Below are 51216 nucleotides of genomic sequence, written 5' to 3'. Positions count from 1 at the left end.
CGGCATAGACATACCTCTCCCGCTGACGGCTCGTGACAGGAGCCACCACACATACGAATTTTGAAGTTGAAAAACGCCTCCGTTTGCAGCTGTTTCTGACGGCATGACAGCTTTTGACGACCTTTGGTGCTTTCTTTTAGGACCTGTGCAAAACAGCATCCAAACCGTCATAGATCAAAAACTATCTGCTTGCCGTTCTGTGTCAGCACTATGTAAGCAAATGAAAGCGCTCGACAACGGCAAGCGGCCCTTCGGAGGTCCATCAACGACCAAACTCAATAAGATCTAAGCAAATTAACAGGAGCCTGACCTAATGCAACCTTTCTCTACAGTTTGCACCATTTCACTCAACCTCACCTCCAAACCAATACGCTTGGTTAAAGTTCGGCCCTCAGATCGATACATCTACGATTACAAATGTGATCGTACAGATCGGCCTGTGAGCACTTAGAGCAAGTACCCGTATAATTTGCACTGAGTTCAGAGAGATGTCCTCATCCATAGGGCGAGCGCATTACTCTACTTGGAAAGAAACACTAAGCGTAAGATCAACAGTGATTTATTAATACATAGCCTCGTAGAGCATTACATCTACAGGCTTGTCGTCCTTAATCTTTATACTACCTTCAGCGAGGAGCCAGCCGTCGGGGCGTTGGAGTTGGGCTATAATCCGGAGTGTGGGTGAGGTCTGGATGCTGGCGGGGCGTGTGACGGAAAAGACAATGGCTGCTGATTTGCCCGTGCTGTTGAGATGGGTTTTGGAAGTGAGTTCGCGCTTACTGTCCTTGATGGCAGTATCTTCGATGTAGATCTTGATTTGGCCTTTGGGGATCTCTGCATCACCTGCGAATGTGAGCGTACCGCGGATATCTGACGCTTGAGCTTCTGTGGTCTTAGAGACGGCGCCGGTTCCGGCGACCAGTAGACCGGCTGTCAACAAAGCCGCACTACGATTGATCAGAGGCTTCATTCTTTTCCCCTTTGGATTACGCCATCAAAACGGTTTAGAGGCATAAGTAGCTATGAAGATAGCAGGAGGGGAGCATGAAAGCCCCCCTCCTGTAAGTTATCAGACGATAACGAAGTCATCTGCAGAAAGTGACAAACCAGTCTGCATCTGTGCAAACTGAATTGCACCAATGTCTCCTGAGCCATCTGCATCATACAACAAAGCGCCGCTGTCGCTGTCGTAGATGATGCGGTCAGCAGCATCCTGACTAACACCTGCAGCACTCATGTGGAATGCAGTCAGATCAAGGGCGCCAGTGCCTCCCAGTTCAGCAAAGATGCCATTGTCGAGAAGGATCAGATCCTCGCCAACACTGAAGTCTTTGATCTTGTCGACATTGTCGTTGCCAAGCTCTGTTGAGAAACGGAAGGAATCTTCACCTGCGCCACCAACCAGAATGTCTGCACCTAGGCCGCCGTCAAGGAAGTCACTTCCTTTTCCGCCGTAGAGCTTATCGTTGCCAGCTTCACCCGGCTGAATTGGCTCAGGCGGGAACTCAACTGATACGTTGAGTTTGTAGGTAGAGCCCTCAGGCACTGCTTCTGACCAACCATTACCTGGAGCATCTGGTGACCATGCCCCCTCCAGAATGTAATAGGTACCGGTTTCTTCAACAATGAAGACTATGCTTGAATCACGGTTGCTTGTAGAGCCGGGATCTCCGCCACCATCATCGTTCTGTTCGACAATATTACCATCAGCATCGAGCAGTCTGACCCAGCTGTCATGGACGTTTGGATCTGCAATGCCATCGATATCGACTGTAATGGTCGTACCTGCAGCAAGCTCGATACCATAGTATCCACCCTGGCCATTTCCGGTCGCATTAACTGTTGTATGAAGAACAGTTGTGGAGTCGAAGATGTCAGGATCTTCAGTCAGAGAGAAGTTATTGGAGATATCGAATGCAGTTGCGATTGAGTTATTCGTCGCATCCGGACCAAGCGTCGCGTACCCTGTACCCATGCCTGGGCGTGGGATAGGCTCACCTTGATCAGCGAAGTCACCGAAGAGGACATCGTCGCCTTTGCCACCACGGAGAACATCGTTGCCACCCTGACCAGTCAAGGTATTTGTAGCGTTATCACCCTTCATGCGGTCATTGTGTCCAGAACCAGAGAGGTTCTCGATCGAGATGTAAGTGTCACCTTCTGACTTACCGCGTCCCAGATTGAGATTGACACCGCTGGTTGCGTCAGAATAGTCCGCAGTATCACTGCCGCGACCACCGTTCAGGACGTCAGCGCCCTCGCCACCGGTCAGAATGTCGTTGCCTGAACCGCCAGAGAGTTCGTTTGTCTGGTCATTGCCAATGAGGTGATCATCGAAGAAAGACCCGACAACGTTTTCAACGTCGACGATAATATCATGCCTGATGACCGTGCCTCGTCCTACAATCTGGACTGGACCATCTGCGTCACCACCGCGTGCTGTGCCGTTGGCAAGGTCAACCGTTACTCCTTCAGAACTTCCAGAGTAAACAACCGTGTCAATGCCTTCGCCACCGTCAAGATAATCCTGACCGGAACCGCCGATGAGCGTATCATTGCCTTCATCACCGTACAGCAGGTCACCATCATTACCGCCGTCGAGGATGTCATCGCCGCCGCCGCCGTTGAAGACGTCGCCGCCGCCGCGACCCCAGAAATGGTTGTTGTCGTCTGTACCGATGAAGCGGTCAATACGGTCATCAGAGCCGATCAGGTTCTCGATGCTATAGAACGTGTCACCTGATGCAGTACCACCGCTGGCAACATTGGTTTCAAGATTGACAAGCAGCTGGAACGGGCTTTCATGGCTGTAATCGACTGTGTCAATGCCATCTCCACCGCGGAAGATGTCAACACCATCCTGACCCATCAGTGTGTCGTCGCCGTCGCCGCCATCGAGGATGTCGTCACCAGCACCACCAAAGATGGTATCGTTGCCGCGACCACCATAAAGCACATCATTTCCGTCATCGCTTTCGGTCTGATCTTCAAGATCTTCGACTGCGATGGTGTTGTTGATATCACGGCTCGCCAAAGAGTCACGACCACCAATGATGAGATCATCACCATCCAGACCAAAGATAGTGTCGCCACCAGCTCCACCCTCAAGGGTGTTATTGTCTTCATCACCAAAGATGAGGCTGGTCAGAGAATCTCCGGAATCGCTTGAAGTGTCGTCGTCACCGGTATCTACAGGTTGGGTCGGTGTGCCACCCACGTAGATGATGTTCTCGACGTTCTCAACCTCACCAAGATCCAGATCGCTGTTCAGCACAATGATCGTATCGTTTCCGCCATCGGCTTCTTCACGTACGATATCATCAGCGGAGTCGACGAAGTAGACATCGTCCCCTTTGCCACCAGCCATTTTGTCAGCGCCGCCGCGACCGTCCAGAACGTTGTCGCCATCGTTACCGATCAGGATGTCATCGTAGTTACTGCCGATGCCATTCTCAATGTAGTATTCGGTTTGATCTGCATTGTGGCCGGCAAAGATAGACACATTGTTGCTGTGTCCATTAACACTGGAGAACTGTCCGGCACGCAGGTCAAGGATCGTGCCTGCGGTTGATCCGGAGAAGTCAATAGTGTCAACACCACCTGTATCATGGATCACGAACCCAATGTCGTGCTGCATGCCTGAGGACGTCAACTCATAACCGTATTCAGTGCTGTTAAAGCCGTAGGTGTTATCACCTGTATTGAGATCAATTGTTTGGTAGGTCCGTTCACCGTTTTCATCAATTTCTGAGAAAAAGCGACGGATCGTAGCTTCAATATCTGCCATCAACGGCGTTGAAGCGGACCAACGTGTTGTTTCGCCAACATCGATGCCATCGAAATATGACATGACACTGTATTGCTGACGATCATAAATCCAGGTTGCATTGTTCAGGTAGTTGATCTGAACGCCGCCAGGGCCGCTGTAGTTGTAGAGGCCAGGATGGTTCAGGCCGAACTCATGGCCGAATTCATGAATGAAGCTGTCAAACACGTAACCGCCAATATCAGTCTTGTTCGGCTCTGTGTCGTGGAAACGCTGACCGATGCTGACTTTTCGGTTGTTCGAGAAAGCGCTGCCATCACTCGGCTCGCCCAACTCAGGGCTTACGATTTCCATCCAATGCACATCTGCATCATATGGGGCATCATCAACGATCACGAATTCAAAAGGCGTAACTGCTGACCACATCTTCAGTGCGCCAATAGCGGCAGCTTTGTACTCAGGATGGTCATTGAGGTCAGTAACATTGATCACCAGCGGTTCTGCTGCGATCTCAGGTGAAAGACTGCGAGGAAGCGCACCAACGTAATCCAGATAAGCTTCGTAGTCGTCACTTTTACCAAACGGATTGTCCGGTGTTTGGTCATTAACCCACCACTGATCGTTGGGTTGGTTTTGATTTGGCATCTTTGTCTCTCCCGTTATACAAAGTTTGGGTGTTTAATGCTGCTTGGTTTTATGGTGCGGCCAATTAAAGCCCGACATCGCATGCACGAATGCATTCAATGGCATTGAAGAATGACTGAAGGGATAGATTGGCTAAGAGGCTATGAAAGCTACTACTTGAGACGTTTTTTGCTTGAAGGTTGCCTTAGATCTTGCAGCAATGAATGCCTCAGAATGAACTCGACAAGAGCTGATTAGACTGTCCGATTTTGAAGAAACCAGACGGAGTAAAAGCGTGGGCTTCAATCTGCAAGCAAGAGCAATACTGGCTGCATAAATGCTGCGGCTAAGAGGTTCCCAGAAGTTTTCTGTGCTGTCGGTTCCTCCCAAGAACCGGCTAGCGATGCAGCCAATTGCAACCCGCGAAGAACGTGTGTGCTTATCGATACCTTCGGCAAGAAATTCCTCATAGTAATCAAACATTTCGACAGCCCCAAGTTCAGGTGAAGTGCCGTCCCCTCAAGAGCTGGCACAATCAGAATTCTTTTGGTTCTTCAATGCTTTGTGTAGATTTAACCTAAGCACACTGCATGCAGTGCTAGAATTCTTTTTTAAATGGGGTTTAAAGTCAACGCCGTTAAAGATGATAATTTTTAAGTTACCAAACGTAATTCTAAAATATTTAATCAATAATACGATAAATTACTTTATCGCTATTTCTTGCGACTCGATTTAATCATTGCCAATCTGAGGTTGTGTAATAAATTCAATATAACCAGTTTGCGGTTTATCAATGATCTTGAGGAAATTTCACTTTCAGGACATTAGTGACCCTTGCAGCACATTTTATTGTTCGCCTCAACTATCCTACTTTGATGCTGATTGTTAAAATTAAAACAGAGGTGGATCAGTGTCAGGTAGCGCCTAAGCGAGTACAGTGCGCAGTTAGTCGCTGCGGGCCAACCTCACAAATGGTGCAAGGCTATGAGTTGTCCCTGGTGTTGGGTGACTGTGATTTTCATCGAGTAGAGCGTTTGGAGGGCGTTTGTTTCCAGAACATCTTGTGGGGTGCCGTGGATGGCGAGGGTGCCGTCTTTTAGGGCGATGATTTCGTTGGCGTAGGCTCCGGCGTAGTTGATGTCGTGGAGGACGATGACAAAGGAGCGTTTGCCTGTATCGGCTATTTCGCGCAGACGCTTCATGAGGCTGCGGGCGTAATACATATCGAGATTGTTAAGCGGCTCATCCAGTAGGAGGTATTTCGTCTCCTGACAAAATGCCATGGCGACCAGTGCTCGTTGTTTTTGGCCGCCGGATACCTCATCAATGAACCTACCGGACATATCTTGCAGATCAAAGTAATCCAGCGCTTCCTCTACCGCCTTATGATCTTTGGCTGTCGGGCGACCTTTGTGGTGTGGGTAACGGCCAAAACCAACAAGGTCCCGCAGAGACATGCGGCTGCTGAGTGCGTTGTCTTGCCTTAAAATCGCGAGGGTCTTCGCGAGTTCTCTGGTCGGTGTTTGAGACACTGAGTGGCCATCAAACATGATTGAGCCGGTCTGTAGTGGCTGTAAGCGTGCCATGAGCGATAAAAGCGTGGACTTCCCTGCCCCGTTGGGTCCAATCAAGGCTGTGATCCCGCTCTCTTTTATGGATAGAGAGATGTTCTGGAGGATCTTACTCTTCCCGTAATTATGAGAAACACCATTAATTTCAATCATCTCATTTTTCCTCGAAAGAGAAGCAGCAGGAAGAGAAGGCCGCCGAAGAATTCTACGGTAACGCTCAAGGTGGACTGGCTTTTCAAAATGCGTTCAAAGACTGTCTGGCCGCTGACGAGAATAAGAGCGGCAATTAGCATTGAGGCTGGAAGCAAAATAGCGTGGCGGTGAGTGTTCATGATGAAATGTGCAAGGCTCGTCACCAGCAGGCCAAAGAAGGCGACAGGGCCGACCAGAGCCGTTGAGACAGAAACAAGTGTGGCAACGAGCACCAGAACGACAAAACTTAACCGTTCATAGCTCACACCTAAATTGATTGCATTGCTGCGTCCCAGTGCAATGACGTCGAGCGTGTATCTGAGCCGCCAAATGATAAGGCAACATGCTGAGACGAGAAGGATGCTGAGGCCCAGCAGGTCTTTGTCAACGCTGGAGAACTGGGCGAAGCTTGCACCTTGTAAAATGGCAAAATCATTCGGATCTATGATCCTTTGCAGGAAACCTGTCAGACTTCGAAACAACACTCCAAATATAATACCCACCAGAACCATTCGGTGAAGGTCTTGCCTACCTTTTCCCATCACTGTTGAGAAGAGCAATACCGCTGCGAGCAGCATAACGCCGACTTCAGCTAGAAACTTGATTTGTCCGTCAAGGGCCACGTAGGTGAACCCGCCGAGCGTGAACACCAGCAGAGTTTGAACAAGCAGATACAAGGCGTCAAAGCCCATGATAGAGGGCGTTAAGATGCGGTTTCCGCTGATGGTCTGGAACAGTAATGTTGCAACAGAAATTGAGACTGATACCAACAAAAGTGCAAGTAGTTTTGTTCCACGGAAGACCAGCAGGAAACTCCAACTTCCTTTGGCACCAAGGGTCATGAAAGCGATGCAAGCAAGTGCCAGCAAAACGCTCAGGATTATGAGCTTTTTAGCGTGCATGAGCCGGTCTCGCATACAACAGATAGAGGAATACGAAAGACCCTATAACACCCAGCACTGTGCCTACTGGTATCTCATAGGGGAAATGAACCAGACGCCCGATAAGGTCGCACACAAGCACTAAAAGCGCGCCGAGGACGGCAACCCACGGCAAACTGGCACGCAGGTTATCGCCCATCAGACGACGGGCGATATTTGGTACAACCAGTCCGACAAACGGGATCATGCCCACTGTTACAACAACCAAGGAGGTTGAGAGTGCCAGAATGAACAGGCCGACGATCACCACTTGCTTGTAATTAAGACCCAGATTGATGCTGGCGTCTTTGCCCATGCCGATGATGGTGAACTGATCGGCAACAACATAAGTGAGGATTGCCAGCACGCCGCAGAGCCACAAGAGCTCATAGCGGCCGCGTAAGATGCCGGAGAACTCTCCGCTCATCCACGTCCCCTGAAACTGTAGCATTTCTGTCTGAAAAGCGATGAAGATGGTCAAAGCTTCAACGATACCACTGAAAATCAAACCAACGAGTGGCACAAGCAAAGGAGATGTTACCGGCAATCTGGAGATCATCGCAAGAAAGACTGCCATGCCGATCATCGCTGTTACGGAAGCAACAATCATCTTCACGATCAGCGGGCTGCCCGGATAAAGCAAAGTGACGAGCAAAATGCCCAGTGCTGCGCTTTGGGCTGTGCCGACGCTGGAGGGCTCGACAAAGCTGTTTCGGGCGAGCATTTGCATCACAGCTCCTGAAACAGCAAGGGATGCGCCTGTCAGGATAACCGCTAATGTGCGTGGTATTCGACTGATGAAAAAGAGGTCAATGTTCTGAGGGCTTTGCCACCAGTCAGAGATGGAGATCTCTTTGACACCAACAAATAAACTGAAGCAGGAAAGTGCGAACAGAGCGACGATAGCAACGCCGATGTTTTTCATGGGACACCAAGGAAATGGCTAGAGCTGAGCAACATGTGCCCAGCTCTTGGCGAGAACGATTATTTATTGAAGGCTTCGATCAGCTGTTTGAAGATGCGCGTGGTTGCCTGATAACCACCTTGCGCAATGTAGGTTGCGGCTGGATCAAGGTAGATCACTTGCCCTTTCTTCCATGCTGTTGTGCTGGCCACGAGTTCATTATCCAGAACCTGACGCGCGTTTTCAGCATCACTGCCGATTGCGGTTGCACGGTCCATCACCAACAGCCAGTCTGGGTTAGCCTTTTGAATGTACTCGAAAGACACTGCTTCACCATGAGAAGCGACTGCAACCTCAGCCATTGCTGGTTCAATTTCTAACTCGTCATGGAACCATCCAAACCGGGAACCCGGGCCGAATACAGAGACCTTGGGGCCATTGGTAAGAACAAACAGAGCCTTACCTTTGCCTTTAACCGCTGCCTTCACTTGCTCCAGCAAGTTATTGTAATTGCGGGAAAGTTCGGCAGCTTCATCTTGCTTGTTGAAGATCTTGCCGTAGGCTTCCAGGTGCGCAAGCAGTGTCACTGAAACTTCAGAGGAACTTGGAGTCATGTCGATGGTTGGGGCAAGCTCAGACAGCGGTTTTGTTTGCTTACTGGAGCGGCCTCCAACGATAATCAGCTGAGGTTCAAGCGCATTGATTGCTTCAAAGTCTGGCTCAAAGAGAGTTCCGATGACATCTGCCTCAGACTGAACACCATCAAGATAGTCGACATACATTTTGTTGACGACGCCTGCCGGCTGGACACCCAAAGCGTTGAGGTTGTCGACTGCTCCGATATCAAACACGACCAGATTTTTTGGTTCAACAACGACGCTGGCTTTGCCATTTGCGGTGTTGATTTCGACCTGTTCTGAAAGGGCTGGAGAAGCTGCCAGAGCGAGGCAAGCGAAAGCGGCAACTGATCTCGTTATGCGATGAAACATTTCTAACTCCGTTGGATAGATGTCTCATGGCTTGGCGTCAGAGCCTGGCTGTTGAGCTTTGTTTCTATCTAAAATCAAAAAATGAGGATGTCCAATAATACCTGAGATTTACACTCAGATATTTATGCAGTTGCATCTAAACGGGTTCCGGATGCGTCATGGAACGTCCTTCCCAATCAGGTGAATAAGACCATCACTGAGGATGGTTTGCCACGAGAATAAGTCATGTCCCGCAGCGTAGGTTTCCAGCTTCACCTGATAATTTTTAGCAATCAGAGCATCTCTAAGATGTTGGTTGGAATAAAGTATCCCTTGTCCTCGACCGGCTGCACTTTTCTCAAAGAGACCAGCACTGAGAAAAAAACGGACATCTTGGCGAGGGGCGTTTGCAACAAGGCTTGCGACGTAATTCTCGTTATTATTCTCTGAGTACCAATAGGATCCAGACATGGAGAGTACGTTTCCAAAGTGCTGTGGGTAGCGCAGAGCGATGGTGCTTGATGCAAGTCCACCAAAACTGGAACCTGCCAAGATGGTTCTTTCTGGAGCTATGGATGTGCCAAGTTCCGCCTGCGCAAATGGCAGTAGTGTCTTGGAGATAAAGGCAGCGAACTGAGCGTTGTTGGGGAGCTCAACGGTTCGTGTTTTAGAATCTATGTGAGATATGAGAATGGCAGCTATTGGCGGAATTACGCTGTCTGCGACCATGTTATCCAAAATATCTGGAACTGAGACACGGCCATTATAGTGTTCTGAATCAAACATGATGAGCAGCGGAGCGGTTGCTTTAGATGCTTCATAGCCTTCGGAACGGTATAGCCAGATATCGCGTTTGTTCCCAAGGTCTTTACTCTCAATTTCATACTGCTTGATCTGGCTTTTTGCGACTACCTGATCACCAAGGAAGCGGGGAGATGCTGCTTCTGGTAGCAGAACTGTTGAGTGCTGATTGTAGGGATCGATTGCATCAGCAGGCCAAGGATGTTTGTTGAGCGGATCTGCTGCCAGAGTTGCCAGAATTGCTCTGCGGCGCTCCACCCATGTGCCTGAAATCACGGGCACATCAATAGCCAGTTGATAGGAAAGACGAGTGGTGTTTGGAATGATGAATGACTTGAACCAGACATCACTGCCTGTAAGTCGCTCAAGTTCCTCATGATTGCTTGTTGGGGCACCAAGAAGACGGACGCCGGTTTTGGCACCTCTTGCTAGGAATGTCAGGATGCTTTCGCCATTCCCGTTGTCTTCGATCAACGGTGTGCCTTTCTGCTCGACCTCTGTCCAGAAGGTATCGGTTGAACTGCCTGCTCCTAGTTGATCTGCAAGGCGAGAAAGACGCGGGCTAAGGTATTTGATCTGTTGGGATTCCTGGTGTTCAATACTAACTTGTTTGATGACCGAGAGTGTGAAGTTTCCAGTTTCTATCGCCGATACCTTGAGGCTTATTGGAGCACCACCAGCGACCAACAGGAATGGTGCACGTCCGGTGTTGGCAGAGACAAACCTGCGGATATGAGCGCCGGTCAAACGGTCAATACTGTCCAGATTGAAGCGGCCCGAGTCCACTTGCCAACCAAGTTGGACGTAGTCCCCTGGTTTCGCTTGCAGTTCAAAGGTCTCCTCGTGACCTTGTTGAAGAAAACGTACTTCAGCCGGGGTGTCCGCTTTTGAAAGTTCGAGTGTGAACCCCGACGATAAACTTTGAGACATCATAAAAACGATCAACCCAATTAGAGTTTTCCTGAGTAAAAACATAGCGATACATCTATACGTATTGAAGGTGGGCGTGAGCCCACCTCCCTACTCTTTCATCATTGGATTATCAGAAACGAGTGGTGCCTGAGATGAAATAACGGCGACCATCGACGTTGAATTCATCCCAATCCGTTTTTAGGATCTGATTGTCTGCAATGTTCAACACGCCAGCGCGCAACGTGAAGTTCTCATTGACGTCATAGCGACCTGTGAAGTCTGCTGTGATGTAACCGTCTACTTTGCGGGCAAAGGCCATGTCTCCGTTGGCGGGAACAGAGGTGTATTGCTCGCCTACGTAGTTGGCAGACAACGCGAAACTGAGTTTTTCACTGAAACTATAATCTAGTTTAACGTTTGCGGTATGCTCTGGCTGGAAGGCAAGCGGTGCATCGTTGGCGCTTGTGTTTTTTGCGTCCAGATAGGTGTAGTTGGCAGAGACAGTCAGCTCATCTGTTGGACGCAGGGTCAGGTTGGCTTCTATCCCCATTGTGCGAGCTTCTTCAATGTTTTCAAACTTAAAGATCGGTTTGCCATCTGCAGTGAGACCAACATAGTTGGAATAGGTCTGAGCAACAGCAACATCAGCTGTTCTGGCGGGTGGAAACTGGATCATGTCTTTGATCGTATTATGGAAACCGGTTAGCCCTGCACTCCATTTTGCTTCGTCATATTTGAAGCCAACCTCAAAACTACTGCCCAGTTCCGGGTTCAAATCTTCAGCGCCTTCTAAGAAACAATCCCCTCCGCATGAGACCTGTTTCCAGTTGGGGGACAGTTGCAGCAAGGTTGGGGCTTTGAAGGATGAGGACCAGCCGCCTTTGAATGTCAGGGCTTGTGTGAGGTGATAAACGCCGTAAACGCGGGGGCTGGCGTTCCAGCCGAATTTTTCGTGTTTGTCCAGGCGCCCTCCAAGTGTGACCTCAAAATCCTCAGTGATTTCAAGGCGGTCCTCAATGAAGGCTGCGGCTTGCCAGAGGGAGCTGTCTGAACCACCCTCGCCTACAAGCACATACTTGTCTTCGAGGGATTGATGTTGGTAAGTCGCGCCGACGGTGATGAAGTTCGGGACCAGAAGATCTGCGTCAAAGCTGACTTTGCCATCGCCATTGAAGTTATAGGCTGTGTTCGGCATGTCATCGCCAGCGGCGTTTCCGTGGCCGTAGGAGTTGTCGATACGGTCACCAAAGACACGCAACTCAGTCTCGCCAAACTCGTAGGAGCCGTGATGAGTTATGCCCGCTGAGTATCTGTCCAATGTTGTCTTATCGTGTGTGCGCTTGCTGTAACCTGCGTTGAAATCAACGGAATTTTCTTGGTTCACATCCCAGGTTACAGTCGTATCAACGTGCTTGTTATCACTCTTGGCAAAGCCTGCATTGGCGCGCCCGCTTGCGCTGTCGGGGTTCAGAGTGCTTGAATCTTTGCGGCGAAAATCCCAGCTGCCGTAGGTTCGCATGAAGAGTTTGTCTTTGAGGATCGGACCTGAAAGATTGAAACCCGTCCGGCCATAATCACCGGATTTGCGGTTTTCCTGAAGGGTATATTCGTTGGTAAGTGAGCCGTGCCACTCTTCGGTTTCCTTCTTGGTGATGATGTTGACAACACCGCCGATTGCATCTGAACCGTAGAGTGAGGACATCGGACCGCGAACGATTTCAATACGTTCGACGGCTTCGAGTGGAACCCAGCCGGAATCGTAGTCGTTTCCGCGGAAGGCGTTTGGAGCGGAGGTGACGCGTTTTCCGTCTATCAGGAACAACGTGTAATTCTCGTTCAGACCGCGGATCTGCACCTTGTTGAGATTGCCAGCTCTGTTGAAAGTGAGGCCTTCTACACTTTCCAGAAGGGAACGAACGTCTCGAGCGCCCTGATTTTCCAAGTCTTCTGCGGTGATAATGGAGATACTTGCAGGCGCGTTCTTGTAGGTCACTTCATAAGCTGAGGCTGTGACGACCACTTCATCCAGCAGTTTATTCTCCTGTGCGGACGCCATTGAAGCGCAAGTCAGCGCGGTTGAAACCAATAAGAGGTTTAGTGCGTTCATTTGCGTTTTTTGCGTAAAACGGGCGTTCTTAAGTGCTCTATCAACGTCGCGGCTAGACATCGAGACATTCTCCAATCGTATCCGCGCGACAGCACAGCGCCATGAGCGCTCGCATTACGTAGCGAGCACTTTGGGCACCTCTTTACCGAGATGTTCGTGAGCTGGAAGGTCGCGCTGGACTTACTTCATTTATACGAAGTTTTAAACTTGACTTCAAAACTCATAATATATTTATGAGGGGGTGTTCGTCGATTGGAAATGCATTGGCGTGTGCGCCAAAAACATATTCATTCGCGCCAGTGAAAAGTCAGGGGGCACTTTCCGTGCAGATTGAGCAGCAGATCCGAGTCAAAGTCCTGGATGAGACTATGGGCCACCATGACCATGACGGTCTGGTGGAGCTCTCACCTATTTTCCAGATTTTCATTTATCTGGAAGGTCAGCAGCAGTTTTACATTGATGATGTTTATTTTGATCTGGATGCCGGGGATCGCGAAGCACCCAAGCCTCAGGCTCTGCTGTTCAACCTGCGAAAACCTGCCAATTTGCGCCTGAAGCCGAGTGAGGCCGGGCACTCGCTGCGCAAGGTTGGCATTGCAGCTCAACCGGACTGGTACGGTGCAATTGGGTTTCAGGCCTCTGCTCTTTCTGCGGAAGTGCGGAGTTTTATGAATGGCCACCTGAATTACTTCATCTGGCAGCCGGATGAGCGCATGGTGGACTGTGCTGCGCGGATTTTGGCTATGACCAATGACGGAACTGATGAAATCGGTGGCCTTCAACGTCAAGCTGAGGCGTTTGGCCTGATGTCTCAGAGCTGTGCGCATTTGCAAGGGGCAGTCCAGGCCGAGAAGCGGGAAGCGGACAGTCAGTTACGGATCAAAGGATTGAAGGTGCGGGAATTTCTGCTGGAGCATCTGGAGGAAGACCTTTCCATCGAGCGGATCTCTAAAGAAACAGGCCTTAGCAAACGCAGCATTCAGCGCCACTTTAAGGAAAAGTACAATCTGACTGTCTCTGATTTCATTCGTAAACAGCGTTTGGAGAAGGCGCGGCAAGCCATCAACAAAGGCGGCATTACTGTTTCTGAAGCTGCCTATATGGCGGGATATAACAGCCCGTCCAGCTTTAGCAATGCCTTTAAGCGGATCTATGGATCAGCGCCCAAGACCTGGCGAACATAGGGCCTGAGCTCGCAAAATGGTTATTTGTGAAACTGCTAATCACTTGCAATTGCTAAGATAATTCTTCTCAAATTGACTTTAGTCAAAGCGAATAGTTTGTAGCTCTTCAAATCTGTCTCCACAAAATTACTGATTGGAGAATCCGATGAAGCTCAACACCAAAGTCGCAGAAGCTCTTAACCAGCAAATCAATGCTGAGCTGAGTGCCTCTTACGTTTATCTCGCTGTGGCTGCCTACTTTGATTCCATTGAGCTGCCAGGTTTTGCAAAGTGGTTCCGTCTTCATTCAAAAGAAGAGACTGACCATGCGATGCGCATTTATGACTTCATCGTGAAACGGGACTCCCGCGTTACTCTGGAAGGCATATCTGCTCCTACTGTTGAATTTGATTCAGCACAGGAAGCTATTGAGCTGGCCATGAAGATGGAAGTGAAGGTCACGTCGCAAATCCATGCTCTGTTTGATCTCGCCCATGATGAAAAGGAATATGGGACGCAGAACATGCTGCACTGGTTCCTGGAAGAGCAGATTGAAGAAGAAGATCTGTTCCGCCGTGTTCTGGACCAAGTGAAAGCTGCTGGTGATGACCGTTGGCACCTGCTGACGCTTGATGATCAGATGGGCCAGCGCCAAGCTTAAACTTCTTTTTATTGTAAGCCCCCGCTATGCTTTTAGCGGGGGCTTTTTTTGTTTTGCGCCCGGTGATTTTTGAACACTTCCTGTCAAATTCAGCAGATACACACAGATCATATTTTGATAAAAATTACATAACGCATTGCATTTTATGGTGATTTCAATTCATTGATCGTGTCGCACACGTTTATGTATATAGATGCACTTGCATCTATAATTACGCTCCCATATACCCTCGCGCATAAACATGAGTAATTATCTCATATTTGATTCGCCGTAGGTAATACGGCCAATATGTGGGTGGGGATCCTAATGAAGAAACTTCGGTGGCGCTTGCTTGTTTCCGTTTATGTTTTAAACGGAGCTTATTTTTCTACCGGGGCTGCGGCGCAGGATAGTGTGGACGCCAGCGAGGAGCTGGACCCTGTTGTTGTTTATAGTTTCAACAATGACCGCTTTGCAGTGGCTGCTGACAGAAACACCTCAATCTACGTTTCAACTCAAGCGATTGAAGCCGCTGAGATGGGTGATCTTCGCGATGTGTTTGCTGAAGATGCTTCAGTAACGGTTGGCGGCGGTATCCCAATTGCCCAGAAGATCTTCGTCAATGGTGTGGATGCTCTCAACCTGAACATGACTATTGAAGGCGCGATGCAGAACAACCGTGCGTTCCACCATGTGACGGCCAATGCCATTGATCCAGCACTGTTACGTGCGGTGCGTGTAGATGCGGGTGTTGCTGCAGCTGATTCTGGCCCCAATGCTCTGGGTGGTTCGATCGCCTTTCAGCTGATTGATGCACTGGACCTGCTGGAAGATGGCGAGACCATGGGCGGCAAAGCCACGTTGAGCTTCGATACAAACGGCAACACGTTCTCTCAAGCTCTGACTGGCTTTGCGGAGCACAACGGCTTTGATATTCTGGCCTTTGCTAAAAACGCCAAGGGGCAGGACTACACCTCTGGCGGCGACTGGGAAATCCCGGGAACCGGAGCAAACTTGCAGACCGGCCTACTCAAAGCCGGCTACTCCTCAGAGAGCGGACACCGGTTTGAGATTTCCGGTATGATGCTGAAGGATAAGGAAGAGCGTCCTTATCGTGCTAACTTTGGTGCTTTCAAAGGCACTTCACCGACCCGTATTTACGATACGATGCGTAAGAGCTTCTCGTTCCGTTATGAGCATTTGGAACCTACGGACCTTTATGATCCAGAGATCGTGCTTGGCTTCAGTGAGAGTAACATTGATGTGCCTGTGCCACATGGAAGCAACGGAACTTCCAATACCTTGAACGGCAAAGTCGCAAACACTTTCCGGTTAACTGAGGATATTGGCTTCACTACCGGATTTGATTTTTACAGGAAGACCGCCAACTACGATGACCCATCCTCTGATTTGGAAGAGGTTGCTCATAACTTTGGCGGTTTTGGACAGGTACGTTGGACACCATCGTCAGCATTGAAACTGTCAGCGGGCTTACGTCTTGACCATCAGCGTTTTGAAGGTCTTGGAGATTTCGATACTTCTGTCACTGGTCTGAGTGGCAACAGCTCGGCATCCTATGAGGTCTTGGACGGACTGAAGCTTAAAGCAGGTTATGCTACTGTTTTTGGTGGGATCGCCCTTGTAGACAACTATACCTTCAGCTCCTCATGGGATTACTCTGGTATCAAGCCATCACGCTCTCACAATGTGACTGCTGGGCTGGAGTTTGAACGTTCCGGCTTTTTGCTCTCAGGTGAAGTCTTCAGAACTGACATTAGCGATGCGCGCTCGAGCGACGCTAATGTCGATGTTCTTACCGAAGGCTTCACCTTGGCTGTGGGCTATAAGTGGGCCTCAGGTTCGGCAAAAATCACCTATTCCAACACGCGTGTCGAAGTCGATGGTAATGCAGCTGACTCCTATGTTGCTCAGGACTTTGCTGCCCCACTGGGACAAGTCATAGCTTTCAATGTTTCCCATGAATTGGAAGACTACGGTCTGATAATCGGCGGAGATGTGCAAGGAGCATTTGACTATAGCACCGGATCCGGAGATTCAGATCGAACACTGGAAGGTTATGCGGTTGTCGGGTTGTTTGCGGAATATGAACCAGAGCAAATTGATGGTTTGAAACTTCGTGTTGAAGCGGACAACATTTTTGATGAGGGCTTCTCAGACCGGGGAACCTATGGGGGCGATTACAACGTTATTGGCACTCTGAAGGAACCGGGGCGTTCCTTTAGCCTTACGGCGAACTACAGATTTTAAGAGATGTTGGGGTCGCTGTTCAGCGGCCCTTTTTATTCGTAGAGTTTGGTCAGCAGCTTGAAAAGCTCAAACGCCTCTTTCTTATTGAGGCGTGCTCCGACTTCCTGCTGGATGATCTTGAAGTAATGCGGCCAGATTTCTTCGTGGGCATGGGCGGCCTGAGGCGTCAGGAAAATCAACTGCGCGCGTCCGTCCTCTTTATCCGGGCGACGCTCAATCAGCCCCTTCTTTTCCATACGGGCGATGTGCCGTGACATGCTGAACTGTGCCATGTGCAGGTGCTCTTGCAAATCAGCGGCCTTTGCCCCCTGCTCTCCGGCACGCTCAATCTCCAGCAGAATTTCGTACCAGACCGGATTATCGATGCCATGTGTTCGCAAACTGCGTTCAAAGCGTGGGTAAAGATAGCGGTGGGCGCGCATCAGGTGGAACCAGACACGGCTTGCAAGCTTGTCTTCAGCCTCCGTTTCAATCTCATCGTATGTCTTCATCAATGCAAAGTCCTAATCAGCAATCTGAAAGACCTAGCATACTGACAACACTTGCGCCGCCCGCTCTGGCAGATACTGACAGAAAGATTTGCGAGGGGCTCTCTTTGTCTACAATACGCGAGAGTGGATTTGCTCGGCGACCGTATCGATGCGGCTTTGGTTTTGTCCGCCAATGACGAGGTAACGATAGCCGTTCCCGGTCCAGTCAGCTGAGGCCATGCCTTTGAGGCTGGTGGATTGCATGGAGGTTCCGGCGGCATCGGTGTCTTTGAGGATGCAGAACGCAACCGGAGCTCCGTTGGGGTCAGCAAAGACGATCTGGATGAGTGGTGCGCCTTCGTGGCCCAGAACCTGCGTTCGCAGTAGTTTCAATCCGTCCAGATCATTGAGGTCTGAAAGGTTCAATTGCTGCCCTACGGCGGCTGAAGCTGCAACAAGTTCCTGTTTCAACTCGTGCTCAGACCTGTCCAGAGATGCAATTGTCTTTTTGACGTAAAGTGCCTGATAGCTTGCGACTTCCTGACGCCAGTCTGGAGTGTCATCTGCCCAGTACATGAGGCTTGTTCCCATGGCCAACCCGACCATAAGCGTTGCTGCGCGAGCACCCCATGTGCGGACAAAGGATGGAGAGGGTGCATGATCGTTTGCAGCTGTTGGCTGTGCGAAGATCTTGTGTTCCAGCTCTTTCAGGTGATCTGCTTCAGGGATCTCTGCAAAGCCTTGTTGAACGACGGGGAGCAGGCCCTCAAGTGCCAGCAGGCGTTGTTCCAGAATTGGATCGTTCTCCAGATCCGCTTCTATTTGCCGGGCGGTTTCAGGGTCTAAAGAGCCAGCTAGATAAGACCGTAGGTGTTCGTCGGTGTATGTCATGCCAGCTCTCCTTTCTTCATCTGACTAGCTTGTTCCTGTTGTAAAGGAGCAAGCGTTTTACGGGCTGCAGATAAGCGACTCATAACCGTTCCAATAGGAATACCTAAAATTGCGGCTGCTTCGCGATAGGTGAATTGCTCTACGAAGACAAGTTCCACCACTGATCGCTGACCTTCTGGCAGTCGCATCACCTGTTTAAACACTTCAGCTGCGAAAATATTCGTTTCAGGGGATGGAGACGGATCAATCAGGCTGGATTCAATGGCGGTGTCGAGCTGGCCGGTTTTTCTCAGGTGTTGGCTGCGCATTTCGTTCAGCCAGATGGACCGGCAAATTGTCATGGTCCAGGCGGCAAAGTTTGAGCCTGTCTGAAACTGGCTTTCACGTTCCAATGCCCGCAGACATGTGGCCTGCACCAAATCGTCGGCCAGATCCTTCTGCCCTGCAAGCGAAAGTGCAAAGCGCCAGAGGCGGGGCATGAGGGTGATTAGGTCACTTTGAAAACGTTTCTGATATTTTTTTCCAAAATACATCGAATAAAAGCCAGCTGTCGTGTGTTTCTCAATTGATAGCAACCAAAAATCGTCAATCACATCAAATCACGAAGGCGACATACCTATGGTAAAAACCTTTTTCCGCACCTCCGCGATGCTTTTACTGTTGTCTGGCAGCGCCCTTGCACAAACCTGGACCGTGGACAGCGACAGCTCACGGCTTTCTTACGGCACCATCAAGAAAAACTCCGTTGGGGAAGTGAACAGCTTTGAGAAACTCTCCGGCTCTGTCTCGGAAGATGGCAAGCTGCAATTGAAGATCGATCTAGGGTCCGTTGAGACCAACATCGATATCCGCAATGAACGTATGCGCCAGATTGTGTTCCAAAGCATCGGGTCTGCTGATCTGACTGCACAGCTGGACGTTGCTGAGCTGAGCCAGCTTGCGGTTGGCGCAACCACTGTTGTTGATCTGGAAGCCACGCTCAATTTGCTGGGCACTGAGATCCCGGTAGAAACGGAAGTTTTTGTGGCGCGCATTTCCGACAGCAAAGTTTTGGCGACGACCAATGACATGGTGTTTTTGGGAACTGAGGAAGCGGGCGTGAACGCGGGCGTGGATCAGCTGAAAACACTTGCCAAGCTGAATGGGATTACACGGACGGTGCCGGTTACTCTTCGCCTTATGCTGACAACAGAGGGAAAGCAGGCCGCAGCTGAACCAGTTGCCGCTCCTGCTCCGGTTCAGGTGGCGTTTGCGGGTGATGTGAAGGCGGGGAAGAAAGTTTTTAAGAAGTGCAAAGCATGCCACAGCGTGAAGGAAGGGCAGAACAAAGTTGGCCCAAGCTTGCACGGTGTGATTGGCCGTCAGGCCGCTGCTGTTGAGGGCTTCAAATATTCCAAGGTCATGGCAAACGCTGATGTGGCCTGGGATACAGAATCTCTGACAGAGTTTCTCACTAAGCCGAAGAAATTCTTGCCAAAAAACCGTATGGCATTTGCCGGTTTGAAGAAGCCAGCAGATATCGAGAACCTGCTGGCTTATCTGGACAGCGCATCAAAATAACTGCGGTTTGATGCGCACGCGCCCGCTCGTCTTTCCACCACGAGTGGGCGCTTTTGCTACATGCCGATCAACAAGGACCCGCTGACGAAGCCCGCGCCTATGGCAGACAATAGAATTTTGTCACCCGCCTTATAGCTTCGGTTTTCCCGACACTTGGAGAGGCTGAATGGGATGGTGGTTGCTGAACTGTTGCCGTATTCCCCCAGTGTCATCAGTGTCTTATCGGCGTTTATTCCAAGATTGGTTCCGACAGCCTGAATGATCCTGGAGTTGGCCTGATGGGGTGCCCAGTGGTCCACCTCTGACGGTTTGATGTCGGCTTGCCCCAGAATTTTCATTGCTGAGTCCGTGAGCGTGTTGACCGCTTTGGCGAAGACCGTCTGCCCACCTTGCAGGCTCATCAGGTACTCATTGGGGTCCATATCCGGTCTGTACGGATTGCGACTGCCACCTCCAGGGATTTTGATGAGGTCGTAATAAGCACCATCAGATGCCAGATCAGCAGCAAGGATGCCCTGCTCTTTATGTGCTGGTGGCAGAACCACAACGGCACCTGCAGCATCGGCAAATAGCACGCGGCTGGCGCGTTCTGCCGGGTTGATACGGCGGCTCAGGATATTGGCTGCGACGACGAGAACTGCAATGCCTTGCGCTTTGGCATAGGCATCGGCCATGGCCAGTGCGTAAAGGAACCCTGCGCACGCTCCTGCCATATCGATGCCGCCGGAGTTTGGCAGGCCAAGTTTGTGCACCAGCAGAGGTGCTGAGGGCGGTAACAGGTGGTCAGGTGTGCTGGTTGCCAGCAGTGTCAGGCCGATTTTAGCCGGATCGATACCAGCGTCCTCAATCGCCATTTGAGCTGCTGGCAGTGCGATGTCTGTGAGAGCCTGATCAGAGGAGACATAGCGGCGCTCCCGAATGCCGGTGCGGCGTTCGATCCAGCCCTCTTCCAGTCCCAGATCCTGTTCAATCTCCGCATTGAGCACGCGGCGTTCTGGTGCGTAATGTCCGAAGCCGATCAGCCCGCCACGGTCCTTAGAGGAGTTCATCAGCAGCCTCAGCTATCGCATCGTAGATCTGGTCAATATCGCCCTGAGTGACGCAGTATGGCGGCATAGAATAGAGCGTGTTGCCCAGTGGGCGCAGCAGCAGGTTCTTTGACTTGAAGAACTCATAGAGGCGCGGGCCAACGTCAGACAGATATCCGTGATCCTTCACGTTGATATCCATGGCCGCGATTGTGCCCGTCTGACGGATGTTGGTGAAACGATCATCGTCTTTGAAACGCGCAAGGCCAGCGGATTGCATTTGCATGAGCTTTGCTATGCGGTCATAGACCGGCTCATTCTCCCAAATTTCCAGATTGGCGACTGCAGCGGCGCAGGCGATTGGGTTTGCTGTGTAAGAGCTGGAATGGAAGAAGGTTTTGCTTCTGTCCATGGAATAATGCTCATCATAAATTGCCGAAGAGCACATGGTGACGGCAAGCGGCAAAGAACCACCAGTCAGGCCTTTGGAATAGCATGCGATATCCGGCGTAATCTGTGCATGTTCACAGGCGAACATCTTGCCTGTACGGCCCCAGCCCGTCATCACCTCATCAGCGATGAACAGTACATTGTGCTTCTGGCAGATCTCATGGAGCGCCCGCAGTGTTTCAGCGGAATACATGAGCATGCCACCAGCACCCAGAACGAGCGGTTCTACGATAAACGCTGCTACATCGCCTTGGGCGCAGAGCTTATCCAGTTCATCTAACGTGTTCTGCTCATTGGCAGCGGTTGGGAACGGCACTTTGGCCACATCAAACAACAGCGGATTGTAAGGCTGGTTGAAGACGCAACGCTCGCCAACGGACATGGTGCCGATTGTGTCGCCGTGATAGCTGTTTTCCATAACGACAATGCGCTGGCGTTTCTCGCCCAGATGATGCCAATAGCCGAGCGCCATCTTGAGCGCCACTTCCACACTGGTGGAACCACTGTCTGAAAAGAAGACATAATCCAGTCCATCAGGCGTGCATTTGAGCAGCTGCTGCGCAAGTCGCTCTGCAGGCTCATGGGTGTGACCTGCAAAGATCACCTGATCCAGCTTTTCCGCCTGCTCCTTGATTGCGCCGATGACGTGCGGATGGCAGTGGCCGTGGGTTACGACCCACCAGGAAGCAATGGCATCAAGCAGTTTGTCGCCGTCATCCTTTGTCAGGTATGCGCCAGAACCGCCCGTAATCTTGGTCATTTCCGTCAGCACAGCGTGCTGGGTGAATGGATGCCAGATTGGTGAGTGCTTAGACATTATGCGTTCTCCCCGGTTTGCAGGCAGAAGTCTTCCAGACGGAAATTCTCTGCAAACGCTGTTCTTATTGTTTCTGGGGTGATTTGTTTCAGCAGTGGCAAGCGGCCAAGCTTTTTGACGCCTGCGTACTCTGCGATCGTGCGTTCTGAATCTGCCACTTCCTCACCGACAAATACAATGCCGAGCAGATTGCAGCCACGGGTACGCAGTGCTTCAATGGAAAGCAGGCTGTGATTGATGGTGCCAAGGCCGGTGCGGGCGCACAGCACAATCGGTGCCTGCCACTTTTTGAAGAGGTCGATGTAAAGCGTCTCACGCGTGAGCGGAACCATGACGCCACCTGCCCCTTCAACGACCAGCGGTCCATCGACCTTGGGTAGTGTCAGGCTCTCCGTATCGATCAGGACATCTTCTGCTTCCGCTGAGAAATGCGGAGATGCGGGAACCTGCAAACGGTAAGTCTCTGGCAGTGTTTTACAACCTGTCAGACGTATTACTGCTTGTGTGTCGGTTTCTTCTTCCAGTCCAGATTGAACAGGCTTCCAGTAGGTGGCAGCTAAAGCTTGCGTCAGCGCTGCAGAGAAAATTGTTTTGCCAATACCGGTGTCGGTGCCTGTAACTACGATTGGTTTTGTCATGAGCGAACCAGCCCCACTTCTTCTGCAAGCACTTCAAACATGTTGGATACATCGGACTTGCTGGCATGCAAGGTCAACGCAATGCGCAGGCGGGATGTGCCCCGTGGAACGGTTGGTGGGCGAATGCCGCGGATGTCATAGCCGCGTTCCTGCAGTGCTTTTGCAATCAACATGGTGCGCTTGTCATCGCCAATGAGGAACGGAAGAATATGCGTTCCGCTGCCCTTTTGTCCGCACAGACGGTTCATCTCAGCATTTGCATGTTTTACAAGGTCAGCAAGCTGGTCCCGTCGTTCCGGTTGATCCTGTACCAGTTTTAGCGATGCACGCACGATGGCTGCGACCAGAGGTGATGGCGCGGTCGCGTAGATGAACCCGCGCGCGCGGTTGATGAGGTAGTCGATCAGAACAGCTGGCCCGCAGACAAGTGCGCCTGAGGCTCCAAGAGCTTTGCCGCAGGTATGGAGCGAAATGACGTTTTCGCGGCCTTCAAACCCTGCTGCCAGGCCTTTGCCGCCCTCACCCAGCACGCCTGTTGCATGGGCTTCATCTACCAACAAGAATGCATCGTGTGTATCTGCAAGGTCCATCAGGTCCTTGATTGGAGCCTGATCACCATCCATGCTGTAAAGGCTTTCACAGGCGATCCAGATCCGCCCGGTTTCGCCTTGTTGGCGCCATTGGGCAATGCGTGCTTGCACATCCTCAACCTGATTGTGCTTAAAGGCCATGGACTGGGCAGCGCCCAGCTTCATGCCGTCATGGGCACTGGCGTGAATGAGGCTGTCGTGCAAAACAAGGTCGCCCTGCTGCGGCAGTGTTGAGAACAGCGCCATATTGGCGTTGTATCCACCACCGAAGAACAGGGACCGTTCTGTGTTGAACAGGTTTGCTGCTTCCAGCTCAAGGGCTTCATGCTCCGGGTCATTGCCACGCAAGAGACGCGAGCCACCAGCACCCAGACCGACACCACGCGCAAGCGCATTTTCTGCCGCCAAACGCAATTCTGGCGCTGTTGTCAGCGCCAGATAGTCGTTGGATGAGAAATCGCAGCCATGCGCTTTGAGCAGAGAACGGGACCTGCCCCGTTCTGCCAGACGCTCTAGCGCTCCTTGATGCTTATTCAGCAGGCTCATGCTCAGCCGCACAGCTTTTCAGCCCCATAGGGCGGATACCAAGGCGTTTGAACAAAGCCGCGTCCTTGGAGTCTTCCGGGTTGTCTGTTGTGAGCAGCGTGTCGCCTTTGAAGATGGAGTTTGCTCCGGCAAAGAAACACATTGCCTGCGTCTCATCAGACATTTCTGTCCGGCCCGCAGAAAGGCGAACATGAGATTTTGGCATCATGACACGCGCAACAGCAATCAGGCGAACGAAGTCAATTGGATCAACCGGTTCGGCGTCCTGCAGCGGTGTGCCTTCAATTGGGATAAGCATGTTGATCGGCACACTGTCCGGATGCTCTTCCAATGTTGCCAGAGAAACCAGCATGTCGAGGCGATCCATGTCTTTTTCACCCATGCCGACGATACCGCCTGAACAGACTTTAATACCTGATTCCTTGACCAGATTCAGAGTATCGATACGATCAGAGAACTTGCGGGTTGTAATAACCTCGCTGTAGTAGCGCTCTGAGGTGTCGATGTTGTGATTGTAATAATCCAAACCAGCATCTTTGAGGCGCAGAATTTGCTCAGGCGTCAGCATGCCAAGCGTCATGCAGCTTTCCATGCCAAGATCTTTGACACCTTCCACCATCAATTCAATGGCGCGCATGTCGCGATCTTTCGGAGAGCGCCAGGCTGCACCCATGCAATACCGGGTTGCGCCGCCTTCTTTCGCCTTTTTGGCTTCTTCAAGCACCATTTGCACTTCAAGCATCTTTGAGGCGGAGAGCTCGGTGTTGTTGCGAGCCGACTGGCTGCAATAAGCACAATCTTCCGGGCAACCGCCTGTCTTGATGCTTAAGAGCTGGCTTTGCTGGACCTCATTGGGGTCAAAATGCTCGCGATGAACGCAGTGAGCTTTAAACAGCAGGTCATTAAACGGCAGGTTGTAAAGAGACTCAGCCTCTTCACGCGTCCAGTTCGTACGAATGTCAGATGATTTTTGCACGCAGTTCAACTCGTTGATTTCCCCTAGGGCGTGTTTTGCCGTCAAATACAGCAAAAATGTGGCGTGCACAATGATCTATTAGAGGAATTTATTAAAACTGCTGCTGATTGAACACCTTACATCCCCTCAGTTTTGCTGGGATTTTGAGCATTTCAAAACTGCGGCGTTTATTTGGTTTGTTCGACCTGGAATAAATAGCTGCACAACTCAAAAGATGAGATGGATTTGCTCATAAGGCGCGAGAATGCAGAAAACCGTTCGCTTTTGAGAACGTTGATTTCTGTTTTGTGATTTTCGGGAAGAAAAATGGCGATCCCTGCAGGATTAGCAAAATCTAGGGTTTCTGCGGATTTTAGCGAATGTTAGGGGCAAAAATGCCAAATATGGGCCTTTGAAATCTCTAACGAAATTGAGGCCGATCCCTAACAGAATTTGAGTGCCGATTGTCACTGTAATCTGATCGTTCAGCGCCTAGTCTACAACGCTCACTTCAGAGGGTGCTACAAAGCTTGCTTTGTTTACCAAGGCAATATTGCTGGCTTCATGTCTTAACGTCACAAATTTGGGCTGGCTTGCAAGTAGAGGATATCTTCTAATTAATTTTCTTGTAGCTATTTTAATCAATTAAAAATTGCAGTAGGTGTTTTTACAATTATTTTCATTCCATACACATGCATTTTGGAGCGCAATTTTCATGCCGTCTTCGTTTACTTTCAAACTTCTCGGGACAACAGCCCTTGTTTTTGTCGCGCTGTCCCAGTCTGCCCATGCTGGCGGAAAGGGAGGTGAATCATTCCTGAATGCGTATTACAACGGTGGCGATGGCGCAGATGGAAAAGACATTGTCGGTGTCATTAACGCAGATATGTATGCTGGCGGTGGCGGAGCTGGCGGTAGTTATCTGGTTCCGCAAGATGGTGGTGCTGGCGGCACACTAAGTGGGTCTTCAATCAACTCTCAAGGAGGTCGAGCTAATCTGAGTGGCGCTGGAGTCGGCGGGATTGGCGGTGGCGGGTCTGGAGGAAACTCAAGCGATGGCGGTGATGGCACGAATCTCGGCGACGGCGGTGGCGGCGGTGCTGGATCAAGCGGCGGCGCCGGCGGCGGCGGCGGCGGTGGCGGTGATGCGGTCAACATGATCGGCGATGTGACGGTTATCTCTGGCAAAACCGTTCAAGGAGGAAATGGTGGTCAAGGCGGCTTCAACCATGGCTCTGGTGGTGAAGGCGGTTCTGGTGCCACGGCAACTGCTGGCAACCTAACACTGACGAACAACGGCAGCATCATCGGCGGTGATGGTGGTGAAAACGATAACACCAGTCACTCCCATAGTGGGGATGGCGGAGTTGCTGTTGATTTGTCTGGCGGCCCCTACACTATTAGCAATAGTGGCAATATTCACGGCGGAAACAGTTTGGTTGTCAACGCCAATGGGTACCGCGGATCTGGCGCAGCTGGGGTCAAGGGCGCTGATCTAACGATCACAAACAGTGGCAGTATATCAGGTGGACTCAACCCATATAATCAGCGTGCAAATGCTGTTGAGTTTACCGGTGGCACAAACAGCTTCACCTATCATGCGGGCTCAACCGTTGAAGGTAATGTTGACGCGACTGGAGGGCTCAACGATACCTTTGCGCTGGGGGGCACGACTGACGGCAGCTTTGATGCCAGTTCAATTGGGGATACGAACCAGTACAGAGGCTTTGAGACTTTTAAGAAAACCGACTCTTCCACCTGGACATTGGTTGGCTCTGGCGATCAGAACTGGACTATTACAGAAGGCGTCCTGGAAGGTCATTCAAACAGCATACAAGGCGATGTTGTTGTAGAGAGCGGTGCTCAACTTAAGTTCAATCAAAGCAGCTCAGGCACACATTCTGGAAATATTGAAGGTGCTGGCTCGCTGATCAAAACCGGTGTAGGTACTCTCACCCTAGCCGGGACCAACAATTACTACGGCGGCACCACCATACAAGCTGGTGCTCTTCGTCTTGACAGTATTGTCAGGCTGGGAGGCGGTGTCACCAAGCTTGATGGTGGGACGCTCACGCTTACCCATATCACCGGCACTGAATCAGCTTCCCAACTGGCACTTGGTGATAACGGTGGAACGCTGGATGTTGTGAACTCGGGAGCCAGCCTTGATGTAACCAATAACTTGAGCGGCACGGGTGGGTTGACCAAGACGGGGAACGGAACACTCATCCTTTCCGGCGCTAACTCCTATAATGGGGGGACGAAGGTTGAGGCGGGTACGTTGCAAGGCGATACCACTAGTTTGAATAGTCATATCAACACAGCTGCCAATACTAGTGTCGTTTTTGACCAAGATACAAATGGACATTACTTAGCAATAATGTGGGGTGCTGGTTCGCTGGTCAAAGAAGGTTCGGGTACTTTGATCCTGTCAGGTTATAATAGCTACACTGGCGGAACCGTCATAAATGAGGGTAAGCTTCAGGGAGATGCGAAAACCCTGCAAGGTGATATTCTCACCGCTGCAAGTACGAGTGTCGAGTTTGTTCAGTCGGCGGCAGGTACTTATGCAGGCAACATGTCTGGCGAAGGTGCGCTCGAAAAATATGGCTCTTATAATCTAACTTTGACCGGCACCAACTCTTATAGCGGTGGAACAACTATTGGGTCCGGCTCTTTGACCGGCAATACAAACTCCCTGCAAGGCGATATCAAAATGGTTGGTAGCACACATGCCATTTTTGATCAAAACATTGACGGCACCCTCTCCGGCGACCTGTCTGGCGAGGGGTCTCTGGTCAAGCTGGGGACTGGAACCATCGTACTAACCGGCTCCAATACTCATACTGGTGGAAACTATATTGTCGGTGGAACCGTCTCTGTTGATAATATTACCAAACTGGGAACAGGTACCTCGACTTTTGATGGGGGCACGCTTTCACTGAGCCATGCAACTGGCACGCAAACGGCATCAAGTCTAGCACTCCGAAACACTGGTGCAACGCTGGATGTTGTGAATGCAGGTGCCACTCTTGACGTCACCAGTGACCTTAGCGGTAGTGCCTATTTGACCAAGACCGGTGCTGGTACGCTGGTTCTTTCCGGCTCCAATACTTATACCGGTGGAACTAGCGTTGAGGCAGGACGGCTGAAAGGCACCACTGACAACGTTCAGGGGAATGTTGAGATTGCTGCGAATGCTGAATTGGAGCTGGATCAGGAACTGAATGGAACCTTTGCAGGGAACATTTCTGGTGGTGGTCAGCTGATCAAGTCCGGTGTTAGCAACATTATGCTGACAGGCACCAACTCTTATGCTGGAGGCACTTTGATTAACGGTGGTTTGCTCTCCGTTTCGCATATGGCGCAGTTGGGAACTGGGGAAGTTACACTGAACGGTGGTACGTTCCAGACAACTGGTAATTCTGATCTGTCTTTTGACAATTTTGATCTGGACTCTGCCGGTGGTGAGCTGGATGTTTCCAGCAAGAGCCTGGCTTTGACAGGGGATATCAGCTCAACTGGTGAGCTGGAGAAATCCGGTACAGGCAAACTGGTGCTGGATGGGGCCTCCAACTCTGTTGGCGGTGGTACCACTGTTGAAAATGGCGCTTTGATTGTTGGTAGTTCCTTCGGCAAAAGCGGGGTTGAGCTGATCAGTGATGTTAAGGTGGAAAGCTCTGGCGTGCTGGGCGGACACGGAACTATTAAGGGCAATGTGACCAACAACAATGGCCGCATTGCACCGGGCAACTCCATCGGGGTGACTACAATCAACGGCGATTACTCCGGCACAGGTACACTGGAAATTGAAGTAGAAGGCGACACCAAGCTTGCGGACAAGCTGGTGGTGAATGGCAGTGTGGATGTGAGCGACACTGTCCTTGATCTGGTGCTGACGCCTGCGGACAAAGCAGACTGGAGTCTTGATCCGACGGGGCCGTTCATCATTGTTGAAAATGACGGAATCGATGCGATTACAGGCGAGTTCTCTTCCATTGAGAACAACCTGTTGTTCCTGAATGCCGCGCTGGATTATGAGGCGGGTACTGATAGTAACGATATTGAGCTGACCTTGCTGCGCAATGACATTGATTTTGCCAGCGCAGCGCGCACGACGAACCAGAAAGCTTCTGCTGAGGCCGCTCAACGCCTTGGATCTGGCAGTGCGGTTTATAACGCTCTGATCGGGACTGTGAGCGATGAGACAGCAGCGCAGGCGGCATTTGATAGCCTTTCCGGCGAGATCAATGCTTCAGCGCGTGGTGTGCTGATTGAAAACAGCCGTTTCGTTCGCAACGCGGTCAATGACCGTTTGCATACCTCTGCTGCTCAGGCACGCAAGGCAGGTGGGGCTGAAACTGCCCAACTGGGGTTATTGACGCTCTGGAACATGAGCTATGGCAGCTGGGGCGAAGCAAAACGTGATGGCAATACGGCGGCTCTTGATCATTCAACCGGCGGCGTGCTGTTTGGTGTTGATGGCGATGCCTTCAGCAACCTGCGTGTTGGCCTGACGGGCGGCTACAGCCGCAGCTCCATGGACGCGGATGACCGTGCTTCTGAAGCAACGGCTGATACGTACACCTTTGGCGGCTACGCAGGCACACAGGTAAATGGCTTTGCTGTGCGCACTGGCGCTGCGGTGTCCTGGCATCAGATTGACACTGAACGGTCAGTCTCCATCTCTGGCGGTGCGTTTACCGATAAGCTGGAAGCAGATCAGAGCGCAGCTACTCTGCAAGCCTTTGGTGAGCTGGGATATGCGTTTGACTTTGGCGCAACCACGCTGGAACCCTTTGCAGGTCTGGCTCATGTGCACCTGATCAGCCGCAGCTTTGCTGAAGATGGTGGTGCCGCGGCCCTTTCCGCTGGTGATCAGAGCACGGATGTGACCTTTACAACACTGGGTCTGAGAGCTGCCAGTGAGTTTACTCTTGGTGGTGCAAACCTGACCGCGCGCGGTGTTGTGGGCTGGCAGCATGCCTCAACTGATACGGTTAACTTCACCCAGAGCTTTGCCAGTGGTGGCAGCGCCTTTACGGTGGAAGGCAGCCCGATTGCCAAAGACATTGGCATTTTGGAAGCTGGCTTCGACCTAGCTGTAAACGAACGGACACAGTTTGGTCTTTCCTATGCTGGGCAGCTAGCAGCTGAGAGCAGCAAGCATGGTGTAAATGCTCGGCTTAGCTTTGAGTTTTAAACTCGAAATTCTTTAATGACATAAGCCCTGCTGCGGATAAAGACGCAGTGGGGCTTATGTTTTGGTAGAGATCATCCTGCCTTGATGTGCCTATAAGAGTAAATCAACTTATCTACCTAGGTGGTCCACCAAGGTGTGCAGTGCACGATTGGCATATATGTAACCCTTAAGTGCGCCAATCCAGCTGCAGCAATTATTAGTATACCCCTCTAATGCAAAACTAAACCAAAGGCCCAATTTAAATGGATTATCAAGAATCTGCAGCGGCACTATTACCTTAAATTATTTAGCTATTTAAACTGAAACTTACTGTTCTTCCCACAATCCTTATCAATACAATATTGTTAATCGATCACTTTATGTAATTAGTTAGAATTATCAATCTATTTCAGCTTACATAAAATATTTTACTTGCAGGATGACTGTGCTTTGCCAATAGTTTTTGAAGTCTGCTCTTTGGAATAATGAAGAAATTTAAAAGGTAAACTCATGCTATCCGCGGCTTTAGATTTTATTGCACAGCGTTGCGAAGTCACCACCGTTGGCGAACTCATCCATCTGCATGTGACGCTCACTCAGAACGAAATGGACCGTCTAGCGCTCTTCGGAGCAACGCTGGATGACTTAGAGCCAGATGACTGGATCTGATCAAGGAACTGGATAGCCCCGTTTTTGGGGCTATCATTTTCTATTCTCGTTTGTCGTCTGCCTCTTCCAGATCTTTCAGCTGATGCAGTTTGATACGGGTGTCTAACCGCTTGTTCCGGGCATCAACCCAGCGGCCATAAGCCAGCAAGATTGCTCCGATTAACACCGCAAGCAGTAAGGCGAATTGAAGTACTGGCTCAAGATAGCTAGATGCATACCCCAGAGCCCCATAGACACTTAATCCTGTGATTGACCCGAACTCTGTCTTCGGCATCATTTGGCAATACCTTTCAAGTTGTCCTGAATGCTTCCATAAAAGGACTGCCAGCCCTGTTCTTTTGCATGGCAGGCTATCAATGCAGCTCTATGCCTGATTGCATCCCGGCCTTGATCGCCGGTAATGCCAGGGTCTTTCGTTTCGACTGTTAGATCGGGTGGAGGATCAGGAGGCTTGAACAGCTCTCCAGAGTTTTTAACGAGCTTTCCGGAACCGAAGTGCCCGCATCCGGCTAAGATAAGCGGGATCAGAAGGACAAGCGGTAATCTTGCCCCTCTCCAGCTGAAGTTCATAGTCCCTTACCTTTTCTTCAAGCGTGCTCATCTGCTGGATGCGATCCAACAGCTTTTCACTTGCTTGCTTTGAGATGACCTTGTGCGCTGTTGCTACGCGTGTGAGCGCGTTGTTATCTGCCTTCAGTTGGGCTACTTCAGCTTGTTTGTCATGATGAAGGGCGGAGAAGAACCAAACCGAGACGCAAAGCAGAGCCGTTGTTGCGAGAGTAGAAAGCCAGTTGGGTGTGCGAGGTTCAAATCTAGCCACAAAGGCAAGAACAGCGCCAACAAGCGCCCCATAAGCCAGCAAGGTTTCAATGCCTGTGGAGATAAACGAGGAGATGAGATCTATCATCCCTTCGCCCCTTGCATGCACAGCTTGTATTCATCTTGCCTGCGATTAACGAGGCCCTGTACTTTCCGACCACCAGCCCTATTGAACCAAGTGGCAGCCTGACAAGCTCCCGTCCAATTGCCTGCATTCAACCTACGCCTTGCAGTCGATTTGCAAAATGCTCCTGATCCGATGTTGTAAGACAGCGAAACCATTGCAAGATAGGTTTTGATTGGGATCTTTTCCGGGGTTGTCAGGCATTTACGCATCCCGGCTTCATGTTCTTTGAGGGATACATCAAGCATTGCATCACACTCGGCCTTGGTTGCTGTATCACCTAGCTTGACGCCTTTGGTTTCGCCGTAGCAAATCGTTGGCACACCGACTATGTCTTTGTAGGCTGTTGTTTTCAGACCTTCCCAAGCGCCCACAAATGCAACTATGAGGGCTGCAGAAGCGCCGACCAACCGGGTTTTGGTTGATTTCATGTTAGGGATCTCCAATAAAAAAAACCGCCTCTGAGGGCGGTTGGTTGGCTACTGTTGTGTCCCGGTTCTACCGTTTCGATTTAGACCGTCTCCCGTCAGGGCGGGTTTCTTGGTTGGAGTCGCTGTTTTTGCCCCTTCCCTTTTCCCTGCACCGTCTTGGGGATCTTTCACGCTTAAGGTGGTTGTTGCACCTCCACCCCTCGACGCCTTATGTGTTCTGCTTTCTACCCGGTACTTGCCATCAATGCCCTGCTTGATGCCTTCAACGGCGCACAGAGCTTCTGCCTGCACCTCAGGCTCAAAGTTGATCGTGATCGACCCCGAGGCTTTCTCTCGCTTGCTTTGGCTCTCACGTGCCTTAAGAAGTTCTTTGGCTTGGTCTTCATCTTTGACCGTAGAGCGGATGGCATTTAATACCGGATCTTTTAGCGCTGGGTCTTCGATTTCCTCCTCTTTGTAGGGGCGTTTGATTTCAACTATCTTGCCTTTCTCCCGGTCCACATAGCGGACAGAGCTTCCAGTGAAAGCCCTGCGCAGGTCACGAGGTTTCAAGCGCCAAGTGATGATATTACCGGGATAGGTGCACTTGATGATCGGGAGTTCATTATCAGCCCCTAACGGCAGTAAAACAGCCGTTTTGTCTCTGATCTTGAATGCCCCGTTCAGCTCTTTCGCATAGCGCTGGCCAATTGAATGAAAGCTCTCTCCATTTGCCGACCAGTAGTCGCGAAAGATTTCTTTGAATGCCGGGTCTACCTTGATGTTAAATCCGGCTTTCTTGGCAGCGCCTTGCAGGAATTCTTCAAGCGTTGCTTCATCCTTATGAAAGAAAAGCGGTTGCTTGACCGGTGAGCGTTCATCGAAGCCTTTCGCCTTGATTGAGAGCTTTTGGCCTCCTGAGCGGTTGCTTGAGGAAACGGGCTGGTCAGTCACCCCTTCGAAGACCTTCTTGCCTTCAAGGATTACAGATAGTCGGTGGCCAGCACTCGGCAATTTGATCTGGCCTGCACGATCATCAAGGCTAAGACTGCAACTGTCAGAGCTGATCCCGGCCTTATCCGTCGCTGAAATGTTCATCAGATAGGGGTGAAGATCCTGCGAGATGTCATCACCATTCAAGATGACTTTCCAATCTACGGTCCATTCGTTCATGCGCTATCCAAACAAGTCTATTGTCGGCTCTGGTGTGGTTGTGGTTTCAGATGGCATGTCAGGAATAAGCACCTCCCGGCCTGCTGTGAGCAATGCGCCCTCAGCAGCTATGCCAGGGTTAAGGCTAAGTGCCTCGGTGATGAGATCTTGCCCCTTCCAGCCATGCACGCGCACAAGCAGCAGATCCAAGGTGATCCCTTCACCTGTAACGGTAATCTTGGTGGACATGGCCGCCCCTTAAAGCAGGTCGAAAACAGAAATCAGATCCGGAATCAGATCAGCTGAAGTCGGGGTTTCATCCGGCAACTGCTCAAGCCCAATCTGATAGGAGATCACAAAAGGAACGCCGTCCCTTTCCAGCTCTTTGTGCGTTTGCTTTGAGGACTTGATAAAGTAGTTCCCCAGCGGTTTGCCATCGCCACGCATAACCGGAAAGACCTGACCAGTCCGCCGCATTTGATCGGCTATCTCAAGCTCAGTAAGGCCACCTATGCGGATGGGAAGCAGCTGACCTGAAAGGTTGATGGTTTTGCCGCCATCCCCCATGAACTCACCGGGTTTTATCCCGCCCATAACTGGCTTCTTCGCCCAATCTGCCTTTGCGGAGATGGACACCTGATCCACGTTGAATGGAAAGGTGTCCATCTGCAAAGCTCCAAGAATGTAAAGCATTAGCGCACCGCATATTCTCGGTCTGCATGAAGTCCGGACATCCGATCTTCGACCTGTTCAACAAATCCTTCGACCATCTCAGACGCACTGCTTGCCGCGTCTACATAAAACGGCCCGAAATGATAATGAGTTTCACCTGAAGATGAGCCTGAGCCGCCACCGCCGAGCATCTTTGCACTCTCTGAAGCGGTGTGGACGTATCCGGACTGGCTTGGTGTCACCAGTTCTGCACCATTCTCTCCAACCAGATAGTTGCGACCACCCACAATCTGCCCGCCCAATGCGCGTGCACCAGCGATCTGTGGCACCTTCAAACCAGAACCAGCAGAAGGTTTGGGGATTGGAACTGCGAGGATTTGGTTTGCTTTGGTTTGAAGGGCTTCCGCCACCTTAGCGTCAGCAACTCCATTTGCAGTCTGCGCAAGCTCTGCGTTGAGCGTCTTCAACTGCTCGACAATTTCCTCACGGTCTGTCTGCAGGCCGCGCTTGGTTTGCCTTTCGCTTCGGCTGTCACCCAACTCAGCAATCTGGCTATCGATTAGTGCCAGGTCTTGCTTAAGAGCCTCAGCCAGCACGTTCCCTTTTTCGACTGGCCCTTTGCGCACCCCGATGAGGTCTTCAAGCCATTGGTTCATTGCCTCACCGTTGGCGGCTCCAGCATCGAACCTGTTCTGGGCGTATTGAGCTCTGTCTTTCCAGCTCATTCCCCATGTATTGATTGAGTGCTCAAACTCGTTGAGGGCTAGACCGATAGCATTCAGGCTCGCTGCACCTTTCAACAGCTTGCTAGCCTTCATCCCTTTGATATTGGATTTTCCGCCTCCGTTATCGTTGGTGGCAGCTGGCATCTTGCGGGACACCTGAGGAACGCTGGTTTTCTTAACTGAAGAAGGCTTCGCGCCTGCCGGACCAGCTGTACTCCGGGTCTTGCGGCCACGCCCGATTGAGAGCCCGGCTAATTTACCAGCCCTCTTGAGCATCTTGCCAACACCAAGCACCGTATCAATAAGGGTTGTCTTGAGTAGCCTTGCAGCGAACCTGAGGCCTGTCAGTGCTATGAGAACGCCAACAATTGCACTACCGTACTTGATGATATCCGACAGAATCTTAGGGTTCTCTTCAGCCCATTTTGTAAACGCTTTGATGTGTGGGCCGACTGCATCCGCCAAATCATTGATCACAGGCAAAAGACTGTCACCAATTGCAATAGACGCGGCCTCTACTTTGCTTTGAAACTCCTGTAGTTTGGCCGCGCTGGTTTCCCTTCTCTTCTGGAACTCAGCTTCAGATGAGCCAAGGAAATTAGCCTGAATAGCCACTGCCCCAAGAGCTTTATCCAGCAGCTCCGCATTCTCAATCAGCGGAGCGATTGCGCGGGCCTCGTCACCAAACAGATCAGAGATAACGGAGGTTTGCAATTCCTTGGGTAGCTCTCTGATTTGCCCAATGACAGTCTTTAGCGTGCCTACAGCATCCTTTTGCAGGTTCTTGGATACCTTTACCGCATCCAGTCCCAAGCGCTTGTAGGCCTTGTGTTGGCGCTTTGTTGACCCCTCACCTCGTGCCAGTGCCTTGCCAGCATTTCGGAAGCTGGTGGCCGCGACATCAGCTTGTGCGCCTGACGCGATCATTGCTGACCCAATGGCCGCTGTTTGTTCTGCGGTGAAACCGTACTGCTTGCCTACTGACCCCACACGGCGCATGAAGTCGAGCAGATCAGGAGCAGAGCTTGCAGAGGTATTTGACAGGTGGTTGATCGCATCTGCCAGCTCTCCAGTTTCGCTCACGGTCAGCCCTAGAGCAGTCTTGATCTTCGCAAGGCTTTCGCCTGCTGTGCCGGCGCTCACATCAAAAGCAACACCAACTTTTGCCGCCATCTCCGCAAATTGGGTCAGCTCATCCCCGGCCATACCAGCCTGACCAGCTGCGGCCACGATGTCAGCAATCTGGGAAGCTGTCATTGGCATGCGCGTTGACATGTCGATGATGTCCTTGCGCATCTTCTTGAAGCCTTCTGGGCTGTCAAAATCAACGACCTTTTTCACGTCCGACATAGCGGACTCGAACTCCATTGCAGACTTGATCGGGGCAGCAATGGAGCGGGCCAGAATATAGCCAGTTCCGACCGCCCCGAGCATTTGCCCCTGCATCCGATTCAGCTCTCGCCTATTGCGATCAGCTGAGGCCTGCATACCCTTCATGGAGTTAGCAATTGCACGCGCAGGACCGCTTGCCCGGTCAAGAACTGAGATGACCAGCTTGGAGGTTAAAACACCCATGACATTCTACCGATTTGGAGGGGGAGCATTTTCTGCCTTGAGCACACGTCCAAGGCTGGAGACTGTTTCTAAAAAGAAATCAATCTCCCAGTTCATGACCACATCAACTGGTGTGTGGAGCCTGCGCGATACCGCAACAATCAAGTCACGAGAATGGGGAGCATCTACTCCGTCAGGTACTCGTCTCTCGCGTCGAGCTGCTTCAGGGTCAAGACTCCCTGCTTTCCCATGAGGGGAGCGGCACCTCGCGTGGCTTTCTCTAGGTCTTCAACATCGAGGCGCTCAATCACTTCCAGATCTACGCCCGCCAGTACTGCTAGTAGAGCGAAACCAGCTTGCTCTTCATTAGAGTATTTCTCGCCGATGAGAGTGTCACCAGCACGCATACGGCGGAAGGACAATGAGGAGATCTCGCGCCCGTCATGTTCAAAGGGGTAATCCAGTATTACGTTAGCGGTGGTTGCTTTCTTGGTCATCGGCCTACGTCCTTCAAGCAAAAGAGCCCCCAGCAATGCTGAAGGCTCTGAGTGTTACGATGATTGATTTTGCGGCTTAGATGCCAAGGGCACGCTTACGCTCGCCGTCTGTTGGATCAGGGCGGATTTCGCGTTCCCAGAAGTCCCAATAGAACAGCTCTTTTCCATCGAGGATGAGCTCAACGTGGGTGACTTCTTTGAATGCCAGGTTGCAGCCTTGCAGATCATCTGCGCCCATTTCGTCGGGTTCCCACTCCATGAGAGTGGCGTGAATAAAGCCGCGGACAGGTAGCCAAAGGTTGCCCGGCATCTGGCGATAGTTGCCAGCAAAAACCCACTCTTCATGCTTCCCCAATTTTTCAAGCAGCTTGTTATCAAGACCTTTGTGTTCGGCTTTGGGCTCAAAAGCTTCAGTGCGCGGTTTACCGAAGTCTACGGCACCAATACCGCCACCGGGGTTGTGGTTGACCGTTGTGTATTTGAAGGCAGGCAGAACAAGCTTGCTCAGAATGTTTGCGCGGGATTCGTCCGGTTCACTGACCAAGCGCAGGTCAATGTCACCGTTAATCAGCATAGGGCGCTGCATGTGTGGTTCTCCAGTAAAGAGGATTAAACAACAGCGCGCAAACGCGCCAGAATGTCTTTGATCAAGCCTTCGGTTGCGGGGCGATAGCGGCTCAGCTCAAAATCAGCACGCTTGAAGGCACTTGCAGTTTCCTGACCAAGCTCAAGCTTGATGTGACCAAGCTCGATCGACTCAGGCTGGTTCTTATCGGCAGTGAACATCTCAGAGGCAGGCGTATAGCCAAGGATATGCCCACCTTGTTTCAGCCCGCGCAACTCACCGATTATTTCACGGATCCAGCTTTCAACCCGTGGCGCTGTCTGCTTCTTGCCCAAGTGGCGCCGGGTGATCTTCATCATCTGTGTGACGATGTAGTCAGAGCCGCGCAACTGGTGCAGCTGTGGCCACATCGCGTCGGTCTGCGCCATGTCGGTGCCAAGGAAGGTAAAGCCGCCATCAGCAACCGCGCCATAAACGCCAATCTCACCTTCTGCAGCAATCGCAATATCAGCAGCAAGCAACCGCTGCCCTTCCTTGGAACCATCAAGGAAGTTAAACGGGATCTTCCGAGATAGACCGGCAAGACCAAAGATTGGTTGATTGCAGATCGTCTCGAACGGCATGTTGCCGTTGTTGGTGTCGGTCCGAACAATCAAGCCAGCCACACGTGAGGCCATGGGACGGGTTACAACGGCATCCCCTTCCCAGACACGCGCAGCCACACCAACCGGCATCAAACGGCCTGATGCCATGGTTTCACGGGCGTCAATAGCGTTATCTGCGCTCGTAGGGTCTACATCGACCGGTGCCACTGCAAGGATCTTACCGATGTTAGCTTCAAGCGCAGCAACCACCGGGTTGACGGTGTCTAGATCAGGGCGCCATGCAGTCGAACCTGCCACCACAATGCCGGGTGTTGCGTTGACCGCTGAGGGGATTTCCGTGATGTTATTGATGATGCTAACGATCGCAGCCGCACTCGCCTCAGGCGTTGCCCCCTTTTCGGTTCGCACGATTGTAACATCAGCAGCTCGATCAAGTTCATTGAGCTGATCCTGAATGCCCCGAATGTGATCCCGCAAAGGACCGGAGCCAAGAGCTGCAACCGCGTCTTTGTCGCTGGAAGAGATGCGCTTTGCTGTATCAAGCGGAAATTCCGTGTCTGAAGCATCATCAGAACTCTCGATCACCACGACCTTTGATAGGTCGCCTTCTGAAACCGGATACGGATCATCCGATTTATAAGAGAACTGCATGCCGATTGTGGGCGCGCTCATAGATATTTCTCCATGAAAAAACCCGCTCCGGCAAAGCCGTGCGGGTGGGTTAAGTCTTAAAGGGTTTGGGGACTGGCTAGGTGAGCGCAGCCAGAGCCTCAGGTAAGGTTTTGGTTAGATCCCAAAGCGGGTCTTTTGACGGGTCAGGGATTGGATCAAGCTGCTGGATTTCGGCAGAGCGGGTAACTATACCAGCTCGGTACTTGATGGCCGCATGGTAAAGCGTCTGCACCTTTTCCTGCGTATCAAGCACCAGCAAAACGCCTTCGGCTGTACATGCTTTCACCTGGGAGGCTTCCGGCAATCCCGCTCCGAACCCATCAAGCATCTCTCTGAGGCGACTGACTGACGCTTGATCTGTTTTGAACTGAGTACCGTTGATCTGAGTACCTTGTTCAATGCGGCGCTCAGCTTCATCTGATACAATTTGACGATAAAGCTGGCTGCCATTTGAGGTGTTGTCACCTGTGACCTCCAAGCGCTCTTCATCAATCTCCTGCTGAAGCCAACCGGACCACAACGTATCTTCGGCAGAATACCAAGTGTGTGTAACGTCCTCACCAGAGATCAATAATAGCGTGGCGAAGTAGGACTCACCACTTCGCACAACAGAGATGACATCTTCAATATCCGTAGGTTTATTGATCATTATGCGATCCTCTGGAAGTTGTAGACATAATTGCCACTGCCCCAGTCACCTGACATTCCTCGGCAAGCCCAGGTGCCAATAAGTGCAGAACCGCCTCCAGTAGTGCTGTAGTACCTCGTGTCGGTGCCAAGCCGAACGGTGTATGCCTTGTTTCGCTGCAGGTAAGTGTTAGTAGGTGCAGCAACCGCAATGATTGTCCCTATGGGAAAATTCAAGTTGTTGGCGTTTGACCCTTCATAGACACTGCCGATCCCAACAGCTGCTGCTTTTTCAACAAGGTTCCCTTCATGGATAGCTTCATCCTTACTGGGGCCAATGAATATTTTATCGCCGCTGACTTGCAGTGACAGGTCATTCCTGAAAATTGCCGCCACTTGTGGAGCTGTTTGGCCGTTTGGTGTCACCGCCACACGCGCTTCGGTGCCAAACTGGTCCGGACCGTGATCTTGAGTTGCCAGCCACACCAACATGCCTTTAGTCGCACCAAAGCTTCCAATCCAAGGCCGCGCACGCACAGAAGCAATTAAGTCACCATATTTAAGATACTCAGGGTTTGCTTTTGAGCCTCTTGCGATACCCAGAACAAGCGCAGAGCCATGATCGACACCACCATACCCAAAAGCCTCCCAGCTGCCATGTCCGCCATCGACTGAGCAATACTGTCTTGCGGCAAATGTATTTGAGATATTCCATCCAGCTTTCGTTGCCATTGACGAGATAAGAGCAGCAATTTCACTGTCGTTGTCTAACAAGGCTTCTGACAGTTCTTTGAGAGTATCTAACTGTGCTGTTGTTGCACCGCCCATGACAACGGCTACCGCCGCATCGCGTGTAGCATCCAGATCACTTTGCAGGCCTGCAACACTAACCTTTTCTGCAAGTAGGTTATTTATCTCGGCAACAGAATATCCTCGGCCACCAAAACCCCAGGCACCGCCAACCTTTTGCAAAACTGAGCCATCCGGAGCATCCGTCACATTAACATCGGAAAGATCATTAAGTTTATGCAGATGATCAGTCAAAGCCCGCAGCGCCAATGCCTCTGCCAGTCCATTGATCTTAGCGATCTCGTGAGAGTGCCCAGCAACAGCAAGACTTGCCAGAGTGACTGCAATCTCACCTAGGCGTGCATCAAGAGCCTGCAAGAACACATTGATTTTCTGATGGTCCTCGGAGACATTTTCCGCACTGTCGAGCAGTGGCAGATTTAGATTTGGCGTAGTTGCCATTGATAGCTTCTCCTAGATAGTTGCTACCGCGCGCAGGTCTTCCAGAACCGGCCTTGAAGCAGGGTTACCTGTGACAGTGAGCTTTACTGCCGTCTCGCTTCCAAGATCTTGAGGCAGTTCATAAGTGGCATCTACAGTGCCCAATGCATCGAGAACCTCACCTTCCTTGTAGGAGGCTTCTACAAACGTCCCTGAGTTGTCCTGCAGAAACACTTTCAAACTTGAGCCATTAGGAAGAGTGCGTTTTAGGCGAACCGGGAAGCGGTTTGCGTTTCCAGTCTTGAACAAACGCCCCACGTAGTCAGCAGTTTCGGCAAGCTTGCCCGCCCGCACCTGAACACCAGGGAAGAGACGCGGGGTTGCCGTTTCCGTTCCCTTCATGATCGCGGCAATACTGACTGTTTCCTTTACCCATTCATCAAACTGCACACCGGCATAAGCCACCGTCTGGATCTTGGATCCATCGGCACGAGTGATTTCAAAAGTAACAGAACAGCCGGTTTCAGGAAGATCGACCGCAGCTGCAATCATCAGGTCAGAGCAGCGATCAAGCTCAACTTCACCCAGCTCCACACGTTTAGTGGTTTGAGTAAATCTGGCACAATCAATACCAAATGTGAGATCGGAGCCATGTACAGGGATATATGTCGAGTTGTTTGAACTCTCGATTTCAGTTCCTACAGTGTAAGGGTTCACACCAAGGAAACTCTGATTGACCTCATCGAACTCACCCAAAGTAGCTGCGTATATCGAATGCTCATTGTCCGGTGTAATAGCAATCACCGCATACTCTCTCGTTGAGAGTATGTACGGCAACCCCGGAAACAGGCACGGCGTTGGCTTATTCAGTTCTACTAAGGACATATCAATCTCAGCCTGAGCCAAAATCTCATCTGTCGGATAGCCTGCCCCATTGGTTGCTCGAAGTTCTACGATTACAGGTATTTTAGGACTCCCCTTTCTGCAAAACCAAAGCGTTGCTTGCGCAATATGGCGATTACCCGCAGGAAGGCTGAAGGTTTGCCCTCTTGGATCGCGATTTCGAGTGCGTTCACTCCTCTCTCGCCGAACTCTTACAATCTGAGGCGGCGGTGGCGGCGGTGGAACGACAACAAGTGTTGTCACCCGTTGCATGGTTTGAATGGTGACCTTGCCATCGCCAACGAATTGCGCAAAGGCCTCTGAGCCACCAACACCGTAGGCCTCAACTTGCTTCTCTCCAACGGCATGTTTGCGCGCCGGGATGTTGAGGATGAGCGTCACAAGTCCATCATCATCGGCAGCCGGTTTGGGAACTGGTGTCATATCCACATTATCAAATAAGATACGATCAAGAATTTCACCTCCACCGAAGCCTTCGATGCTTACCGTGATTTCAATGGTCCGCAAAAACTTTGCATTCTCTTCGGCAATGCCAACCACTTGTTGCTCTGTTGTTGTGGACGCCGTTGGACCAAACACTTCATGGGTTACATCTGAATCCCAAACCTCATCAACATCCGTCCAGAAATCTTGGGCCGGATCCAGTGACATTTTTGCTGGGAATGGGTCATGGTTGGCAAATCGGTTGACCAGCTTGCAGGTATTGCGCAAGGGCTGATCAATCACATTTTCCAGCTCATAAGGGAGCATTTCAACAGCGTTAGAGTTCAGATTATGGATCGTGACATCCAATGGCAGGGTGAGCATGCCATTGCGGGTGGCCGCATTCTGACTAACACCCGGATTTCGCCAACGGTCATCTGTAAAGGGGTCAATAAAAATGCCTCTTTTGGCCGCGGGCTCCTTATCATGTATATCAAGCTGCAAGCGATTTAAGGCAATCAGATCTAGTGCACCATTGAGCCGGTCCAAGGCTACTTGGATCTGATCATAAGTGACATTGTGAGTACCATCGTTTTTAACACGAGGCAGCCCATCAAAGTCATTGTAAACTGTCGCCAGTTTCAAGAGGTTGCCCGGAACTTCGGGCACAATAGCGCGCGCTGCTGAAAGCCCTTCATGGTACACTGCTGCGCCTGCTTGATCGAGACAGACCAGATCCACGCGAGGCAGTTTCCGCGTGTAGATGATTACCACCTCCCCACCTTTTCGGCCTCCAGACAACTCAAAATCATGTGCGGTTGGGTTTTGAGGGACAACCGAGTCACGATAACGATACTTGCAGGTGTATGTGGAACCGGGGGACGGCTCATCCCCTGCCAGCGACCAATCGACTTTATCGGCGGTGAGCTGATAGTCGGCGCCCTTCGTAAAGGTTTTAGAGCCCTGCTTGATCTCAACAAGCTCCTTTACACTATCATTTTCAAGCCCATCAGAACCGTTGAGTATCTGTTCTCGTGTGACGACTTCTGTGATTTCTTTTTCAAGCGAAATGTTAACGATTGTATCAATTGGCCCGTAATGCACTCGGAAGCGCTGGGTTTCATTTTGCTGCACCGTGTAGGTGTGCTGCTCACCATCGATCTGGAAAGTGTCCCACTTCTCTTCCACCTCAAGGCGCAGCGCGTATTGACGTGGACGCTTAAAGCCTTTGATATTGCCGGTGCCAGCAGCGATGGAAAAGACCACATTGCCGTCAGATTTCTCAATTGCAGTAACGCGGCAACCCTCGTCAATGTAGTTGCCATTTGCTCCAAAATCCTGCGCAGCAGACACTTGTGCTACTTGGCTCATTTCTGCCGGTGGAGTCTGGTCCAAAGGTGTGCCCTTGACCAGATTGTAAACAGGATAAAGCTGACCGTCCGCGCCATCTCCGGCATAGCCCCAGACAAGGCGGGTCACGATCCTTGATGCCCCCTTCTCGCCCTCGGCTTCTGTGCCGGGTTTAAGTCCCGCAAGCGTTGGGTCATCTTCAGAATTGATCACAATGGAGCTGACACGCACGCCCACCACCAGATCACCTGACAGATCCACACCTTCCAAAATAGCAGCATCAACCGGACGGACATCCCCTGCGATGTAAACAGTTCCTGCACCAAGCAGAATTCGGCTGCCATCGCGATCAATCTCAATGGCCGCGCCGGACTTTCGGTCACCATCACGCGAGACAGTGTTGCCGATGCGAGCAGCCTGACGCCGACCAATACCGAACGCATCATTAAGATCCGTCCCAGTGATAAAGACCTCTTCCGGCCATACAGCAGCAGAGTCGTTTTCGCGCTCAGGCGTGCGATCAAACGCGCCTGGCACGAGTGGATGTTCAAAAGCCATTTGGGTGGTCCTTATGCGAAGCTCAGGAGAACTTTCACGCGCGTGCGCTTGGTAAGCCGCAAATCTGTAGTGAGTGCCTGCGAGCAAACAGCTGCAAACGGTGTTTCGATCTGATCAGGAAGAAGCCAGCGCTTTCCTTGTGGCTGGTTCGGCTTTGGTGTAGCTCCAAGCAGCAGAGCAACAGAGGCGCAGTCATCGCCTGCCCCTTCGCCAAATCCGGTGAGCGCCTCTACATAGACACGCTGTCCCTGATCGTGTGGGGTGACCTGCTCTGAGCCGACCTTGTAAGTGGAGCCGGGGGCAACCTGATGCAGTGCCTTAAAACGCCGTGCTCCGATCATGGAACCATCGGCACGATAAAAGCCCATATAGCCGCCCAGCAACACCGTTTGGCGGGCCATGACGCGAAGCTTGGCGCCAACGCCTAAATCCTGCCATGAGGTTTCAATCTCGTTCCATAGCGCTGCCAACTCTTCCCAAGTCACACCGCCTGAAGAGATATCGATGTAAACGCCAATCTCCTGCTTTTCAGCATCTGTGAGCGCTCGTTGAAACCCATGTGTCGTGCCAAAGCTCCATTTTGTTGGAACATCCCCCACCTTCGCCCCGGAGTGCGAAGACAACAGCGTGTTTCCAAGCTTGGAGTAAGACAGTTCAGCGGCACGAATGTCATAGCCGTTGAACGCCCGCATGACCTTGGTGCGCCGGGAAACGGAAAGACCAACAATTCCTGCAATGCGAGGCAGATCCTCCTCACTGCGCGGGAGCCGGTCTAATGCCAGCTGGTCCCAATGCCATTTGCGCCGCCTGCTTGGTGCAATCTCCAAGAGCCCGCCATAGTCGATAAAGCCTAGCCCCTTATAGACAGCCGCCTCAAAGCCGCGAATGCGCAGCCATTCAAGGCCCACATCATAGAGCTGATAGATGTTGTCCACGTAGGGGCTCAGGATACCAAGCCCAGTTTCCTGAATAAGGTGCGGCATGATACGTGGCTGCGGGTTTTGCCACTTCATACCGAAGTTGTCATAGTGCTGCCGAACCTGCTGAAGCGCTTCATGATTGACCTCTGAGATAGCCCGCATCCATGGGGTAGCGCCTGCTGGCAAAAGTGTTTCTGTCATCGCCCGCGCCCTATGGAAGAAATTGAGATTGTGCCAAGCGCTATGGCCTCATTAGGATCTGCCACAACGTCAGAAAATGGCGCGTCAACAATCACGTTGTTAATCCCATCACCCATAGCTGTGTTGATCAGCCAAGCGCGTGTGAGATCGAGTCCAAGGCGGTCTTCAGCCTCCCAAGCAGCCCGCAACTTTGCCTCCAATGTCTCTAAGGCTGAGTTGCGCGCATGCTCTTCAAGCTGAACCTTCAAAGCCACATCAATGGTCTTGGTGACAGCAGACACCACACTAAAACGATCTGAAGTGACTTTGTTGGTTGGCAAGTTCAGATGTGCCAGGACGGTTTCAAGTAGTTCATCGCTTGCATGGCCACCGGGAACGGTAGAAAGAACCCCCACATAAAGTGTCGGGTCGATGCCATTATCCCAGATCGCAACGCCTCTCACATCAAGATGGGCATCCATTACAAGGGCTTTGTAACGCTCTTCAGGTCCACCGCCAGAACGCCCGACAATGTGAAGCTTGATGCGCGTGCGAAACCGCTCATCTTTTTCGCTTTGCATCCGTGTGACGCCATAAAAGACCGCCAACACATCAAGCGCCACGCCATAAGCGTAATCCACGAAGTAGAGAACAAACTTCTCATTCCCCAGCTGCAGAAGATAGACAACCAGATAAACCAGCTCTTCCTGCAAGATTTTGGCCGGGTCTGTTTCAAGGCCGCTAACGGTCCAAGGGATTCCGGCTGCATCAAACTTGGCTTTCAGACGGTCAAGCGAGGCTGCAAGGATAGCCTCATAGTCGATATTCTCAATCAACTCCGGTGGTGGAAGCTTGGTCTGGCTCATGTGGCTTAACTTTCCAGTGTTTGCACCTTCCCATCCCGAAAGAACAGGCCGAAGGAAACAGAACGTTCAACGGTAAAATCTGGTGGTGAAAGGTGCGCTTTCGGGCGAAAATCAGCCTCAATGGTTAGGCCGACAGCCCCCAAGCGAACTTGTTCTACGGTGCCTTGCGGTGTTAGTCGCCGAACCTTGAACCGGGGCTCCCAACGATCAATTGCAACCGCAATCAACTGCATGAAGACAGCGAAGCGCTTTGGTGAAAGCTTTTTACCCAAGATCTCGACAAAGCCCGCGCCGAACTGCCTGCGCATCACCCGAGAGTAAAGCCGGGTTCCAAGGGTGACTTCCACGCCTTGGAGCGCTGATTGCAGGTTAGAGATCGGCTGCCCGGCGTGCCTGCTAATCCCTGCCATATCAGGCCTCTGGCTTTGCAGGGGCTTTACTGCGTCGCTTGCGCGGTGCTGTTGGGGCGCTGTTTTCACCGTCTTCAAGACTGGCAACACCTATTTCGACGTAATAGGCAGCCGCCTGCTCTGTCATTTCGACAATACGATTCTCAGGCACACGCGCACCATCAACGGTGTCCGCACCTTCGCGGATCCGGTATCTTTGCTTTGACATGTCTGGAGTCCTTAGTTTGGGCCTTTGGTGTTAGCCGATCCCGGTGAAATACCGCCATGATTGTGGTTAGAGCCGGTGTTCTTGCCATTGTGCGTGACCTTGCCGCCTTGAGTATCAACACCATCGCCGCTGATTGTATGTGTCACGCCATTCACAGTGATTTCGATACTGTTCTCAGCTGAGATCTCAAGCGTCCCGTTCTTGATCTGGATGCGCACGCCAGCATCTTGAAAAACGTTGGCTTCCATATCGGAGTTAGGCGTCTCATGGCCGTTGCTGTAGCCCCCTGGCAGAAGTATTCCTTGCCGGGGGTCGCCATTTGGATTGAGCGTTCCAACCATCTGCCCGACCTTCAGCGGAATAGATGTTTTGGAGGTTTCTGGATGCGGTTTCCAAGGTGAGAGATAAGGGGCGCCCTCTTCATCCTCTCCCAGTTTGATCCGGTAGCCCTTTTTCGGATCAACTGCGTGAACCGGCCCGACCTGTATCATCTCCGCTATCACTGATCTTAAAGTTTCCAACTCGGCCTGCTGTTGCGTGAGAAGCTCGGTGATGACGTCCCACTGGTCATCCATCTTGAACTGCCTCGTCTAGTCCGAGCGTCTCGATTTGGTCAGGATGCATACCGTTCTCCATTCTGAACACATCAAGCGGAGGCGCTTCCGGCTCTAAGGCAGTGCGCATCAAGTCAGCTTTAGCGGCTATGCTCGGATCACCACTCCCCTCCATAAGCTCAAACAGTTCCCCGAATGGGTTTGAGAGCACTTCAGCACCGGTTCTCGGCTCTTCCAAAAGCATGCACTTGAGTTCAAACTGGTGAGCTGCGAGCCGCAATCCATCCTGCTCGTTTGCAATGCGGCCTTTTTTGAAGCTGGTCACCCCCATCAAGAGTTCTCGGAACATCTTCACATACGGATCTCTGGTATCTGATAGTGCGTTGAGGATCTCGCGACCAATGAGATCAAGCTTGAACTCCATGTTGGCATCAGTAACCGGAATATCCTGCACTATGACAGCTTCGCCTGTTTCATCATCTTTGACGGACATTGAAGAGGTAATGCCCCATTCGAAATAGATTTTGGTATCAGCTTGGCTGAGCAACTCCAGACTATTGCCGCTCGCCTGCATGTCTGCCTCGTCGGTATAAACAGTCAAGAAAGGTTGGTCTTGGCTGGTTTCTGGCAGGCCATCCTCATTGAAATTGAGTGCACCAAAAGCCGAGTCCTGAACATTATCGCCCACGCTTGTTTTGCCCTTAAGGGCTTCGCAGAGGCAGTGCCGTGCGGCAATTCTAACGAGACTCATGCTTCCCCCAGCTCCAGTACAATGCGTATTTCATCTCGATAACTTGCGTGCAGGACGTCAAACCAAGGCTTTCCATCGCGTGTAATTGCCCTGATGGTGTCGCCCTTTTTGATCTCAGGGCCGGTGTAAAGCGACTTTGCGATATGCAATTGAGTCTTCGCCGAGTTGACGCGGCCACGCCATTTCAAAGCATCGCCACCGCTCAAGTTGGTGTTGCGAACATTGCCTACTCTCAAAATCGCTTGGATTGTCGTGTTCCCGCGTGATTGGTCTTGTCTGCCATCTTTTAGAAACTTCAACTCAACAGCTTCTGCCCATCGTGCATCCGCAGCCTTCGCCACTTTCTCAAAGTGTTTCTTCGTTTCAGGTGTCATGGCTATCCCTCGCTAAAAGAAAAGGCGCGAGTTGCCCCGCGCCCTTTGATTACTTGGAAGCCTCTTGAATTGCGGCTTCATACTCTTCAATTGTCCAGTCGTCTTGGGCTTCAATGCCAATTTCTTTGGCTTTTGCTTCAAGTTTAGCGAACTTCTCAGAAACGAGCTTTCGAACTTTGTTGCGCAAGGTTCCCTCCTTGATGTTGCCGGGAGGCTTGTAACCAAGTTCCTCCGCAACTTCTTCAAGCTCATCCTTGGACATGGCGCTGTAGGCATCATCACTGCCCCCGCCTGACACAGGCTCGGTTTCAGGTTCTTCAGCCTCATACGCCAACCCGTCTTCAATCAGGTGCGTCCCATAACCATCAGGAACCTCAATCGCTTCACCGGGATCAAGCTCCTTGACTTCCTCACCACCAAGCACACTCGCAGGGATTTTGAGGCCGTAGAGACTGGCAATCCACATTGTCTTGCTCATGCCTATTCCTTAAGAGTTAGGGTCGTAGTTCTGCAGGCGGATTTTTCTTAGAACGCCCGGATTGGTGCAGAGCGAGATTGGGTTGGTCTGCACTTCAAGCGAGCGCCCCTTGCCATTTGGGTCTGCGTACTGGCGCATATAGAGCGGCAGGCCTTCAGTGTTTACCGTCTCTTCGTAGTCAGCTGGTGCAAAGCGGGTTAGGAAGAGGTCCTGAACACCGAACGGAACAACACGCGCTTCATCATGTCCGATGTAAGTACCTCCGCCAGCTTCACGCGCCTTTTTGCCCTGCTTATAGCGCTCGAACTTGAAGGCACCGAAGTTGAACGCATCCGGCACATCATCACGCAGCACAGCAGCGGAGCTTGTGTTCAGGAAGGTTTCGCGTACTTCAGGGCGGTTCCAGAGCCACTCGTGCAGATTGCGCCCTGTGAAGACGTGCATATGCCCGTAGCTTCGGTCAAGATCATCTTCAATGCCATAAAGGAAATGCTTGAGCACACGCCCAAGCTTCAGATCATTGTTGGCGTGATCCAGATCCAACGGCGCAGGCACAGCATAACCAAATTTCTGGTAGAGATTGGCAAGTACTTTGCCTTTTGCGGTCGTGACAATGCCTGAGATAGCGCCAATGCGCTGGTGTTCAAGAGTGTTGTCCAGATCGCGTGCATGACGTGCTCCCTTTTTGACCATACGGCCTTGAAGCGCTTCCAACTGGTTATCTGTCCCAAACGCACGAACGTTCTGGATTTCATCCGCTGTAACGTGATCATCACGCTGGTAATGCGGGATCTTGAAGGTTTCCATCGAGCGAGCTTCATCGCCCGTGGTCTCACCTGGACCGCCGCGAGGGGTAGGCTCAACCAGCTGCAGATCATTGCCCTGTCGCTCGATATCGATGTAAGTGGTCTCGACACCATCTTCATCAAACAAGCCAGACTTGCCGATTTGATCAGGTGTTGAGGGTTCTTCATTGATTGCAGCCGTCAGGCTATGCACGCTAAATTTATCGTCGTTCCAAATGCTGGACATACGTTTCTCTCAAATTCAATCGGGGGAAAGGTTCACACGCGCTTAGCGCACAATGACACCTGAGGCCGCCAACTGCTCAAACTTGGCAGCTCGCTTGGTGTCGTCGTTGACTGAGTCATCAAACACAATCAGGTCTTTCTTGACTTCAGCATCGCGGCGTACAATCACCGCGTCTACATCACCACCTGATGTGTCAACGGTCTGCCCAAGTATTGCTTTAGCGACCTGCGAACCATCAGAACCAGTTGCGGGCGAAGGTTTAAATTTCTCTGTTGCTGTGACTTCACCAATCACAGTTCCAGCAAGCACAACACTATTACCAGAAGCCATAGTGATGGATTCTCGAGAGCGATTGCCACTTGCCTCAGAAAGTAGAAACGACCAATCGCGAGCACGCATCTTTTCAGACATGCAAAACTCCATAAAAAAAGGCCGCTTCAGCGACCTGCAAACATCAACAAAAAAGGTGAAGGCTTAAGCAACCGCACGCTCACGGCGCTTCCGGTACACATCTCGGGTGTTCATGGAGCTTTTTTGCGGAGCACCGCCGCCAGATAGTCCAGCCCCGTTCTGACGCATCTCTGCATACTTTTGCGGATCAACATCCTGTCCGTCGTCATCAGGCTTTTCGTCACTCACCATCAGATCAAACTTGGCCTTGATGGCTTCAAAGCTCATGCCGTCAGCCATAAAGCTCTCAGCAAGCGCTGGCTGTGTCTGGGCTTGCGGCAGTGCCATGACCTGCTTTTGCAGCTTCATGTAGGATGCAGCACCCTCCTTGGCACCTTCTGCCTTACCCCTGGCTTCAGCGTCAGCCACCATCTGTGCAATTTCTTCGTCAGTCTTTGGCATATGTTTCCCGTCCTCTTGGGTTGGGGGTGTTGTTTCAGGCTCCTTGTCCCACTTGTTCGAGCGGGTCATGGTAACCAGCTCTTTTGGAGCTTTTGAGTACATTGTGAAGTCGAATGGCTGGCAAGACATGAGAGACTGCACGCCCGCTTCATGAGATGACGCAAAGCCCTGCTCAACCGCATCTTCACCAGTCATCCAAGTTTCGACTTTCATGAGGCCGCGCACCTCATCAGCATCCTTCCCACTGAAGGATGCGTAGATCTTGGCAAACTCAGTTGCCTGCATGTTGAGCAGCTTCGCGCTCTTCTCATGCTCTTCTGCTGTCCCCCAAGCTATGCCTGAGGGGTCATGGATCATCATTAAGGCACCCTGCTTCATAACAACTTCATCAGCTGCCATAGCGATCAAGGAGGCCGCTGAGCCTGACATAGCATCAACCTGTAATGTTACTTTGCCGCCATGAGCCTTCAGTGCGTTGTAAGTACTCAAGCCCTCCATGGCATAACCACCACCGGAATCCATGCGCACAGTCACATCTTCGTCTCGACCGTGCTCAGCAAGAGCTTCAATCACCTCCATAGTGGTGAAGCCTTCGTCCCACCATGAATCGCCCACAAAGCCGTAAAGAAAGATCTGCCCGTCTCGATAAATGCCCATGAATACCTCTATGCTCTCACGCGGGCTGCAAAGCGCCTACGCTTGCGCTTGCCCTGCTGGATTTCACATTGTGCTCTTGCATGATCGAGGTCGCGCTCGATGCGGTTCAAGTCAGCGCCTTGATACTTGATGAAGTCCTCACCAAAACGGCTCTCTGTAACCTGCTCACCGTTACGCACGGCCTCGTAGATCGCCTCTAGTTTTTCAACTTCAGCGCACCAATCCTTGTTCATTCGCCGTCCTCAGTTTTCTTGGCTTTGGGCTTTTTGGGCGCATCTTCAGATTTACCGCCACCTCCCTGCACCTTCTCTGAGGGATGCTTTCGACCAGATTTCTCGAACTCTTTCTTTTCGTCAGCAATCTCTTTCTGAACCTGATCGTAGTCTACGCCATCAGCAGCACATTCACGACGCACT

General features: G+C 51.4%; 48 protein-coding genes (1 of these 48 only partly in view). 6 read left to right on the top strand and 42 right to left on the bottom strand.

The annotated features are described in order from the left end of the window. Positions 1–562: 562 nt before the first annotated feature. From PsAD26_RS15395 to PsAD26_RS15355, 8 genes are all read right to left on the bottom strand, one after another. On the bottom strand, positions 563–970 hold the full coding sequence (locus PsAD26_RS15395) for a hypothetical protein (protein WP_153041509.1): 408 nt from the start codon (positions 968–970) through the stop codon (positions 563–565). 99 nt (positions 971–1069) lie between these two features. After that, entirely contained in the window at positions 1070–4411 is a 3342-nt protein-coding gene (locus tag PsAD26_RS15390) for a M10 family metallopeptidase C-terminal domain-containing protein (RefSeq protein WP_063311156.1), read from the bottom strand. A 944-nt stretch (positions 4412–5355) separates the two neighbouring features. Next, positions 5356–6114, bottom strand: coding sequence for an ATP-binding cassette domain-containing protein (locus PsAD26_RS15380; RefSeq protein ID WP_063311154.1), 759 nt, complete (start codon positions 6112–6114; stop codon positions 5356–5358). Continuing rightward, on the bottom strand, positions 6111–7070 hold the full coding sequence (locus PsAD26_RS15375; RefSeq protein WP_063311153.1) for an iron chelate uptake ABC transporter family permease subunit: 960 nt from the start codon (positions 7068–7070) through the stop codon (positions 6111–6113). Before PsAD26_RS15375 ends, PsAD26_RS15380 begins: the two co-directional genes overlap by 4 nt. Continuing rightward, entirely contained in the window at positions 7045–7998 is a 954-nt protein-coding gene (locus tag PsAD26_RS15370) for an iron chelate uptake ABC transporter family permease subunit (RefSeq protein WP_063311152.1), read from the bottom strand. Before PsAD26_RS15370 ends, PsAD26_RS15375 begins: the two co-directional genes overlap by 26 nt. A gap of 59 nt (positions 7999–8057) precedes the next feature. Next, entirely contained in the window at positions 8058–8966 is a 909-nt protein-coding gene (locus PsAD26_RS15365) for a siderophore ABC transporter substrate-binding protein (RefSeq protein ID WP_063311151.1), read from the bottom strand. A 156-nt stretch (positions 8967–9122) separates the two neighbouring features. Then, a complete protein-coding gene (locus PsAD26_RS15360; RefSeq protein ID WP_208985715.1) occupies positions 9123–10679 on the bottom strand; it encodes an alpha/beta hydrolase-fold protein in 1557 nt (518 codons plus the stop codon). A 109-nt stretch (positions 10680–10788) separates the two neighbouring features. Next, entirely contained in the window at positions 10789–12825 is a 2037-nt protein-coding gene (locus PsAD26_RS15355) for a TonB-dependent receptor (protein ID WP_063311149.1), read from the bottom strand. 263 nt (positions 12826–13088) lie between these two features. Between PsAD26_RS15355 and PsAD26_RS15350 the strand changes: the two genes are divergently transcribed. From PsAD26_RS15350 to PsAD26_RS15340, 3 genes are all read left to right on the top strand, one after another. Then, positions 13089–13949 (top strand): AraC family transcriptional regulator, encoded by an 861-nt coding sequence (locus tag PsAD26_RS15350; protein ID WP_208985714.1) that lies wholly within the window; start codon positions 13089–13091, stop codon positions 13947–13949. Positions 13950–14094: 145 nt separating this feature from the next. Then, on the top strand, positions 14095–14589 hold the full coding sequence (locus PsAD26_RS15345) for a ferritin (RefSeq protein WP_057465144.1): 495 nt from the start codon (positions 14095–14097) through the stop codon (positions 14587–14589). A 306-nt stretch (positions 14590–14895) separates the two neighbouring features. Next, on the top strand, positions 14896–16836 hold the full coding sequence (locus PsAD26_RS15340) for a TonB-dependent receptor (RefSeq protein WP_063311148.1): 1941 nt from the start codon (positions 14896–14898) through the stop codon (positions 16834–16836). Between the two features lie 32 nt (positions 16837–16868). On the opposite strand, the gene PsAD26_RS15335 is transcribed toward PsAD26_RS15340, so the two are convergent. The 3 genes from PsAD26_RS15335 to PsAD26_RS15325 form a co-directional block, all read right to left on the bottom strand. Beyond that, positions 16869–17327: a MarR family transcriptional regulator gene (locus tag PsAD26_RS15335; RefSeq protein WP_063311147.1), complete on the bottom strand. Its 459-nt coding sequence runs from the start codon at positions 17325–17327 to the stop codon at positions 16869–16871. A gap of 108 nt (positions 17328–17435) precedes the next feature. Next, positions 17436–18197: a hypothetical protein gene (locus tag PsAD26_RS15330; RefSeq protein WP_063311146.1), complete on the bottom strand. Its 762-nt coding sequence runs from the start codon at positions 18195–18197 to the stop codon at positions 17436–17438. Beyond that, positions 18194–18790, bottom strand: a complete 597-nt coding sequence (locus tag PsAD26_RS15325) for an RNA polymerase sigma factor (protein ID WP_244278241.1) — start codon at positions 18788–18790, stop codon at positions 18194–18196. The genes PsAD26_RS15330 and PsAD26_RS15325 overlap by 4 nt, the downstream gene beginning before the upstream one ends. A gap of 25 nt (positions 18791–18815) precedes the next feature. On the opposite strand from PsAD26_RS15325, the gene PsAD26_RS15320 reads away from it, so the two are divergent. Continuing rightward, positions 18816–19757, top strand: a complete 942-nt coding sequence (locus PsAD26_RS15320) for a cytochrome c family protein (protein WP_063311144.1) — start codon at positions 18816–18818, stop codon at positions 19755–19757. Positions 19758–19813: 56 nt separating this feature from the next. On the opposite strand, the gene PsAD26_RS15315 is transcribed toward PsAD26_RS15320, so the two are convergent. Genes PsAD26_RS15315 through bioB form a run of 5 tightly spaced genes read right to left on the bottom strand, consistent with a single transcriptional unit; the run spans position 19814 to position 24811 of the window. Next, complete coding sequence (locus PsAD26_RS15315; protein WP_063302246.1) at positions 19814–20806, bottom strand: beta-ketoacyl-ACP synthase III; 993 nt, start codon at positions 20804–20806, stop codon at positions 19814–19816. Then, positions 20793–22052, bottom strand: a complete 1260-nt coding sequence (locus PsAD26_RS15310) for an adenosylmethionine--8-amino-7-oxononanoate transaminase (RefSeq protein WP_063307401.1) — start codon at positions 22050–22052, stop codon at positions 20793–20795. Before PsAD26_RS15310 ends, PsAD26_RS15315 begins: the two co-directional genes overlap by 14 nt. Continuing rightward, positions 22052–22690 (bottom strand): dethiobiotin synthase, encoded by a 639-nt coding sequence (bioD, locus tag PsAD26_RS15305; protein WP_063311143.1) that lies wholly within the window; start codon positions 22688–22690, stop codon positions 22052–22054. The genes PsAD26_RS15310 and bioD overlap by 1 nt, the downstream gene beginning before the upstream one ends. Then, positions 22687–23826, bottom strand: coding sequence for an 8-amino-7-oxononanoate synthase (locus PsAD26_RS15300; protein ID WP_063311142.1), 1140 nt, complete (start codon positions 23824–23826; stop codon positions 22687–22689). The genes bioD and PsAD26_RS15300 overlap by 4 nt, the downstream gene beginning before the upstream one ends. Beyond that, positions 23810–24811, bottom strand: a complete 1002-nt coding sequence (gene bioB / locus PsAD26_RS15295; protein WP_244278243.1) for a biotin synthase BioB — start codon at positions 24809–24811, stop codon at positions 23810–23812. The genes PsAD26_RS15300 and bioB overlap by 17 nt, the downstream gene beginning before the upstream one ends. Positions 24812–25496: 685 nt before the next feature. Between bioB and PsAD26_RS15290 the strand changes: the two genes are divergently transcribed. Then, positions 25497–29984 (top strand): autotransporter domain-containing protein, encoded by a 4488-nt coding sequence (locus PsAD26_RS15290; protein WP_063311140.1) that lies wholly within the window; start codon positions 25497–25499, stop codon positions 29982–29984. Positions 29985–30473: 489 nt separating this feature from the next. Continuing rightward, positions 30474–30632, top strand: coding sequence for a hypothetical protein (locus tag PsAD26_RS29715; protein ID WP_156701956.1), 159 nt, complete (start codon positions 30474–30476; stop codon positions 30630–30632). 40 nt (positions 30633–30672) lie between these two features. Here the strand turns inward: PsAD26_RS29715 and PsAD26_RS15285 are convergent, their stop codons facing one another. The 26 genes from PsAD26_RS15285 to PsAD26_RS15160 all read right to left on the bottom strand — a co-directional run. Next, the gene (locus PsAD26_RS15285) at positions 30673–30909 is read right to left on the bottom strand and encodes a hypothetical protein (protein ID WP_063311139.1); all 237 of its coding nucleotides are present in this window, start codon (positions 30907–30909) and stop codon (positions 30673–30675) included. Between the two features lie 195 nt (positions 30910–31104). Continuing rightward, on the bottom strand, positions 31105–31539 hold the full coding sequence (locus PsAD26_RS15280; RefSeq protein ID WP_063311138.1) for a hypothetical protein: 435 nt from the start codon (positions 31537–31539) through the stop codon (positions 31105–31107). Beyond that, positions 31536–32006, bottom strand: a complete 471-nt coding sequence (locus PsAD26_RS15275) for a lysozyme (RefSeq protein ID WP_063307397.1) — start codon at positions 32004–32006, stop codon at positions 31536–31538. Before PsAD26_RS15275 ends, PsAD26_RS15280 begins: the two co-directional genes overlap by 4 nt. 48 nt (positions 32007–32054) lie before the next feature. Then, positions 32055–33158, bottom strand: a complete 1104-nt coding sequence (locus PsAD26_RS15270; RefSeq protein ID WP_063311137.1) for a hypothetical protein — start codon at positions 33156–33158, stop codon at positions 32055–32057. 3 nt (positions 33159–33161) lie between these two features. Beyond that, entirely contained in the window at positions 33162–33386 is a 225-nt protein-coding gene (locus tag PsAD26_RS15265) for a tail protein X (RefSeq protein ID WP_063311136.1), read from the bottom strand. 9 nt (positions 33387–33395) lie between these two features. Next, positions 33396–33803, bottom strand: a complete 408-nt coding sequence (locus PsAD26_RS15260) for a phage tail protein (protein WP_160116748.1) — start codon at positions 33801–33803, stop codon at positions 33396–33398. Positions 33804–33829: 26 nt separating this feature from the next. Continuing rightward, complete coding sequence (locus PsAD26_RS15255) at positions 33830–36109, bottom strand: phage tail tape measure protein (RefSeq protein WP_063311134.1); 2280 nt, start codon at positions 36107–36109, stop codon at positions 33830–33832. 164 nt (positions 36110–36273) lie between these two features. Further along, positions 36274–36585 (bottom strand): phage tail assembly protein, encoded by a 312-nt coding sequence (locus tag PsAD26_RS15250; RefSeq protein ID WP_063311133.1) that lies wholly within the window; start codon positions 36583–36585, stop codon positions 36274–36276. 76 nt (positions 36586–36661) lie between these two features. Beyond that, positions 36662–37171: a phage major tail tube protein gene (locus PsAD26_RS15245; protein WP_063311132.1), complete on the bottom strand. Its 510-nt coding sequence runs from the start codon at positions 37169–37171 to the stop codon at positions 36662–36664. A 23-nt stretch (positions 37172–37194) separates the two neighbouring features. Further along, complete coding sequence (locus tag PsAD26_RS15240) at positions 37195–38427, bottom strand: hypothetical protein (protein ID WP_063311131.1); 1233 nt, start codon at positions 38425–38427, stop codon at positions 37195–37197. Between the two features lie 76 nt (positions 38428–38503). After that, positions 38504–39076, bottom strand: a complete 573-nt coding sequence (locus tag PsAD26_RS15235) for a hypothetical protein (RefSeq protein WP_063311130.1) — start codon at positions 39074–39076, stop codon at positions 38504–38506. Beyond that, entirely contained in the window at positions 39076–40305 is a 1230-nt protein-coding gene (locus PsAD26_RS15230) for a hypothetical protein (RefSeq protein ID WP_063311129.1), read from the bottom strand. The genes PsAD26_RS15235 and PsAD26_RS15230 overlap by 1 nt, the downstream gene beginning before the upstream one ends. Before the next feature lie 12 nt (positions 40306–40317). Further along, complete coding sequence (locus PsAD26_RS15225; RefSeq protein ID WP_063311128.1) at positions 40318–43518, bottom strand: DUF4815 domain-containing protein; 3201 nt, start codon at positions 43516–43518, stop codon at positions 40318–40320. 11 nt (positions 43519–43529) lie between these two features. Continuing rightward, the gene (locus PsAD26_RS15220; RefSeq protein ID WP_063311127.1) at positions 43530–44639 is read right to left on the bottom strand and encodes a hypothetical protein; all 1110 of its coding nucleotides are present in this window, start codon (positions 44637–44639) and stop codon (positions 43530–43532) included. After that, positions 44636–45484, bottom strand: coding sequence for a baseplate J/gp47 family protein (locus PsAD26_RS15215; protein ID WP_063311126.1), 849 nt, complete (start codon positions 45482–45484; stop codon positions 44636–44638). Before PsAD26_RS15215 ends, PsAD26_RS15220 begins: the two co-directional genes overlap by 4 nt. Positions 45485–45489: 5 nt before the next feature. Then, positions 45490–45894, bottom strand: coding sequence for a GPW/gp25 family protein (locus PsAD26_RS15210; protein ID WP_063311125.1), 405 nt, complete (start codon positions 45892–45894; stop codon positions 45490–45492). A 1-nt stretch (position 45895) separates the two neighbouring features. Continuing rightward, entirely contained in the window at positions 45896–46102 is a 207-nt protein-coding gene (locus tag PsAD26_RS15205) for a hypothetical protein (protein ID WP_063311124.1), read from the bottom strand. An 11-nt stretch (positions 46103–46113) separates the two neighbouring features. Then, positions 46114–46677: a phage baseplate assembly protein V gene (locus PsAD26_RS15200; RefSeq protein WP_063311123.1), complete on the bottom strand. Its 564-nt coding sequence runs from the start codon at positions 46675–46677 to the stop codon at positions 46114–46116. After that, positions 46670–47407: a hypothetical protein gene (locus tag PsAD26_RS15195; RefSeq protein WP_063311122.1), complete on the bottom strand. Its 738-nt coding sequence runs from the start codon at positions 47405–47407 to the stop codon at positions 46670–46672. The genes PsAD26_RS15200 and PsAD26_RS15195 overlap by 8 nt, the downstream gene beginning before the upstream one ends. Then, entirely contained in the window at positions 47404–47781 is a 378-nt protein-coding gene (locus PsAD26_RS15190; protein WP_063311121.1) for a hypothetical protein, read from the bottom strand. Before PsAD26_RS15190 ends, PsAD26_RS15195 begins: the two co-directional genes overlap by 4 nt. A 49-nt stretch (positions 47782–47830) precedes the next feature. Then, a complete protein-coding gene (locus tag PsAD26_RS15185; RefSeq protein ID WP_063311120.1) occupies positions 47831–48259 on the bottom strand; it encodes a hypothetical protein in 429 nt (142 codons plus the stop codon). A gap of 9 nt (positions 48260–48268) precedes the next feature. Further along, complete coding sequence (locus PsAD26_RS15180; RefSeq protein ID WP_063311119.1) at positions 48269–49291, bottom strand: major capsid protein; 1023 nt, start codon at positions 49289–49291, stop codon at positions 48269–48271. A gap of 42 nt (positions 49292–49333) precedes the next feature. Next, positions 49334–49702, bottom strand: a complete 369-nt coding sequence (locus tag PsAD26_RS15175; protein ID WP_063311159.1) for a head decoration protein — start codon at positions 49700–49702, stop codon at positions 49334–49336. A gap of 63 nt (positions 49703–49765) precedes the next feature. Then, entirely contained in the window at positions 49766–50800 is a 1035-nt protein-coding gene (locus tag PsAD26_RS15170) for a head maturation protease, ClpP-related (RefSeq protein WP_063311118.1), read from the bottom strand. 8 nt (positions 50801–50808) lie between these two features. Further along, complete coding sequence (locus tag PsAD26_RS15165; RefSeq protein ID WP_063311117.1) at positions 50809–51033, bottom strand: hypothetical protein; 225 nt, start codon at positions 51031–51033, stop codon at positions 50809–50811. Further along, positions 51030–51216 carry the final stretch of a phage portal protein gene (locus PsAD26_RS15160; RefSeq protein ID WP_063311116.1) on the bottom strand. It continues 1445 nt past the right edge of the window, so the window shows 187 of its 1632 coding nt (coding positions 1446–1632); the start codon falls outside the window, past its right edge; the stop codon is at positions 51030–51032. Before PsAD26_RS15160 ends, PsAD26_RS15165 begins: the two co-directional genes overlap by 4 nt.

Source organism: Pseudovibrio sp. Ad26, assembly GCF_001623285.1.
GTDB lineage: Bacteria > Pseudomonadota > Alphaproteobacteria > Rhizobiales > Stappiaceae > Pseudovibrio > Pseudovibrio ascidiaceicola.
Note: the sequence above shows the minus strand (reverse complement) of the source record. Positions and strands in the feature narration are given on the sequence as shown.

What these genes read in the sequence shown, in the direction of transcription:
- PsAD26_RS15170 (WP_063311118.1), bottom strand. Translation starts at nt 50,800, where the DNA reads ATGGGCATTTATCGAGACGGGCAGATCTTTCTTTACGGCTTTGTGGGC.
- PsAD26_RS15210 (WP_063311125.1), bottom strand. Translation starts at nt 45,894, where the DNA reads ATGGCAGGGATTAGCAGGCACGCCGGGCAGCCGATCTCTAACCTGCAA.
- PsAD26_RS15390 (WP_063311156.1), bottom strand. Translation starts at nt 4,411, where the DNA reads ATGCCAAATCAAAACCAACCCAACGATCAGTGGTGGGTTAATGACCAA.
- PsAD26_RS15360 (WP_208985715.1), bottom strand. Translation starts at nt 10,679, where the DNA reads ATGATGTCTCAAAGTTTATCGTCGGGGTTCACACTCGAACTTTCAAAA.
- PsAD26_RS15280 (WP_063311138.1), bottom strand. Translation starts at nt 31,539, where the DNA reads ATGATAGATCTCATCTCCTCGTTTATCTCCACAGGCATTGAAACCTTG.
- PsAD26_RS15265 (WP_063311136.1), bottom strand. Translation starts at nt 33,386, where the DNA reads ATGTCCACCAAGATTACCGTTACAGGTGAAGGGATCACCTTGGATCTG.
- PsAD26_RS15240 (WP_063311131.1), bottom strand. Translation starts at nt 38,427, where the DNA reads ATGAGCGCGCCCACAATCGGCATGCAGTTCTCTTATAAATCGGATGAT.
- PsAD26_RS15250 (WP_063311133.1), bottom strand. Translation starts at nt 36,585, where the DNA reads ATGACCAAGAAAGCAACCACCGCTAACGTAATACTGGATTACCCCTTT.
- PsAD26_RS29715 (WP_156701956.1), top strand. Translation starts at nt 30,474, where the DNA reads ATGCTATCCGCGGCTTTAGATTTTATTGCACAGCGTTGCGAAGTCACC.
- PsAD26_RS15300 (WP_063311142.1), bottom strand. Translation starts at nt 23,826, where the DNA reads ATGAGCCTGCTGAATAAGCATCAAGGAGCGCTAGAGCGTCTGGCAGAA.
- PsAD26_RS15185 (WP_063311120.1), bottom strand. Translation starts at nt 48,259, where the DNA reads ATGAGCAAGACAATGTGGATTGCCAGTCTCTACGGCCTCAAAATCCCT.
- PsAD26_RS15335 (WP_063311147.1), bottom strand. Translation starts at nt 17,327, where the DNA reads ATGAAGACATACGATGAGATTGAAACGGAGGCTGAAGACAAGCTTGCA.
- PsAD26_RS15235 (WP_063311130.1), bottom strand. Translation starts at nt 39,076, where the DNA reads ATGATCAATAAACCTACGGATATTGAAGATGTCATCTCTGTTGTGCGA.
- PsAD26_RS15220 (WP_063311127.1), bottom strand. Translation starts at nt 44,639, where the DNA reads ATGACAGAAACACTTTTGCCAGCAGGCGCTACCCCATGGATGCGGGCT.
- PsAD26_RS15365 (WP_063311151.1), bottom strand. Translation starts at nt 8,966, where the DNA reads ATGTTTCATCGCATAACGAGATCAGTTGCCGCTTTCGCTTGCCTCGCT.
- PsAD26_RS15260 (WP_160116748.1), bottom strand. Translation starts at nt 33,803, where the DNA reads ATGGACACCTTTCCATTCAACGTGGATCAGGTGTCCATCTCCGCAAAG.
- PsAD26_RS15200 (WP_063311123.1), bottom strand. Translation starts at nt 46,677, where the DNA reads ATGGATGACCAGTGGGACGTCATCACCGAGCTTCTCACGCAACAGCAG.
- PsAD26_RS15395 (WP_153041509.1), bottom strand. Translation starts at nt 970, where the DNA reads ATGAAGCCTCTGATCAATCGTAGTGCGGCTTTGTTGACAGCCGGTCTA.
- PsAD26_RS15285 (WP_063311139.1), bottom strand. Translation starts at nt 30,909, where the DNA reads ATGATGCCGAAGACAGAGTTCGGGTCAATCACAGGATTAAGTGTCTAT.
- PsAD26_RS15290 (WP_063311140.1), top strand. Translation starts at nt 25,497, where the DNA reads ATGCCGTCTTCGTTTACTTTCAAACTTCTCGGGACAACAGCCCTTGTT.
- PsAD26_RS15310 (WP_063307401.1), bottom strand. Translation starts at nt 22,052, where the DNA reads ATGTCTAAGCACTCACCAATCTGGCATCCATTCACCCAGCACGCTGTG.
- PsAD26_RS15320 (WP_063311144.1), top strand. Translation starts at nt 18,816, where the DNA reads ATGGTAAAAACCTTTTTCCGCACCTCCGCGATGCTTTTACTGTTGTCT.
- PsAD26_RS15345 (WP_057465144.1), top strand. Translation starts at nt 14,095, where the DNA reads ATGAAGCTCAACACCAAAGTCGCAGAAGCTCTTAACCAGCAAATCAAT.
- PsAD26_RS15375 (WP_063311153.1), bottom strand. Translation starts at nt 7,070, where the DNA reads ATGCGAGACCGGCTCATGCACGCTAAAAAGCTCATAATCCTGAGCGTT.
- PsAD26_RS15330 (WP_063311146.1), bottom strand. Translation starts at nt 18,197, where the DNA reads ATGACATACACCGACGAACACCTACGGTCTTATCTAGCTGGCTCTTTA.
- PsAD26_RS15315 (WP_063302246.1), bottom strand. Translation starts at nt 20,806, where the DNA reads ATGAACTCCTCTAAGGACCGTGGCGGGCTGATCGGCTTCGGACATTAC.
- PsAD26_RS15225 (WP_063311128.1), bottom strand. Translation starts at nt 43,518, where the DNA reads ATGGCTTTTGAACATCCACTCGTGCCAGGCGCGTTTGATCGCACGCCT.
- PsAD26_RS15215 (WP_063311126.1), bottom strand. Translation starts at nt 45,484, where the DNA reads ATGAGCCAGACCAAGCTTCCACCACCGGAGTTGATTGAGAATATCGAC.
- PsAD26_RS15275 (WP_063307397.1), bottom strand. Translation starts at nt 32,006, where the DNA reads ATGAAATCAACCAAAACCCGGTTGGTCGGCGCTTCTGCAGCCCTCATA.
- PsAD26_RS15175 (WP_063311159.1), bottom strand. Translation starts at nt 49,702, where the DNA reads ATGTCTGAAAAGATGCGTGCTCGCGATTGGTCGTTTCTACTTTCTGAG.
- bioD (WP_063311143.1), bottom strand. Translation starts at nt 22,690, where the DNA reads ATGACAAAACCAATCGTAGTTACAGGCACCGACACCGGTATTGGCAAA.
- PsAD26_RS15230 (WP_063311129.1), bottom strand. Translation starts at nt 40,305, where the DNA reads ATGGCAACTACGCCAAATCTAAATCTGCCACTGCTCGACAGTGCGGAA.
- PsAD26_RS15340 (WP_063311148.1), top strand. Translation starts at nt 14,896, where the DNA reads ATGAAGAAACTTCGGTGGCGCTTGCTTGTTTCCGTTTATGTTTTAAAC.
- PsAD26_RS15165 (WP_063311117.1), bottom strand. Translation starts at nt 51,033, where the DNA reads ATGAACAAGGATTGGTGCGCTGAAGTTGAAAAACTAGAGGCGATCTAC.
- PsAD26_RS15195 (WP_063311122.1), bottom strand. Translation starts at nt 47,407, where the DNA reads ATGAGTCTCGTTAGAATTGCCGCACGGCACTGCCTCTGCGAAGCCCTT.
- PsAD26_RS15270 (WP_063311137.1), bottom strand. Translation starts at nt 33,158, where the DNA reads ATGAACGAATGGACCGTAGATTGGAAAGTCATCTTGAATGGTGATGAC.
- PsAD26_RS15355 (WP_063311149.1), bottom strand. Translation starts at nt 12,825, where the DNA reads ATGTCTAGCCGCGACGTTGATAGAGCACTTAAGAACGCCCGTTTTACG.
- PsAD26_RS15370 (WP_063311152.1), bottom strand. Translation starts at nt 7,998, where the DNA reads ATGAAAAACATCGGCGTTGCTATCGTCGCTCTGTTCGCACTTTCCTGC.
- PsAD26_RS15380 (WP_063311154.1), bottom strand. Translation starts at nt 6,114, where the DNA reads ATGATTGAAATTAATGGTGTTTCTCATAATTACGGGAAGAGTAAGATC.
- PsAD26_RS15180 (WP_063311119.1), bottom strand. Translation starts at nt 49,291, where the DNA reads ATGTCCAGCATTTGGAACGACGATAAATTTAGCGTGCATAGCCTGACG.
- PsAD26_RS15245 (WP_063311132.1), bottom strand. Translation starts at nt 37,171, where the DNA reads ATGCAGCGCCCTATGCTGATTAACGGTGACATTGACCTGCGCTTGGTC.
- PsAD26_RS15255 (WP_063311134.1), bottom strand. Translation starts at nt 36,109, where the DNA reads ATGGGTGTTTTAACCTCCAAGCTGGTCATCTCAGTTCTTGACCGGGCA.
- PsAD26_RS15205 (WP_063311124.1), bottom strand. Translation starts at nt 46,102, where the DNA reads ATGTCAAAGCAAAGATACCGGATCCGCGAAGGTGCGGACACCGTTGAT.
- PsAD26_RS15190 (WP_063311121.1), bottom strand. Translation starts at nt 47,781, where the DNA reads ATGACACCTGAAACGAAGAAACACTTTGAGAAAGTGGCGAAGGCTGCG.